The organism is Methanoregula sp., from assembly GCF_035543475.1.
Lineage (GTDB): Archaea > Halobacteriota > Methanomicrobia > Methanomicrobiales > Methanospirillaceae > Methanoregula.
In genome coordinates this window covers 1-54,059 of the sequence record NZ_DATKKA010000011.1, presented here as the reverse complement: position 1 = coordinate 54,059, position 54,059 = coordinate 1, and the positions used below count along the sequence as shown (strand labels likewise).

Annotated in this window: 62 protein-coding genes, 1 tRNA gene and 1 pseudogene (1 of these 64 running past the window's edge); 31 read left to right on the top strand and 33 right to left on the bottom strand. The window is 56.5% G+C overall.

The features are described 5' to 3' along the window. Window positions 1-983 carry the 3' portion of a V-type ATP synthase subunit I gene (locus VMS83_RS04840; RefSeq protein WP_325410409.1) on the top strand. The gene continues 934 nt to the left of window position 1, outside the view, so the window shows 983 of its 1,917 coding nt (coding positions 935-1,917); its start codon lies off the left edge, out of view; its stop codon occupies window positions 981-983. Between the two features lie 53 nt (window positions 984-1,036). Here the strand turns inward: VMS83_RS04840 and VMS83_RS04835 are convergent, their stop codons facing one another. The 8 genes from VMS83_RS04835 to VMS83_RS04800 form a co-directional block, all read right to left on the bottom strand. Then, window positions 1,037-1,696, bottom strand: a complete 660-nt coding sequence (locus tag VMS83_RS04835; protein ID WP_325410407.1) for a V-type ATP synthase subunit D — start codon at window positions 1,694-1,696, stop codon at window positions 1,037-1,039. Window positions 1,697-1,702: 6 nt separating this feature from the next. Continuing rightward, complete coding sequence (locus tag VMS83_RS04830; RefSeq protein ID WP_325410405.1) at window positions 1,703-3,121, bottom strand: V-type ATP synthase subunit B; 1,419 nt, start codon at window positions 3,119-3,121, stop codon at window positions 1,703-1,705. Then, complete coding sequence (locus tag VMS83_RS04825) at window positions 3,118-4,854, bottom strand: V-type ATP synthase subunit A (protein ID WP_325410403.1); 1,737 nt, start codon at window positions 4,852-4,854, stop codon at window positions 3,118-3,120. The genes VMS83_RS04830 and VMS83_RS04825 overlap by 4 nt, the downstream gene beginning before the upstream one ends. 4 nt (window positions 4,855-4,858) lie before the next feature. After that, window positions 4,859-5,179 carry a V-type ATP synthase subunit F gene (locus VMS83_RS04820; RefSeq protein ID WP_325410401.1) on the bottom strand — a complete coding sequence of 107 codons (321 nt, stop codon included), beginning with the start codon at window positions 5,177-5,179 and terminating at the stop codon, window positions 4,859-4,861. Further along, window positions 5,172-6,221, bottom strand: coding sequence for a V-type ATPase subunit (locus VMS83_RS04815; protein ID WP_325410399.1), 1,050 nt, complete (start codon window positions 6,219-6,221; stop codon window positions 5,172-5,174). The genes VMS83_RS04820 and VMS83_RS04815 overlap by 8 nt, the downstream gene beginning before the upstream one ends. A 5-nt stretch (window positions 6,222-6,226) precedes the next feature. Next, entirely contained in the window at window positions 6,227-6,865 is a 639-nt protein-coding gene (locus tag VMS83_RS04810) for a V-type ATP synthase subunit E (protein ID WP_325410397.1), read from the bottom strand. A 78-nt stretch (window positions 6,866-6,943) separates the two neighbouring features. Continuing rightward, the gene (locus VMS83_RS04805) at window positions 6,944-7,162 is read right to left on the bottom strand and encodes an ATPase (RefSeq protein ID WP_325410395.1); all 219 of its coding nucleotides are present in this window, start codon (window positions 7,160-7,162) and stop codon (window positions 6,944-6,946) included. Between the two features lie 97 nt (window positions 7,163-7,259). After that, window positions 7,260-7,604 (bottom strand): hypothetical protein, encoded by a 345-nt coding sequence (locus VMS83_RS04800; RefSeq protein WP_325410393.1) that lies wholly within the window; start codon window positions 7,602-7,604, stop codon window positions 7,260-7,262. A 161-nt stretch (window positions 7,605-7,765) separates the two neighbouring features. On the opposite strand from VMS83_RS04800, the gene VMS83_RS04795 reads away from it, so the two are divergent. Then, window positions 7,766-8,095: a hypothetical protein gene (locus VMS83_RS04795; RefSeq protein WP_325410391.1), complete on the top strand. Its 330-nt coding sequence runs from the start codon at window positions 7,766-7,768 to the stop codon at window positions 8,093-8,095. Between the two features lie 89 nt (window positions 8,096-8,184). On the opposite strand, the gene VMS83_RS04790 is transcribed toward VMS83_RS04795, so the two are convergent. From VMS83_RS04790 to VMS83_RS04765, 6 genes are all read right to left on the bottom strand, one after another. Then, on the bottom strand, window positions 8,185-9,348 hold the full coding sequence (locus VMS83_RS04790) for an aconitase X catalytic domain-containing protein (RefSeq protein ID WP_325410674.1): 1,164 nt from the start codon (window positions 9,346-9,348) through the stop codon (window positions 8,185-8,187). A gap of 5 nt (window positions 9,349-9,353) precedes the next feature. Next, window positions 9,354-10,595, bottom strand: coding sequence for a UbiD family decarboxylase (locus VMS83_RS04785; RefSeq protein ID WP_325410672.1), 1,242 nt, complete (start codon window positions 10,593-10,595; stop codon window positions 9,354-9,356). Beyond that, a complete protein-coding gene (locus VMS83_RS04780) occupies window positions 10,588-11,142 on the bottom strand; it encodes a UbiX family flavin prenyltransferase (protein WP_325410670.1) in 555 nt (184 codons plus the stop codon). Before VMS83_RS04780 ends, VMS83_RS04785 begins: the two co-directional genes overlap by 8 nt. Window positions 11,143-11,232: 90 nt before the next feature. Next, entirely contained in the window at window positions 11,233-11,685 is a 453-nt protein-coding gene (locus VMS83_RS04775; RefSeq protein WP_325410389.1) for a hypothetical protein, read from the bottom strand. 14 nt (window positions 11,686-11,699) lie between these two features. Continuing rightward, the gene (locus VMS83_RS04770; protein WP_325410387.1) at window positions 11,700-12,188 is read right to left on the bottom strand and encodes a hypothetical protein; all 489 of its coding nucleotides are present in this window, start codon (window positions 12,186-12,188) and stop codon (window positions 11,700-11,702) included. 68 nt (window positions 12,189-12,256) lie between these two features. Beyond that, window positions 12,257-13,462, bottom strand: coding sequence for an HD domain-containing protein (locus VMS83_RS04765; protein ID WP_325410385.1), 1,206 nt, complete (start codon window positions 13,460-13,462; stop codon window positions 12,257-12,259). A gap of 41 nt (window positions 13,463-13,503) precedes the next feature. Here VMS83_RS04765 and cofD point away from each other — a divergent pair, with 41 nt between their 5' ends. From cofD to VMS83_RS04740, 5 genes are all read left to right on the top strand, one after another. Beyond that, window positions 13,504-14,406: a 2-phospho-L-lactate transferase gene (cofD, locus tag VMS83_RS04760; RefSeq protein WP_325410383.1), complete on the top strand. Its 903-nt coding sequence runs from the start codon at window positions 13,504-13,506 to the stop codon at window positions 14,404-14,406. Between the two features lie 114 nt (window positions 14,407-14,520). Beyond that, window positions 14,521-15,444, top strand: a complete 924-nt coding sequence (locus tag VMS83_RS04755) for a PEGA domain-containing protein (RefSeq protein WP_325410381.1) — start codon at window positions 14,521-14,523, stop codon at window positions 15,442-15,444. Window positions 15,445-15,599: 155 nt separating this feature from the next. Further along, the gene (locus VMS83_RS04750) at window positions 15,600-16,787 is read left to right on the top strand and encodes a HEAT repeat domain-containing protein (protein ID WP_325410379.1); all 1,188 of its coding nucleotides are present in this window, start codon (window positions 15,600-15,602) and stop codon (window positions 16,785-16,787) included. Window positions 16,788-16,946: 159 nt separating this feature from the next. After that, window positions 16,947-17,318: a cupin domain-containing protein gene (locus tag VMS83_RS04745; RefSeq protein ID WP_325410377.1), complete on the top strand. Its 372-nt coding sequence runs from the start codon at window positions 16,947-16,949 to the stop codon at window positions 17,316-17,318. 88 nt (window positions 17,319-17,406) lie between these two features. Next, a complete protein-coding gene (locus VMS83_RS04740) occupies window positions 17,407-18,057 on the top strand; it encodes a TMEM175 family protein (protein WP_325410375.1) in 651 nt (216 codons plus the stop codon). A 90-nt stretch (window positions 18,058-18,147) separates the two neighbouring features. Here VMS83_RS04740 and ruvB read toward each other — a convergent pair whose 3' ends face one another. The 3 genes from ruvB to ruvC are packed head-to-tail and all read right to left on the bottom strand — an operon-like array spanning window position 18,148 to window position 20,256. Beyond that, a complete protein-coding gene (gene ruvB / locus VMS83_RS04735) occupies window positions 18,148-19,155 on the bottom strand; it encodes a Holliday junction branch migration DNA helicase RuvB (RefSeq protein ID WP_325410373.1) in 1,008 nt (335 codons plus the stop codon). Then, window positions 19,152-19,757, bottom strand: coding sequence for a Holliday junction branch migration protein RuvA (gene ruvA / locus VMS83_RS04730; protein WP_325410371.1), 606 nt, complete (start codon window positions 19,755-19,757; stop codon window positions 19,152-19,154). The genes ruvB and ruvA overlap by 4 nt, the downstream gene beginning before the upstream one ends. Before the next feature lie 4 nt (window positions 19,758-19,761). Beyond that, on the bottom strand, window positions 19,762-20,256 hold the full coding sequence (ruvC, locus tag VMS83_RS04725) for a crossover junction endodeoxyribonuclease RuvC (RefSeq protein ID WP_325410369.1): 495 nt from the start codon (window positions 20,254-20,256) through the stop codon (window positions 19,762-19,764). A gap of 115 nt (window positions 20,257-20,371) precedes the next feature. Between ruvC and VMS83_RS04720 the strand changes: the two genes are divergently transcribed. The 3 genes from VMS83_RS04720 (at window position 20,372) to VMS83_RS04710 (ending at window position 23,125) form a co-directional block, all read left to right on the top strand. After that, window positions 20,372-20,965 (top strand): hypothetical protein, encoded by a 594-nt coding sequence (locus VMS83_RS04720; protein ID WP_325410367.1) that lies wholly within the window; start codon window positions 20,372-20,374, stop codon window positions 20,963-20,965. An 83-nt stretch (window positions 20,966-21,048) separates the two neighbouring features. Beyond that, on the top strand, window positions 21,049-21,963 hold the full coding sequence (locus tag VMS83_RS04715; protein ID WP_325410365.1) for a polyphosphate kinase 2 family protein: 915 nt from the start codon (window positions 21,049-21,051) through the stop codon (window positions 21,961-21,963). 82 nt (window positions 21,964-22,045) lie between these two features. Beyond that, window positions 22,046-23,125 (top strand): cobalamin B12-binding domain-containing protein, encoded by a 1,080-nt coding sequence (locus VMS83_RS04710; RefSeq protein ID WP_325410363.1) that lies wholly within the window; start codon window positions 22,046-22,048, stop codon window positions 23,123-23,125. A 53-nt stretch (window positions 23,126-23,178) separates the two neighbouring features. Here the strand turns inward: VMS83_RS04710 and ftsA are convergent, their stop codons facing one another. Both ftsA and VMS83_RS04700 read right to left on the bottom strand, forming a co-directional pair. Further along, entirely contained in the window at window positions 23,179-24,531 is a 1,353-nt protein-coding gene (ftsA, locus tag VMS83_RS04705; RefSeq protein ID WP_325410361.1) for a coenzyme F390 synthetase, read from the bottom strand. Window positions 24,532-24,688: 157 nt separating this feature from the next. Beyond that, window positions 24,689-25,198 (bottom strand): hypothetical protein, encoded by a 510-nt coding sequence (locus VMS83_RS04700; RefSeq protein WP_325410359.1) that lies wholly within the window; start codon window positions 25,196-25,198, stop codon window positions 24,689-24,691. A gap of 179 nt (window positions 25,199-25,377) precedes the next feature. On the opposite strand from VMS83_RS04700, the gene aspS reads away from it, so the two are divergent. After that, window positions 25,378-26,670 carry an aspartate--tRNA(Asn) ligase gene (gene aspS, locus VMS83_RS04695; protein ID WP_325410357.1) on the top strand — a complete coding sequence of 431 codons (1,293 nt, stop codon included), beginning with the start codon at window positions 25,378-25,380 and terminating at the stop codon, window positions 26,668-26,670. Then, a complete protein-coding gene (locus tag VMS83_RS04690) occupies window positions 26,667-27,569 on the top strand; it encodes a methionine synthase (protein ID WP_325410355.1) in 903 nt (300 codons plus the stop codon). The genes aspS and VMS83_RS04690 overlap by 4 nt, the downstream gene beginning before the upstream one ends. Window positions 27,570-28,117: 548 nt before the next feature. Here VMS83_RS04690 and VMS83_RS04685 read toward each other — a convergent pair. Together VMS83_RS04685 and VMS83_RS04680 are read right to left on the bottom strand one after the other, a co-directional pair. Further along, on the bottom strand, window positions 28,118-28,738 hold the full coding sequence (locus VMS83_RS04685) for an RAD55 family ATPase (protein WP_325410353.1): 621 nt from the start codon (window positions 28,736-28,738) through the stop codon (window positions 28,118-28,120). A gap of 106 nt (window positions 28,739-28,844) precedes the next feature. Further along, window positions 28,845-30,401 carry a class I adenylate-forming enzyme family protein gene (locus VMS83_RS04680; RefSeq protein WP_325410351.1) on the bottom strand — a complete coding sequence of 519 codons (1,557 nt, stop codon included), beginning with the start codon at window positions 30,399-30,401 and terminating at the stop codon, window positions 28,845-28,847. 158 nt (window positions 30,402-30,559) lie between these two features. On the opposite strand from VMS83_RS04680, the gene VMS83_RS04675 reads away from it, so the two are divergent. Then, a complete protein-coding gene (locus VMS83_RS04675) occupies window positions 30,560-31,123 on the top strand; it encodes a hypothetical protein (protein WP_325410348.1) in 564 nt (187 codons plus the stop codon). An 82-nt stretch (window positions 31,124-31,205) separates the two neighbouring features. Further along, the gene (locus VMS83_RS04670) at window positions 31,206-31,487 is read left to right on the top strand and encodes a hypothetical protein (protein ID WP_325410346.1); all 282 of its coding nucleotides are present in this window, start codon (window positions 31,206-31,208) and stop codon (window positions 31,485-31,487) included. Window positions 31,488-31,542: 55 nt separating this feature from the next. Here the strand turns inward: VMS83_RS04670 and trxA are convergent, their stop codons facing one another. Further along, complete coding sequence (trxA, locus tag VMS83_RS04665) at window positions 31,543-31,944, bottom strand: thioredoxin (protein WP_325410344.1); 402 nt, start codon at window positions 31,942-31,944, stop codon at window positions 31,543-31,545. A gap of 112 nt (window positions 31,945-32,056) precedes the next feature. On the opposite strand from trxA, the gene VMS83_RS04660 reads away from it, so the two are divergent. Then, window positions 32,057-32,131, top strand: a tRNA-Met gene (locus VMS83_RS04660). A gap of 249 nt (window positions 32,132-32,380) precedes the next feature. Here the strand turns inward: VMS83_RS04660 and VMS83_RS04655 are convergent. The 4 genes from VMS83_RS04655 to VMS83_RS04640 all read right to left on the bottom strand — a co-directional run bounded on the left by VMS83_RS04655 (window position 32,381) and on the right by VMS83_RS04640 (window position 35,050). Further along, window positions 32,381-33,058 carry a class I SAM-dependent methyltransferase gene (locus tag VMS83_RS04655; protein WP_325410343.1) on the bottom strand — a complete coding sequence of 226 codons (678 nt, stop codon included), beginning with the start codon at window positions 33,056-33,058 and terminating at the stop codon, window positions 32,381-32,383. A gap of 124 nt (window positions 33,059-33,182) precedes the next feature. Continuing rightward, complete coding sequence (gene purF / locus VMS83_RS04650; RefSeq protein ID WP_325410342.1) at window positions 33,183-34,613, bottom strand: amidophosphoribosyltransferase; 1,431 nt, start codon at window positions 34,611-34,613, stop codon at window positions 33,183-33,185. Window positions 34,614-34,625: 12 nt separating this feature from the next. Next, window positions 34,626-34,808, bottom strand: coding sequence for a 50S ribosomal protein L37e (locus tag VMS83_RS04645; protein WP_011991106.1), 183 nt, complete (start codon window positions 34,806-34,808; stop codon window positions 34,626-34,628). 11 nt (window positions 34,809-34,819) lie between these two features. Next, window positions 34,820-35,050, bottom strand: a complete 231-nt coding sequence (locus tag VMS83_RS04640; RefSeq protein ID WP_011991105.1) for an LSM domain-containing protein — start codon at window positions 35,048-35,050, stop codon at window positions 34,820-34,822. A gap of 192 nt (window positions 35,051-35,242) precedes the next feature. On the opposite strand from VMS83_RS04640, the gene VMS83_RS04635 reads away from it, so the two are divergent. The 3 genes from VMS83_RS04635 (at window position 35,243) to VMS83_RS04625 (ending at window position 36,760) form a co-directional block, all read left to right on the top strand. After that, window positions 35,243-35,755 carry an RNA-binding protein gene (locus VMS83_RS04635; RefSeq protein WP_325410341.1) on the top strand — a complete coding sequence of 171 codons (513 nt, stop codon included), beginning with the start codon at window positions 35,243-35,245 and terminating at the stop codon, window positions 35,753-35,755. 92 nt (window positions 35,756-35,847) lie between these two features. Then, on the top strand, window positions 35,848-36,216 hold the full coding sequence (locus VMS83_RS04630; RefSeq protein WP_011991103.1) for a cell division protein SepF: 369 nt from the start codon (window positions 35,848-35,850) through the stop codon (window positions 36,214-36,216). Window positions 36,217-36,220: 4 nt separating this feature from the next. Next, the gene (locus VMS83_RS04625) at window positions 36,221-36,760 is read left to right on the top strand and encodes a ZPR1 zinc finger domain-containing protein (protein WP_325410340.1); all 540 of its coding nucleotides are present in this window, start codon (window positions 36,221-36,223) and stop codon (window positions 36,758-36,760) included. A 63-nt stretch (window positions 36,761-36,823) separates the two neighbouring features. Here VMS83_RS04625 and VMS83_RS04620 read toward each other — a convergent pair whose 3' ends face one another. From VMS83_RS04620 to VMS83_RS04610, 3 genes are read right to left on the bottom strand one after another with little or no spacing between them, the layout of a single operon-like run. Next, the gene (locus tag VMS83_RS04620) at window positions 36,824-37,261 is read right to left on the bottom strand and encodes a hypothetical protein (RefSeq protein ID WP_325410338.1); all 438 of its coding nucleotides are present in this window, start codon (window positions 37,259-37,261) and stop codon (window positions 36,824-36,826) included. A 60-nt stretch (window positions 37,262-37,321) separates the two neighbouring features. Beyond that, complete coding sequence (purM, locus tag VMS83_RS04615) at window positions 37,322-38,320, bottom strand: phosphoribosylformylglycinamidine cyclo-ligase (protein WP_325410336.1); 999 nt, start codon at window positions 38,318-38,320, stop codon at window positions 37,322-37,324. Beyond that, entirely contained in the window at window positions 38,311-39,708 is a 1,398-nt protein-coding gene (locus tag VMS83_RS04610; protein ID WP_325410335.1) for an aspartate kinase, read from the bottom strand. Before VMS83_RS04610 ends, purM begins: the two co-directional genes overlap by 10 nt. 61 nt (window positions 39,709-39,769) lie before the next feature. Here VMS83_RS04610 and tfrA point away from each other — a divergent pair, with 61 nt between their 5' ends. Next, window positions 39,770-41,398, top strand: coding sequence for a fumarate reductase (CoM/CoB) subunit TfrA (gene tfrA, locus VMS83_RS04605; RefSeq protein ID WP_325410334.1), 1,629 nt, complete (start codon window positions 39,770-39,772; stop codon window positions 41,396-41,398). Then, on the top strand, window positions 41,395-42,858 hold the full coding sequence (tfrB, locus tag VMS83_RS04600; protein ID WP_325410332.1) for a fumarate reductase (CoM/CoB) subunit TfrB: 1,464 nt from the start codon (window positions 41,395-41,397) through the stop codon (window positions 42,856-42,858). Before tfrA ends, tfrB begins: the two co-directional genes overlap by 4 nt. 703 nt (window positions 42,859-43,561) lie before the next feature. Here the strand turns inward: tfrB and VMS83_RS04595 are convergent. After that, window positions 43,562-44,713, bottom strand: a complete 1,152-nt coding sequence (locus tag VMS83_RS04595; protein ID WP_325410330.1) for a Uxx-star family glutaredoxin-like (seleno)protein — start codon at window positions 44,711-44,713, stop codon at window positions 43,562-43,564. Between the two features lie 123 nt (window positions 44,714-44,836). On the opposite strand from VMS83_RS04595, the gene VMS83_RS04590 reads away from it, so the two are divergent. Then, window positions 44,837-46,123 (top strand): LamG domain-containing protein, encoded by a 1,287-nt coding sequence (locus VMS83_RS04590; RefSeq protein ID WP_325410328.1) that lies wholly within the window; start codon window positions 44,837-44,839, stop codon window positions 46,121-46,123. 73 nt (window positions 46,124-46,196) lie between these two features. On the opposite strand, the gene VMS83_RS04585 is transcribed toward VMS83_RS04590, so the two are convergent. Beyond that, the gene (locus VMS83_RS04585) at window positions 46,197-46,700 is read right to left on the bottom strand and encodes a rubrerythrin family protein (protein WP_325410326.1); all 504 of its coding nucleotides are present in this window, start codon (window positions 46,698-46,700) and stop codon (window positions 46,197-46,199) included. 185 nt (window positions 46,701-46,885) lie between these two features. Between VMS83_RS04585 and VMS83_RS04580 the strand changes: the two are divergent. Both VMS83_RS04580 and VMS83_RS04575 read left to right on the top strand, forming a co-directional pair. After that, window positions 46,886-47,062: pseudogene (locus VMS83_RS04580) on the top strand (UPF0758 domain-containing protein); the annotation flags it as partial. A 281-nt stretch (window positions 47,063-47,343) separates the two neighbouring features. Further along, complete coding sequence (locus tag VMS83_RS04575) at window positions 47,344-47,550, top strand: JAB domain-containing protein (RefSeq protein ID WP_325410324.1); 207 nt, start codon at window positions 47,344-47,346, stop codon at window positions 47,548-47,550. A gap of 68 nt (window positions 47,551-47,618) precedes the next feature. Here the strand turns inward: VMS83_RS04575 and VMS83_RS04570 are convergent, their stop codons facing one another. Continuing rightward, window positions 47,619-48,224 (bottom strand): flavodoxin family protein, encoded by a 606-nt coding sequence (locus VMS83_RS04570; RefSeq protein WP_325410322.1) that lies wholly within the window; start codon window positions 48,222-48,224, stop codon window positions 47,619-47,621. A gap of 86 nt (window positions 48,225-48,310) precedes the next feature. Between VMS83_RS04570 and VMS83_RS04565 the strand changes: the two genes are divergently transcribed. The 3 genes from VMS83_RS04565 to VMS83_RS04555 all read left to right on the top strand — a co-directional run bounded on the left by VMS83_RS04565 (window position 48,311) and on the right by VMS83_RS04555 (window position 50,670). Beyond that, window positions 48,311-48,574 carry a hypothetical protein gene (locus VMS83_RS04565; RefSeq protein ID WP_325410320.1) on the top strand — a complete coding sequence of 88 codons (264 nt, stop codon included), beginning with the start codon at window positions 48,311-48,313 and terminating at the stop codon, window positions 48,572-48,574. Window positions 48,575-48,590: 16 nt separating this feature from the next. Then, window positions 48,591-49,226: a hypothetical protein gene (locus VMS83_RS04560; RefSeq protein WP_325410318.1), complete on the top strand. Its 636-nt coding sequence runs from the start codon at window positions 48,591-48,593 to the stop codon at window positions 49,224-49,226. A 307-nt stretch (window positions 49,227-49,533) separates the two neighbouring features. Continuing rightward, window positions 49,534-50,670: a DDE-type integrase/transposase/recombinase gene (locus VMS83_RS04555; RefSeq protein WP_325410316.1), complete on the top strand. Its 1,137-nt coding sequence runs from the start codon at window positions 49,534-49,536 to the stop codon at window positions 50,668-50,670. Between the two features lie 9 nt (window positions 50,671-50,679). Here the strand turns inward: VMS83_RS04555 and VMS83_RS04550 are convergent, their stop codons facing one another. After that, complete coding sequence (locus VMS83_RS04550; protein WP_325410314.1) at window positions 50,680-51,585, bottom strand: SDH family Clp fold serine proteinase; 906 nt, start codon at window positions 51,583-51,585, stop codon at window positions 50,680-50,682. Between the two features lie 501 nt (window positions 51,586-52,086). On the opposite strand from VMS83_RS04550, the gene VMS83_RS04545 reads away from it, so the two are divergent. From VMS83_RS04545 to VMS83_RS04525, 5 genes are all read left to right on the top strand, one after another. Next, window positions 52,087-52,326: a zinc ribbon-containing protein gene (locus tag VMS83_RS04545; protein WP_325410312.1), complete on the top strand. Its 240-nt coding sequence runs from the start codon at window positions 52,087-52,089 to the stop codon at window positions 52,324-52,326. Between the two features lie 117 nt (window positions 52,327-52,443). Then, on the top strand, window positions 52,444-52,572 hold the full coding sequence (locus tag VMS83_RS04540; RefSeq protein ID WP_325410310.1) for a desulfoferrodoxin FeS4 iron-binding domain-containing protein: 129 nt from the start codon (window positions 52,444-52,446) through the stop codon (window positions 52,570-52,572). After that, window positions 52,569-52,964: a carboxymuconolactone decarboxylase family protein gene (locus VMS83_RS04535; protein WP_325410308.1), complete on the top strand. Its 396-nt coding sequence runs from the start codon at window positions 52,569-52,571 to the stop codon at window positions 52,962-52,964. The genes VMS83_RS04540 and VMS83_RS04535 overlap by 4 nt, the downstream gene beginning before the upstream one ends. Window positions 52,965-53,133: 169 nt before the next feature. After that, entirely contained in the window at window positions 53,134-53,760 is a 627-nt protein-coding gene (locus VMS83_RS04530; RefSeq protein WP_325410306.1) for a flavodoxin family protein, read from the top strand. Then, window positions 53,757-54,059, top strand: a 303-nt coding sequence (locus tag VMS83_RS04525; RefSeq protein ID WP_325410304.1) for a flavodoxin family protein, incomplete at its 3' end; no start/stop codon positions are given. The genes VMS83_RS04530 and VMS83_RS04525, both read left to right, overlap by 4 nt.

Below are 54,059 nucleotides of genomic sequence, written 5' to 3'. Positions count from 1 at the left end.
AGGACAGGTTTTCCGGACGGGTGATCGTTTATGACGTCCCGGTGACCGAAAAGGATCTCGATGATGCGCCAGTCTTCTATGACAACCCCGCATGGATGAAACCGTTCGAGTTCATCATGCAGCTCGTCAGCCCCCCACGGTACCATGAATTCGATCCCACACCGATCCTCGCCATCTTCTTTCCGCTCTTCTTCGGGCTCATGGTCGGGGATATCGGGTATGGTCTTGTCATCCTCGCTTTCGGCCTGGTAATCCGGTACCGGTTCCAGGCAATTGCGTTTGCAAAGAACATCGCCAACATCCTGATCATCTCTTCGATCCCGGCGATCATCTTCGGCTTTTTATTCGGCGAGTTCTTCGGCGATCTGGGGGAGACGATGGGATGGCTTGCCCCGGTGCACGTCCTCGGCATCACCTGGAACCGGGTGGACGCCATGATCCCGATGCTGTTGGTCGCCATCACGCTCGGGGTGATCCATGTGTTTCTCGGGCTCTTTATTGGTATCCGGAACGCGATCATCACAAAGAAACGCAAACATCTCTACGAAAAGATCGGCATGCTGCTGATGATCACCGCGATCATCGTCCTTATCGCGATGCTCGCGAAGGTTGTGCCGGCGTTTGCGGTCTACCCGGCGGTTGTCCTCATTGTCATCGCCCTTCCTCTCATCCTGCTTGGCGCCGGCGTCTTTGGCACTATCGAGGTGATGAGTACCGTAGGGAATATTCTCTCCTACGCCCGCCTGATGGCCATCGGCATGGCCTCGGTGATCCTCGCGATGGTGGCAAATCGCCTGAGCGGGGCGTTCGCGTTTGCAATCATCGGGATCATCGTTGCCCTCCTACTGCATACGCTCAACGTGATCCTTGCCATGTTCTCCCCATCAATTCACGCGGTGCGTCTTCACCTGGTTGAGTTCTTTTCGAAGTTCTACGAGGGTGGCGGGACACCATATAAGCCGTTCAAGAAAGAGGCCCCCTAGGATTCATAGTACCCCTCAACACGATAACAAGAGAGGAGGGGCCGGAAAAACGATCACATGCCGCGCTTTTTCTCTTTTGCCTTTTTCTTCTTTTTCTCAATGATGCTCTTGACCTTCTTGAGCCGGAAGAGGTCCTCGCGTTCCCGCTCCTCAATCGCATTCTCGATATACTTGGCCTGGCCCTGGAGCTCCGGGATCAGGATCTGCTCGAGCGCGTTCACCCGCCGCCGGTTCATCTGGATCTCGGCCCCGAGCCGTCGCATCGCTGTTTCGATCTCGGCAAGCTTGATCAACAGGTCCAGCTCCAGTTCGTACCGCTCGGCTGTCTCGTCGATCCGGGCACTCGTGGTGATGATGCCATAGCCCCGCTCCAGCATGCTCTTGGAAACCCGTTTCTTCTCGATCACCGGTACGGGTACGCCCATAATGTTCTTTCCGGTGATATCGACCGTGATAGATCGCCGGGTGGCAAACGATGCGGAGCGAAGAGTGACCGGGTCGTCAGTGGCCTCCGCCAGCATCAGGGCGAGATCCGCGGCCTGCGAGACCTGCTCCAGCTCCTCGCGGGAGTCCGATACGGTACTGAGGATCTTGAAGAATTCCTGGATCAGGGCATCCATCTTCTGCCGCAGCAGGTCACGTCCCTGTTCCGCGAGCCGTATCTGGGCCTTAAGCCGCATCAGCTCCATCCGGGTCGGCCTGACCTGCTCCATCGTGCTTCAGCTCCCTTCCGGCGTCCCTGCCACTTCCTGTACCGCGGGATGGTATTTCCGGATATGCTCTTTTTTAATCCTCTTGAGCTCGTCTATCGGCAGCGTGCTGAAAAGTTCCCACGCGATCGCAAAGGTCTTTTCTATGGGCCGGTCCTCGTTTCCCTGCGTGATGAACTGCCGCTCGAAGGCATCCGCGAACTTCAGGTACTTCCGGTCGAGATCGGTCAGCGCCTCTTCGCCGACAATGGCCACGAGCCGGCGCAGGTCGCGCCCGTATGCGTAGGAGGCGTACAGCTGGTCGGCCACACCGCGGTGGTCCTCCCGGGTCTTGCCGGGGCCGATGCCTAGGTTCATGAGCCGGGACAGGCAGGGGAGGGCATCGACCGGCGGGTCGCCACCGCGGCGGAAGATGTCCCGCGAGAGCACGATCTGCCCTTCGGTGATGTAGCCGGTCAGGTCGGGCACCGGGTGGGTGATGTCGTCGTCCGGCATGGTCAGGATCGGGATCTGGGTGATCGACCCGTGCCTGCCCTTGAGCCGCCCGGCCCGCTCATAGATAGAGGCCAGATCAGTATACATGTAGCCGGGGTATCCCCTTCTCCCCGGCACCTCTTCACGGGCAGTGGAGATCTCGCGCAGTGCTTCGCAATAATTGATCATGTCGGTCAGGATTACGAGCACGTGGAGGTTGTGGGTGAAAGCCAAGAACTCTGCTACCGTGAGGCCGCAGCGCGGGGCAGCGATCCGTTCGACCGTCGGGTCATCGGCCAGGTTCATGATAAAGACCACGCGGTCGAGAGCACCCGTCCGCTCGAAGTCCTGCATGAAGAACGAGGCTTCCTTGTGGGTGATCCCCATGGCCACAAAGACCACCGCAAACTGCTCGTTCTCGCCCAGCACCTTTGCCTGACGGGCGATCTGGGCGGCAAGCTTGCTTGCCGGGAGGCCCGCGCCCGAGAAGATCGGCAGCTTCTGCCCGCGCACCAGCGTGTTGAGACCGTCGATGGCCGACATGCCGGTCTGGATAAAATCGGCTGGCTTGTCCCGGGCGGACGGGTTGATCGGCATTCCCGCGATATCGAGCACTGCCTCGGGAATAATTTCCGGGCCGCCGTCGCGGGGTGTTCCCACCCCGGAGAAGATCCGGCCCAGCATATCCTTTGAGACCGCGATCCGCGCCGGCTCCCCGGTAAACCGGACGGTCGTGTTCACAAGATCGATCCCCCGGGTGCCCTCGAAAACCTGAATCACCGCATGGTCTTCCGAGATATCGAGCACCTGACCGGTGCGCATCTCGCCGTCACGGAGCGTGATCTTCACGATCTCCCCGAACGATGCCCCGGAAACCCCGGTGACAAAGATCAGCGGGCCGGAGACGTACCCGATGGTGCGGTATTCCCGTGTCAGGAGGGATGCGTCCTTCATTTCTCCACCTCCAGAGCCGCCATCCGGTCGCCGATATTCCCGATCATGCCCCGGATCTCCTCGACACCCGCCTCTTTCATCCTCCCGATAGAGACCCGGAGGGGAAGGGCCTGGACCTGCCGGAGGCTGACCCCCCGGTTCATCGCGAGGTTTACCTGTTCGTAGTAGGCCATGATTGCTTTCAGCATCAGGTACTGCTTTTCCACCGGGCAGAAAGAATCGGTATCGGAATACGCGCTCTGCTGGAGGAAATCCTCGCGGATCATCCGGGTCACGTCAAGGATCGCCTTCTCGCTGTCCGGCAGCGCATCCGGGCCAACGAGCTGGACGATTTCCTGCAGTTCCACCTCCTTCTGGAGCAGGTACATCGCCTTGTCCCGAAGCTCCTTCCAGTCGCTGGCGATCTCCCGCCCGTACCACTCAGCGATAACATCCAGGTAGAGTGAATAACTCTTGATCCAGTTCACAGAGGGGAAATGCCGGCGGTAGGCAAGGTTTGTGTCCAGCGCCCAGAACGTCCCCACCACCCGGAGCGTGTTCTGGGTAATCGGCTCCGAGAAGTCCCCGCCGGGTGGCGAGACCGCACCGACCACGGTAACCGAACCTGTCTGCTCCCCGGTTCCGAGGCAGATGACCCGGCCGGCCCGCTCGTAAAAGGCGGCAAGCCGGGTCGCAAGATACGCGGGATATCCCTCTTCGCCCGGCATCTCCTCAAGCCGGCCGGAGACCTCGCGCAGGGCCTCGCCCCAGCGGGAGGTCGAGTCCGCCATGAGGGCCACGTCATACCCCATGTCCCGGAAGTACTCGGCAATGGTGATGCCGGTATAGATCGAGGCCTCGCGGGCAGCGACCGGCATATTCGAGGTATTGGCGATCAGGACCGTGCGCTGGATCAGCGGAAGTTTTGTCCGGGGGTCCACGAGCTCGGGGAACTCGGCAAGCACATCGGTCATCTCGTTCCCCCGCTCGCCGCACCCGATGTACACCACAATCTGGGTATCCGACCACTTGGCAAGGGTCTGCTCGGAGACGGTCTTCCCCGTTCCAAAGCCACCCGGTATCATGGCGGTGCCCCCCTTGGTCACCGGGAACATGCAGTCAAAGACCCTTTGGCCCGTCACGAGAGGGAGCAGGGGATCAAGTTTCTTTGCTGCAGGCCGGGGGATCCGCACCGGCCAGGACTGCATCATGGTGAGCCGGACATCTGAGTCCAGGACGCAGACAACATCATCAACCGCAAAGGTTCCCGCGGAGATCCCGGTGACCGTACCGGTGATTTTCGGGGGCACGATGATCCGGTGCTCGAACTGGAACTCCGCAACAGTCCCGATGATGTCACCGGGAGCGAGCCGGTCACCGGCTTTTGCTTTCGGGACAAACTCCCACTTCTTCGAACGGTCAAGACCCGGTGCGGTGATCCCACGGCCGATAAAATCCCCGCTCTTTTTTAACAGCTCCGGCAGCGGCCGCTGGACACCATCATAGATCGAGGAGAGAAGGCCGGGGCCGAGCTCGACCGAGAGCGGAGCGCCGGTGTTTTCCACGCTCTCGCCAAGCGTAAGTCCCGTGGTATCCTCGTATACCTGAATTACGGCTTCGTCTCCTTCGAGCCGGATGATCTCGCCGCGAAGCGCCTCGGCCCCGACATGTACCACATCGTACATCCGTGACCCGGTCATCCCCTTTGCGATGATCACCGGGCCCGAGACCCGTGATATTGTTCCCGAAATCATACCATCACCTCTTCAACACGATGTTGTACCCGATTGCCTTGCGGAGCAGCCGTTCGATGTAGGTGCGCCGGTCCAGTTCCTTCTTCTTTGCCGGGATCGGGATGATGAGCGGGCGGTGCATCTTTTCGATCCGGTCCATGAGTTTCTCATCCAGCATGAGCATGTACTCCTCGTTCACTGCTACGATCCCGATATCGTCTTTGTGGAGGAGGGGAGGAATAGAGGTCTTTGCCTCCTCTGCATCCCGTACTTCATACACCTCGGCCCCGGCCAGCCGGAAGCCCGACGCCCGGTCGCTGTCAGTTACGATCACGAATCTATACATACACCAGCTCCTCCCGGAGATGCTCGACCGGAAAATCTGCGGTCTTGCATCGTGCGATGATCCGGATATTGGTGATCTCGTTGTACTTTGCCCAGAAGTACCCGATAAGGGAGGAGACAGAGAGCGGATCGCCGGAGAAGAACCGGGTGCCCCGGCTTATCAGGTAACGTTCCAGATCCTTCTCGATAACCGAGATCTTCTGGGCAGTTATTACAGATTCAGGGATAGAGGAGAGGAACCTGTACCGCGGGGTGGCCATCCCGTTAAGTGCATCGCCGATCGTGGGGAGGGCAAGCAGCCGGCGCAGCGTTTTGAGATCGAATTCCAGCCCGCCTTCGATAAGAAACCGATCCCCTTCAGCGGGATCGATGTGGTCCCGGATCATCCGCAGGACCGTCTTGATGTTGATGACATCGATCTCGGTGGCGAGGATCTGCCGGATCATCGCCTTGTTGGGATCGGGGCCCAGGACAGAATGGAGGGTGTCCTCGTAGTAGTACCGGTCAAGAGCACACTCGAGACCGCTGATGTCCCCGCTCTTTGCAAACGCCAGGAACGCGGTGGTGAGCGGTTTTGCCCAGGGAAGGCGCCATGTAGCAAGCAGGTCGATGACTGCTTTGGTATCCTGCTGGCGGACGAGCTCGGTGAGCGTTGTTTCGTCGAGCTCTCCCGCAGGTACCAGGCACCCGAGGATCTCCTCGCTTGTCACATGGATGTTCTTCCCGCGCAGGATGGTCTTGATATTCTGGACATCCCAGCGGTGGAGAAAGATTCTGATATAGACCTCTGCTTCCTCTTTTTTCGCAAACGAGAGGATCTTCCTGAAGGTCCGGACAAAGTTCTGCCGGAGGGCATACTCAATGCAGGGCATACCGGTATACCTGCCTTTGGCCTCAATAAGATCGTCGCGGTAGGTGGTCTTTTCAAGCTCGCTCATCAGGGAGCCGAGATCGGGCTGGAGAATCAGGGTATCAAGTGTGCGGTGGTCCAGAAGCCGGCTCTTCATCCCCCGCATCCGGGCATTGATGTATCCCCAGTCCATAGCGGTCACCCGAAAAGTACTGCGTGGATCTCCCGCCGCCTGAGCTCGCGCACCCGTTCGAGCCGGGACTCGAAGGTGTTTTTGAGGAGAGTCCTGCCATCCGGAGAGCTGATGGCAAGACCACCCAGGGTTGAGAGATCTGTGCGGATTTCACACGAGATATTCAGCGCCGCGAGCGTTTTTGTGCAGAGATCCGCGTCCCGGGGATCGATATGGATGACAAATCCACTTCCCCCGGCAGCGCCAACCGTCTCCTCCACAAGGTTACGGAAGACTGTCGGGTACGTTTCGCTCTGGCGCAGGACTGCAAGGCGCTGTGCAGCCGTTTCAAAGGCAGACGCAAATACCGCCTCCCGGCTTTTCAGTGCCTGCTCCCTGACGGAGCCGTTTGCGAGATACAGCTGCTTGTTTCTCTCGATCTCCGCAGCGTTCTCTGCATCCCGCACGATATGCTCCACAAGCTCGGCTGCCAGTTTTTTTGCCTCCCGCCGGATCACCTCGACCTGTTTATGCGTGTTTTCCCGGAGCTCACGCTCCTTTTCCTCTGCGCTCTCTTCCACGGATCTCAAAAGGTTCTCATAGGCCATGGGAACGTCACTCACTTCAGGCGATCCGGCACCGGCCCGCATCAGCACCGGTCGCATCCTTCATCCCTGTTACGGGCAGTGCGGTGCCCGGGTGATACACCCCGGTCCACTGCGCACGTCGGGACGGTCTGCGTCTCAGGTAACCATCAGGATAATCATCGCGGCTACCACAAAGCCGAGGATGACCAGCGTTTCCGGGATCGCCTCGAGAATGATGATGGATCCTACTGTCTCGGGCCGTTCTGCTATCGCCCCCGCCCCTGCTGCACCAATCCTCGACTGTGCCCATCCGGTACCTATGGCACCACCGGCAAATGCGATGGCAGCTCCAATCGGAACTTCCCAACCGACCATATCGATTCCTCCTTCTGATACAACCTAACGAGTGCACACATATTAAGGTATTGAGCCATTACCCACGGGACATCCCCAGTACCAGCCCATATGCCTGTCACGGGTCTGGTGAGGTACTCTTTCTGTGGGAGAGGATTGCATCCATCTTCTCTACCGTTGCACAGGTGAGTGCATGCCCCTCCTTTCCGGCACCAAGGGCGAGGAGATCGCGGATCTCCTGCTCTGTGAGTGTCGAGAAAGTGTATTCTTCCCATTTCTCCTTCCCGATGCAGACCCAGAGTTCGCCAAGAATATCCCGGAGCTGCCTGCATTCCGCCCCGCAGAGGGTTGACCAGTTAACGGCAGGGCCCCGCCGGATCTTCTCGATGGCCTCTTCAACCGCATGCGCCTTTCCCAGCTGGAACCGCCGCCGGCCCAGCTCCTCGTTACTGGTACGGGACATACCTGTGGTGTATCGGAATTATTCTGTTCCGGTTAATACGCTTTCCCTTTCCCGGGAGGGCCACGGTCCCTGCCGGAAGAGATGCCTGCCGCCACCATAAAGTATATGCGTGCATAACGGGATTCACTCATCATCCCCCACATGGGGTGGGAGGAACACGTATGCCGGAAGCAACCCAGGCCGAGGTGGGAAGGCGGCTGTATCACGTCCACCGTGAAAAGAGAGTAGAACATGCGATCAAGCTGATGCAGCAGGGAACAGGAAGAGAATGGAAATCCTTCTCCGAGGACGATGTCCGCCTGTTGTCGCACCTGCTGCAGTGCACCTGGAATGTGATTGACCAGGATCGCTGGGAGAAGATCCCCTTTGGCAGTATAACCGCCGGCCAGGTCAGGCAGATCCTTTCGAACGGGGAAGGGGTCAGGCCCGGGCGGAACCCGTCACCTGAATCCGTTGACACGGTAAAAACGATCCTGCTGGGGCTCTCCTGATCCTCTTTTTTGCCGGCAGCCCGAGACCGGTAGGTATGGCAGCTGGATGCAGTAAAAATTCCGTTCTGTCCGGGTCAAAATGCGGGGCATTACTCAGTTGCAACCCGGATACAGTCTGCGATCGTCCCGATCCGGGCATTCCCGCCGCACATGTTGGGCACGTAGGCAAAGGCCTTGCCCGAGTTGACCATAATTGAATGGTACTGCTCCATGGCCGGTGAGACCACCATGCAGGTGTCGGCAAAGACCCGGGCTCCGCTCTTTTCTATGGAATCGACCACGCGGGCATTCCGGTCGATCACACCCTGTGCCGCAAAGACATAGAGCGGCTTTTTCACTACTTTGCCGGCAAGGAGCCGGGCGATCTCGGCAAGTTCTGCGGGGGAGCAGTGAGGGCAGCCGACCGCTACGGCATCCACCGGGATCTCCGAGAACACTCTGGCGATCTCGGTCTGTTCAACCGTAACCACATCAAGACCGGAGAGATCGTAGCGGTTCTTCTGCGCCTCGGGAGTTACACCCTCGACATGATAGAGCGCAACGGCGCCGGTTGCTGCCATTGCGGCACCAATTGCCTTGAGCTGGTCGGGCTCCGGCCGGATCCCGCGGAAGTACGGGATCCGGTTGCCTACAAGTTTTCCCGCGTGAAAACCAAGGGCTCCATATTCGGCAATGCCCCATGCGGAGGTATCGGCATGAATATCGATCACCAGCTGCGGTACGCGGTTCTTGTCCAGGTGCAGGCCGTAACAGGGGGTCTTTCCCAAAAGTGCGGCAGCAAGGGCACTGGGGCCGCCCTCGCGATTGGTCCGGGCACCAATAACGGAATTTGCATAGCTGACCGCGGAGGACTCCGACCATGCCAGATGATCGCCGCACAGGGTCTCGTACAGGTAATAGGGGGTGCAGGTACAGTCAAGCCGGATCCCCAGGCGCTCGTACGCCGCGACCACAGCCAGTTGCTTTTCTGCAAAGTCCGCATCGATCCCCATCTCCTCCCACCGCCCCCGGGGCATCCCTATCGGGTTGAGCACGGCCGGGACCACGGCCTTTGCATCAAGGCTGGAGAGCCATTCCAGACCATATTTCCCAATCGTCTTGTAGGACGCCCCGCTCACCTGTGCGCTTTTGATCGGGACGAGCCGTTCTGCCCCGAACACTTTACCGAGCGCAACGAGCAGCTCGAGCATCTTCTGCAGGGTCTCTCCCTGCTCTCCGGCAAGGATCCGCTCGTCTTCCGGGTCAAGGTGCATGCCGGCTACCATGTTGCACGCCGGAACTCGTCTTCGTGACCCAGCACCATGGTGGCATCGACACCGATCTTCACGTTGGTGCCATCCTCTTTCTGGCAGGGGTCAAGTGAGGAGCCACGGACGCCCGCGACCACCATTACATCCCGGTCGCCGCTCACTCTCGTTGCGATCGCGTACTCGACCTCGCCCGGATCTGTGGGATCGATATCTTCGTCTACAACGACAACATGCTTGAGTGAGGTATGGGCGGCAAAGGCTGCCATGATCGCGTTTTTGCCGTCACCCTGCGTGCTCTTTTTTACCTGGATCACCGCGTGGAGGTACCCGCAGCCACCCTTGGTGAGCACAACATTCCTGACCTCCGTCACCCCGGCGACCGCCTTATAGATCTTGGGCTCATAGGGGCAACCCATCAGGATCTTATGCTCGTCACCCCCGGGCAGGATGCTGTGGTAAATGAAATCGGGTTTTGTATGCATCCCGGTGAACTCGATCACCGGCTGGCGCCGGACCGGGTCGTACGTGCCCGTGATATCAACAAACGGGCCCTCATCGGTGACCTCGGGGCCGATATATCCTTCAAGGACAATCTCGGCATCCGCCGGAACGAGCACACCGTTGCTGCACTCCTTCACATGGATCGTCCCGCCCAGCAGTTCAGCGGCATAGGCGAGTTCTTTCCCGGCCGGGACCCGCGTGCAGCTGGCGAACGTTACGGCCGGGTGGACACCGACCACGACCGCTATCGGCAGGCGTTCGCCGCAGGCAAGGGCCTTTTTGTGCATCACGTGGGTATGCCGGCCCTCGACGAGCCGGGCAGCGACACGATGGTCGTCAAGGACGAGCATGCGGTGGATGGACGCGTTCTCCACGCCGTCCCATTTCGAGAAGACGATCCCTGCGGTAAAGTATCTCCCTGCGTCTTTGGGGAAAAATTTCATGACCGGGATGCGCGAGAGATCCGGCTTCTTCATCGCCAGTTTCCCGTCATGGACGATCTTCCCGTCAAATGCAGCATCCGCAAGCTTTTTTACCATTTCCTTCTCGTTAGGTCCAAGGGCAGATGCAAGGGTACGCCGGGTCGCGGTCACGTTCATGACAGTCCGGGCACCACCCATATGGTGATAAAAAAGGAGCTTGTCCGTAGCAGCGGCCTGCTGTGCCGCTTTCATATCATCGGGGGAACATGAGTCCTTTACGTCGACGACAAGCCCCTCCCTGCGCATCTTTTCGATAAACTCACGCATCATAACCACTCCAGCGTTCCGAGAGTGTATGGGTAACACCAAGATGATCGAGCACCCGGGCTACCACCATGTCCACGAGATCGTCGATCTTCTCCGGGTGATGATAGAACCCCGGGCTCGCCGGCATGATAGTCGCACCTGCGTCGTGTGCTGTGAGCATATTGGAGATATGGATCCGCGAGAGTGGCATTTCGCGGGTGACAAGGATACATTTCCGGCGCTCCTTAAGGCAGACGTCAGCAGTCCGGGTGATCAGGTTGTCCGCGTAGCCGCTCGCGATCGCAGAGAGCGTCTTTGCGCTGCAGGGAATAATGACCATGCCGTCAAGCCGGTGCGATCCGCTCGCGATCTCCGCGCTGATCGCATGGACATCATGATAGATTGCGTCAAATCCCGATAAGTCAACCCGCTCGTGACGTGCAATCTCCTGTGCTACCTCAGAGATGATCAGGTGCACACGGGCATCCTGGCACAGCACCTCAAGCAGGCGCCGGGCATAACATGCCCCGCTTGCACCGGTCACTCCGATGACGTATTCCTTTTTCATGGCAACCCCACTCGTGCTCTTCTGTGGTACCAATGTCGGAGCCCGCAGGTAAAAGGATTTATGCAAAAACCAGCCGGGAAAAACGGTGTATTACTTCCGGGTCGGGGCAAAGAAGCGGTACCGGACCTTGGATTCCTCGACCCGGCGGGCATGGGACGGATTGAGATCCCGGCGGGCCTCAATGACGAGGGTGTTGAGGATGTTGTGAAGCCGGAGCGTGTCAAAGTCCTTTTCCTTGTGCTCGTTTAAGAAATCGAGCAGGTCGTTGACACTCTTGAGGACTCCCGAACTTGCGATCAGGTTGAGCCGGTTGAGAGTGAGCGCCAAGTTCTTTTTCGCGATGTCCATTTTGTAGCTGTCGCCACCGGCAAGGTTGATCTCGGTCACGGCGTTGAGCAGATCGGTATAGGCCCGGAGCTTGTAACTGCTCTCGTGCATCCTGCGCTCTGCGGAGCGGAGCCGCAGGAAGGTAATCGCAAGAACGACAATAACGATGATAACCCCGCAGGTTATGATCAGCGTATCTCCAGTGATATCAGCCATGGTTTTCGCCCGCCTTAGGGAAGCCGCTGTGCCACCGTCAGGTCTACCTTGACGAGCGTCCCCGTCATGGCAAACTGGTAGAGTCCCGGCGTATACATGGGATATTGCTGGTATGTGTCATTAAGATATGTCCACGTAAGGGTCCGGGATGTCAGCGTATCAAGATTAGTTACCTTAATTGCAAACCGGCAGTCCTGCGGGGTGTCGCTCAGGTTGGTGATTTTATAGGTGATCGCCCACGAGGGATCCGTGATCCTGATCTGCTCTGAATACGTATTGTTCATGCCGGAGAAGGAGTAGGAGCGGGAGATATACTGGTTACCCAGAGAGAGGGGGGGCGGGGTTGTAGCAACCATGGTTGGGATGAGAGACACGGGGGTCAAGGGAGTCAATGAGGGTGTGGAATTGATCCCGTTACCAGCCTGAGTGCCAGTACCCACGCATCCTGCACCGAGGAGAGCTACGACGACCAGAAGAGTACAGGAAATAAGGCAACGGTTCATCTGTGGGATAGTGTTGGAATGGGCAAATATTAGAGTTTCTTATTCTTTATCTCCACGGAGGCATCTTCTCAGAAGAGTGTATCCTGCCGGGTTGGCTTTTTTATGTGCAGGATCTCCACTGCGGCATCGGCAACCCTGTCACGATACCCGGGGAGGGTATACACTCCAAGGCGCCACTGCTCACGCCGGGTCTGGTTGAGCGTCTGCAGGCGCGGAGAGATCTCGGCAAAACCTACAACCGCATGCCGGTTTTTCACCTGGACATCAAGCGACATCTCCCCGGGGACCGGGGGGATATCCACCAGTACGTCACTGGGCCGGCACCCGGCCGTTTCAGCTATCTCTCCGGCTATCTGCCGCGCCCGTTCAACCGTCCAGCCGGCCTGGAATACCGCGGCATTAACCTGATCCTGCCCGGCATACACGGCCCTTTTATAGAGCCGTCGTTCATAGAGCCGTGCGGCCATCTCCCGCGAAAGGGAACTGGCTGAGTTTTTGAGTGCATGCATGCAATCCCCGTCATCGAGAGTGCAGATCCGCGCAAACCCGCCGTCAGGGCCGGTCTCCATATGATCGAGAACAGCCAGCTGAAACATGCACTCGCCAATCCTGCTGACATGGTGAAAATAGACAGTCGGACGCATCAGCGTCCGTGCGATCAGGAGGGACTCGGCCGCATTGATACCGTTCTCATCGAGTACGATCCCTTCCGGGGCAAGGTGAAGGTTCCGGATGAGCCGATGGGCATCCACGGTCCCATAGGGTGCGCCGGTGTAATACGCATCCCGGAGCAGGTAGTCCATCCGGTCCACGTCAAGATCCCCGTGAATGATCCCGGAAAGGCGGTGGCTGCCCTTTACTACAGCACAGACCTCCGCCGGTTCTATTCCCATCGGGGCCAGAAGGGGCCCGAACTGAGGTTCTACGATCCCGGAGATCTCATCATGGGTCCTGCCGAGCCGCGACTCCATAAGAGGTTCGCTTGCATGGGAGAAGGGGCCGTGACCCACATCGTGGAGAAGGGCGGCAGCCATCACCAGCCGGCGATCCTCATCGGTGAAACCAAACTGCCGGCAGGCTACACCCGCCAGGTGCATCGTCCCCACCGAGTGTTCGAACCGCGTATGGTTGGCCCCCGGGTACACAAGGTACGAGAAGCCGAGCTGACGGACATAGCGAAGGCGCTGGATGGCAGGGGCGTCCAGGAGCGGCTGGAGTGCCTCATCCACCTCCACATAGCCATGAACAGGATCCTTGATGATCTTGGGACTCACGCTAAAGAATCTTCATATACATCGCATAAAAGTATTGAGTAATGATTACGTTCCTTTCCGGGGGGACCGGCACCCCCAAGCTGCTTCGCGGGATGCAGAAGGTGATGGACCGTCATGAGATCTCGGTCGTGGTCAACACAGCAGAAGACATCTGGATCTCCGGTAACCACATGTCACCGGATGTCGATACCGTTATGTACCTCTTTGCCGGGGTGCTCAATACGGACACCTGGTGGGGAATCCGAAACGACACGTTCACCACCCACGAGGAGATCCTCCATATGGGTCTCGGGGAATACATCGCGATCGGGGATCGTGACCGGGCGGTGCACATCGCGCGGGGGAACATGCTCCGGGAAGGGATCCGACTGACAAACGTCACCCGGACGCTCTGCGAGCGCTTTGGCGTCCGCGAGAACGTGCTCCCGATGTCGGATACCGAAGTCACGACACGGGTGAAGACGGAACTGGGCCTGATCCATTACCAGGAATACTGGATCCGGTCCCGAGGACAGATCCAGATCGAGGATGTGGTGCGCTGCTCCAAGACACCCCCGGAAAGCCCGGAGGAGGTCATCCAGGCCATCGAAGCAAGCGATGTGGTGGTTATCGGGCCTTCAAACCCGATCACGAGCATCACGCCGATTCTTGAATGCGGGGGAATCAAAGAGGTTATGGCGGAAAAATATGTGATCGCCGTAAGCCCGTTCATCGGAAATACCCCGGTGAGCGGCCCGGCGGCGGCCCTCATGGAGGCCTCCGGTTTCGAGCCCACATCGGCGGGGACTGCTGCATGCTATAAAGATCTCATCGATCTTTTTATCCACGATATCCGCGATCCAGTCGAAGTAAAAGATGCAATCCGGCTGGATACGCTGATGCCCGGGGAGGAAAAAAGTATTGAATTTGCCGAACAGGTTCTTGCCCTCGCAAAGAGGGCCTGAGCCCTCTGTGCGCATTTTTTTAAAGAGAGAAAGCACCAGCGCAATGTCCCCGCCGCAGGCCATAAGTATTTTAATTGAGTATCATGATAACCTCTCCTGTATAAGGGAGACGGAATGAAGCGGTTTTTTATCATTTCAGCCTTGATTGCCTGCATTCTTATCGCCGGGTGTACAACAAGCCAGACCCAGGGAAAAGGTACTCTCCAGTTTTCAAGTTCACCCGAGGGCGCCCAGATCTATCTCGACAACCAGTATGACGGGACTACCCCCAGTACTCTTTCCGGCGTATCTGCAGGGACTCATACCCTAGAATTCCGTTATCAGGGATACCAGAGCTGGACATCCAATATCACCGTCACTACCGGGACCTCAACCTATTATGCAGCACTCACCCCCATAACCACTCAAACCGTGCAACCCACAACGGCAGCGGTGGCATCGACCACGCAGGCTCCCACGAGCGGGGCCCTGCCAACCATTACCATCCAGGCCGCACAAAAGACGATGATCCTCGGCAACTCTCAGGTGTTTACCGGTAGCTGCACGGGGAGCGATACGGTTATTCTTTACCTCTCCGGCCCGGGCGCGTATACCAACGGGGTACAAATTGCACAGGTGCCGGTCAGCGTGATCAATACCTGGAATTACACGTGGAACCCGGGATATCGGATAATCTCCGGTTCGTACACCATGATCGCTTTGGACAAGACAAAGACGGTCTCGGCAACTGCACCATTCTCCGTAGTTGGAGGAGGAACGGTCAGCATCATTGCAACCCCCATCGCAGTAAGCCAGGGAGGGACTGTCACGTTCTTCGGCCAGTGTTCCACGGGCGCAGGCAGTGTAACCTTGACCCTGTATGGCCCGGGACAGCTTGCCAGCGGGATACAGATTGCAACCCTGTCACTGAATCCGGACAACACCTATTCCTATACGTACACATTCGATATTTCACGGCCGGCTGGTACCTATACGATGACGGTCAACGATCAACAGCACACCGCCTCGGCATCAACAAATGTCCAGGTGAGTGGCTGATACGGTTTATCCTCAATTCTCCCCCCATTTTTTTCCTAAAAACCACCGAGGAGAACGGGTGTTTTTTCATTTGACCGGTTATTTGGTCATCATAGAGGCATCCGATACTTATTTGAGGGATTTTATACAAACACTGAACCCGTGGGAGAAAATCCATGGCGATCATTAAAAAAATTCTGAATATATTCAAGTCCGGGAACCGCGAGGAAGAAGAAGCCCGGCTGCGTGCCCAGAAGGAGCGCTATGAAAATTTCCTTAAGGCACTGACCAGTGGGGATCTCGACACCCGCTGGAACGCTGTTCGTTCGGTTGGGGATCTGGGAGAGCCTTTCATTGAGCCGCTCATCAGTGGTCTCCGCGACGAGTTCTGGATTATCCGAAGGGGTTCTGCCGATACGCTGGGAAAGATCGGGGCACCGGCGGTTGTACCCCTTATCGGGGCGCTTGCAGAGCCGGGTGAGGATGTCCGGCAGGAGACCATCAGGGCGCTCCAGCTGATCGGGGAGCCGGCGGTCAGCCCTCTGATCCACGCCCTCAAGCACAACCATCCGTTTATCCGCCGCGGCGCCGTTCAGGCCATCGGGATCATGGGAGAGGGCCGGGCGGTGCCTAACATCGTTGAGGCCCTCAAGGATGCAGATCCATGGGTCCGCCATGAGGCCGCAGTAGCCCTCGGCAGAATCGGCGACGAGCGCGCAGTGGCACCCCTTATCGAAAGTCTCAACGATCCCCTGGAACATGTGCGGATGGCCGCGATGGCGACGCTCTGCTCGCTGGGCGAGGCTTCAATTGCACCCCTCATCCAGGCAATGGTCGACAAGAACGAGGATGTGTCCCGCCGTGCGGCTCTTGCACTGGTCACCGTCGGAGAACGTTCGGTCGAGCCATTGATCGCTGCGATGGCCAGCCAGAACCCGGGGATCCGGAAAGAGGCAGCATCGGTGCTTGGCCAGATCGGGAACACCAAGGCAATCCCTGTACTCATCGAAGCGCTTTCCGATGGAGACCGGGTAGTCAGGATAGATGTTGTCAAGGCACTTGCAGCACTGGGCGTACCCGCCATTGCCCCGCTGATGCAGGTCTTCCGTGAAGGCGACGTACGTACCCGCACCGGCGCTATGGAGGCGCTCTGGATGCTCGGCCAGCCGGCCACAACACCCCTGATCATGGTTCTCAAGGACGACCAGAGCGATGTGCGCAAACGGGCGGCACTTCTGCTTGGAGAGATTGGCGACCAGAAGGCAGCGGACCATCTCACCGGCCTCTTATCCGACGAGAACGTTTCCGTGAGACGCGAAGCCTTCGAAGCGCTGGAAATGATCAAGAAAAGATCGATTCAATAATCAGTATTCTCCTTTTTTCAGAACCTGAAATATATTCATTCCCTCCCGAGGGACATTCTATCGCTTATGGAAACAAGGCACCGGATACATCCGGATCCCTGCGGTTCTTTGTCAGGAGACCAAAGCAAATTAAGCGGCGCCTCTGCATATAAACCGTTCATGCTCATACGCGACAGTGCGAAATGCCCCCATAACGAAGTCGTTGACCGGTCCCTTCTCTGCGAGCTCCTCCATCCTGATACGACACCCGGGGCAAAAGATCTCAGATGCAGTATAGCCCATGCCGTCGTTTCCGCGGGACGTTCGACCCTGCCCCACAGGCTGAACAAAAGCACCGAAATCTACTATATCCTCGCAGGATCCGGCGTTATGCATATCGGGGAGGATGCCTCACCGGTCCGGCCCGGGGAGATCGTTCTTATCCCGCCCGGCGCGGTCCAGTATATCCAAAACACAGGTGACAGCGACCTGGTCTTTCTCTGTGTAGTCTCACCAAAATGGCAGGCAGCTGATGAAGTGGTGATCCGGTAATATTTCACGAAAACACAAACGATCATGGACAATAACAAAAGGGAATACGTAAAAAAGGAAAAAATCCACACTAGTGTGGAAGATACCTATGGACGCAGAAGAGGGACTGGGCGATACGCTCATATCCAAGAACCGGCTTGAGGCACTGGTCGACGGAGTCTTCGCCTTTGCCATGACCCTGCTCGTGGTGGGCCTGGGCATCCCCTCCATCCCCAAGGCAGAAGCCGCAACCGAATTGCCCGTGTACATCTCGTCCATGTTTCCGCAGTTCCTCAGCTTCCTGATCGCCTTTTTTATCCTGGCCAGTCTCTGGATTGTCCACCACGAACATTTCCATTTTATCCGATCGGTCAATAAGATCGTTCTCTGGCTCAATATCCTGATCCTGATTTTCGTTGTACTGGTCCCGTTCTCCACCAATCTCTCCGGGGCGTATCCGCATGTCCCGATTGCACCCCTCATCTTCCATGCAAACATGCTGATCCTCAGCTCTCTCTTCCTGGTCCACTGGCAGTACATTATCCGGCGCCCCGCACTCCTAACCGGGCCAATCCATCCCGACCGGATCCTGGATGCAGTGATGGACCGGGTCCCCATCATTCTTGCGGCACTCGTCGGGATGGCACTTGTCATCTCCAGCGAGCCGTTCTCCTCCATGTACACGTACCTGATCTTCCCTCTCCTGATGAGAGTCGTGATGTGGTATGTCCACTCCCGGCGGGCTCACACAAGAGCGTAACAGGGATAAATCCGGCGCGTATACGAAAACCCGCTTTTTTTCTCCGGGAATCCGGGGATAAGGCACAACAGCCGAAACCGAAGCATTGGTTCAGAACAGGGTTTTCTGCGAGTGATTCAGGTTAAGGTGCGCGAGGGCGGCAGGGGTGGTCTCCCTGCCCTGTGAAGTACGTTTCACGAACCCGATCTGGATGAGGTACGGTTCATACACCTCTTCGATCGTCCGGACCTCTTCCCCGACAGAGATGGCAATGGTCTTGACACCCACCGGGCCACCGCTGAAATCACCGGCGATAATGGAGATGATGCGACGATCGATATCGTCAAGGCCCAGCGTATCGATCCGGAGCAGGGCAAGGCCGTCCCCGGCGATGTCAGCGGTGATTGTCCCGTCGCCTTTCACCACCGCGTAATCCCGTACCCGGCGCAGGAGCCGGTTTGCGATTCTCGGCGTTCCCCGGCTCCGGGCTGCAATCACCATGGCGCCGTCATCGGTAATGGGGATCTTCAGGATCGCTGCACTCCGTTTTACAATCTCCACAAGATCCTCCGTGGAATACAGGTCCAGGCGCACAATGATCCCGAACCGGTCCCGGAACGGCGAGGAGAGGAGACCCTGCCGGGTCGTGGCCCCGATCAGGGTAAAGTGTTCGAGCGTCAGCTTGATGGAGCGGGCACTGGGCCCCTCACCGATCATGACATCGATGAAGAAGTCCTCCATTGCAGGATACAGGATCTCCTCGACCACCGGGTTCATGCGGTGGATCTCGTCAATGAAGAGGACATCGCCGTTCTGGAGTGCCGTGACAAGTGCGGCAATATCCCCGGGCTTTTCCAGCACCGGGCCGGTGGTTGTCCGGATCGCAGCACCCATCTCCCGTGCTATGATATGGGCAAGGGTGGTCTTCCCCAGGCCCGGGGGCCCGGCAAAGAGAATATGATCGATCGGTTCGCCCCGTTGCTGCGCTGCCGCAATGGCGATCCGGAGCGCATTCTTTACCGGTTCCTGCCCGATGAAGGCATCGAGCGTTGCCGGCCGCAGCGTAATCTCCTCAGTATCGTCTCCAGCAGGTTCCGGGGAGATCACCCGTTCACTCACCGCCGCTCAGCCTCCTTGAGGTACCGGAGCGCTGCCTTGATAATCTCCTGGACCGACGGAGATGACAGCCCCCGGGCTGCGGCTTTGACCGCTTCGTAAGATGCGGACTCGGCAAACCCGAGCGAGACAAGAGCACTGGCTGCATCGCGGAGTGATGTATCCTGTTTCCCGGGCAGGGTCGGCGTCATGGCGCCCTGCACCTTCTTCATCTTGTCCCGGAGTTCGAGGATCAGGCGCTGGGCACTTTTCTGCCCGATCCCGGAGATACGGGTAAGGCTCTTCTCGTCACCGGAAAGGATAGCGAGGACGAAATCCTCAAGGGAGATCTGCGAGAGGATATTGAGTGCTATCTGCGGTCCGATGCCCGAAACGCTGATGAGAACCGTAAAGAGTTCAAGTTCGCTCTCGTGCATAAAGCCATACAGGGTGATCGCATCCTCGCGGACGGCCATGTGGGTATGGAGTTTCACCACGGTGTCTGCGCCAGCGATCTCCCGGATTTCAGGTTCCGGCACGTAGACCCGGTAGCCGATGCCGTTGACCTCCAGCACCACCCATCGGTCACCGGTGGCAACCGGCTTTCCCTCCAGCGACGCGATCATTGTACTATCTCATGACGTGGATATGACATAAGGCAATCGAAAGGGCATCTGCGGCATCATCAGGCTGGGGCACCTCAGAGAGCCGGAGGAGGCGCGTGATCATCTGCTGCACCTGGACCTTATCCGCCCTTCCTGACCCGGTAACGGCCTGCTTCACCTGGTTTGGGGTATACTCGAAGACCGGGATCCCCCGCTGCTCGGCCGCGAGCAAAACGATTCCACGGACCTCGCTTACCCCCATTGCAGAGGTGACATTTTTGGAGAAGAAGAGTTTCTCCACGGCAATACCATCAGGGGGGTAGCGATCAAACAGCGAGGCGAGACCGGTATAGATCTCAAGCAGGCGTTCTCCTGATCGGGTCCGTGCCCGGGTCTCCAGACAGCCGTAACAGACCGGCACCACGCTGCCCCGGTCTCCCCGGAGCACTCCATAACCGAGTCGCGCAAGCCCGGGATCAATGCCAATCACTATCATGGACTCACGGATCACCCAAAGCACGTAGAGGTACGACCGGCAGCAAGAAAAAAGCCTCTGTTCATAAAACTGTACCGCCGGAAAAAGGAGGATAAATTCTATGTAGGGGCAGGATAATATGGAGATATAGAGGTTATTTATGAAGATTGCCAGACCTCCAACCTATTCGTTCCTCATCCTTCTGATCGGGCTGATCCTCATCGACACCCTGCTGGCATGGTTCTCCCTGCTGCTCTCGCACTTCCTCAGTCCCACCCTTCCCACCGGTGTCGCGACGATCTATATCGCCGCTGCATTCATGCTGATCTTTACTCTCTGGTATGGGATGTACGGGGCGATCGCTGCATACATCGGAGGGTTCTTAGGTGCCGGGCTCTTCTCGGGAATGCCAACGACCGTTGCGATCTACTTTTCCCTTGCAGATCTCTGGATGGTACTCGTCCCCCTTGCAGCGTTCCGTATCTTTGACGTGAACGTGGGCATCGAGTCCCGCCGCGACCTGTTCCACCTCATCCTCTTCGGGGCGATCCTCAACAATGTTATCGCCGCGGCGTGGGGTTCGCTCTCGCTCGCAATGGGAGGTGTCACCGGGTGGGGGAACGTGATGGGAGTATTCCTGCCCTGGCTGATAGGAAACGCGATCATCATTGTCATCATCGTACCGCTGGTGCTGCACCGGTTTACCCCAAGCGTCGCAAAATCCAAGGTTTTTGTGAAGAATTACTGGTTTTGACCGGTAATTCCCGATATTTTTCCTGGGCCCGGTGGATCCAGCTGCGATCCCGGGCAACGAAGGCAAACTGAAACGGAGAGAATATGGACGTCAATGGCCCCCAGGTTAGGAAGTATCTCAGGCAGTTTGTCGCAGAGCCGAAAAAGAAGGTCCGGCTGAAAAATTATGATACGGCCTGGGTACCCCGTGAAGAGCTGAAAATCGAGAACGAGGATGAGATACGGGACCAGCTCAGAACTCTCCTCGAAAAAAACCGGATGGAGCTTGCGAAAGCGCAGGAGCTTCTTGCCGCATCCCGGCAGTACAGTATCCTGATCGTGCTCCAGGGCATGGATACCTCGGGAAAAGACGGCACGATCCGGCACGTGATGTCCGGGGTGAACCCGCAGGGCTGTTCGGTCCATTCGTTCAAGGTGCCCGGCGATGAAGAGCATGCGCACGATTTTCTCTGGAGATACGAACGGGTACTCCCCGAGAGAGGAATGATCGGCATCTTCAACCGCTCCTACTACGAGGATGTGCTGGTAGTCCGGGTACATCCCGATCGCATGGAGGAACTCCCTCCGGCAATCGGGTCGGGCGCAGATGGTTTCTGGGAGGGACGGTTTAAGGACATCAATGCCTTTGAAAAGCACCTGGTCCGTAATGGCACGGTCATTCTGAAGTTCTTCCTCCACCTTTCCCGGGACGAGCAGAAGCGCCGGCTGCTGGACCGGCTCAGTCATACAGAAAAATACTGGAAATTTTCCTTTACCGATATTGCAGAGCGGCAGTACTGGGACCAGTACCAGGTGGCGTACGAGGAGATGCTTGCCGCAACCTCGACCACCTATGCCCCGTGGTTCATCGTGCCCGCGGATCATAAGTGGGTGGCCCGTACCGCGGTCGCCGAGGTGATCACCTCGGCCATAGAGGGACTCCATCTCTCCTATCCGGCCTTTTCGGACGAGAGACTCCAGGAGCTGAGCAAGGCAAAGAAGGATTTAGAGCAGGAGTAACGAGGAAGATCCTTTCCTGCCCGGTCTTGGTATAACAAAGATAATATCGTTCCCGCAAGGAGTTTAGATCAGGTGCGGGGGCATGGTACGACAAAAATCTTCCCTAGAGGGGACATATCGACCGGTAAAGCTCGACAAGGCTGGCCTTGCAGCGGTGGCATTCGACCGGTTCAAACACGAATACCCGGCGCTGTTTAAGGAATCAAGCGCATACCAGCTCTCGAGGGCGGCCGCGGATATGGAAGATCATGTCGGGGCCCTGCAGGAGTCGCTTGCCACCGGCCGACCGGCCCTGTTTCTCGATTATGTCCACCATGCCAGCACTTTTTTTGCGTTCCGTCACCTTCCCCCACCGTATATCCCTGATGGTCTCCGCATACTGCGCGAGGTGATCCGAGACCAGCTGGACGGGGATCTCCGGGAGCGCGCAGAAAAGATCCTGGGAACGGGCATTGTGGCGGCACGGAAGATCTCTCCCGAACCTCCCTCCGGCATTGACGACAGCGATCCGCTCTCGGGTACGGCCCATGCGTATCTTGAAGCACTGATCAGGACCGACCGGAACAAAGCAGGAGAGATCCTTACCGCCGCTGCAGATTCCGGCGTCCCGCTCCGGGACCTCTACCTTCGCATTTTTGTCCCGGTGCTCCAGGAAACAGGACGTCTCTGGGAGATCCAGAAACTGAGTGTTGCAGAAGAGCACTACATCACGGCATCGATCGGGGCGGAGATGACACGCCTCCACGACCGGTATATCCCTGGCGGGGTTCGCGGATCGCCGGAGGGGAAGACCGTTCTTGTGGCAGCGGTCGAGGGCGATCTCCATGAGATAGGGATCCGGATGATCGCGGACTTTTTCGAAATGGACGGGTGGAGCACGTATTACATCGGTCCCAACACCCCGGCACTGAGCCTGCTGCGGGCGGCCCGCGAGCGGAATGTCGATCTGATTGTTATTTCCTGTAGTATGCCGCCATTTCTCCCAACGCTCCATTACCTGATCCGCTCCCTGCACGCGGATGCCGGGACTAAAAAGATAAAGATCCTTGTCGGTGGGCATCCGTTTGCGGTGGATCCCCCTCTCTGGAAACAGATCGGGGCGGACGCGTATGCAAAAGATGCGGTCGACGCAGTAGGGACTGCACACCGGTTGATGGGATAGAAACTGGTCGCCACATTCCTCCTTTCTGTGTGACAGGGAACTGTATCCCGCTATTATTCACGGCGATCGGTCAATCTTCTTGGCCGCCCTTTTGCTGTGTGCAGCTCAAGCCCGCCCGGCCGGACATAGGAGAACTCGAGGGCCAAGGTCTGGTCACTGATCCGCGGGCCAAGGCTGCGTTTCCGTTTGGCAAAGGATGTAATGAACTGTTCTTCAACCAGCCGGCGATCCACCGCTTCAGGATCGGCACATTCCAATGCGATCCTTACGGTAACCCGCCCGGTTGCCTCCCCACCCGTGACAAAGGCCTCATATTCACCGGTAAGATACGCCATGTTCCCATCCTGGAAGACTCCCGCCTCGATATCTACCCGGTTTACCGGGGTTTCGAAGATCCACACCGTTTCTGCTTCCCGCTGAGGGTTTTTTATGCGCATGTGCGTCCTGCCGCACGCACAGGGAGAACGGGACAGGACCGTGGTTATATCCTCGGTGTCGTAATTGAGAAGGAGCATCCCGGCCTTTGCCCCTTCCGGGAGCAGGGTGGTAAGGACTGCCCGCCCGGTGCTGCCGTCTGAGATAAAATCCTTCATCTGCGGGTCGTACATGTCGAGGTGGACGAGATCCTCCGGGACATGGAGCCCGGAAACGGCCGTGCACTCCCCGCACATGGTCCCTTCCGTGCTCCCGTAGGTGTTGTACACCGGGCATCCCCAGACCCCGGCAAGATAGGCCCGCGATTCGTCAGCAAAGCTCTCTCCCCCGGCGATTAGGCGGAGGATCGAGGTCTCCCGGGGGTCGATACCTTCCGATTCCAGATGACGGGCGAGGCGGAGAAGTTTGAAGACGCTGCCCACGATCGATGTCGGCCGGTACGAGGTAATCACTCTTGAGGTAAAACTGCATTTCCCGAACGGGATGATGGTCATCCCGATGCGCCGGGCCGCAAGGGTCATGGTATTGGCCCCAACGTTCATCCCATATGAGGCGCAGACGACCACGCGATCTTCCGGTAAAAATCCCTGCGAGACAAAACTGCGGGCATATTTCTCTGCATAGCGCCGCCAGTCATCCCAGGTGAGAAAAAAACTTTTGGGAGTGCCACTTGTCCCGCTGGTCTCCTGAATGGTGAAGACATCACCCCATTTCGCCGAGAGAAAACCGAAGTCCTTTGTTACGGGAGGCTGGTGTTCACGGATGGTCCGCCCGGAGATGACGGGGAGGTGGAGGAGATCCTCATGGATCCGGATTTCGGCCGGATCGATCCCGTTCTCCCGGAACCAGTGCCGGTAGAATGGCGAATGCTCGTTTGCATACGTCACGGTGTACCGTACGCGTTCATCGATCAGGCTGTCGAGGCTGCCCCTGTCCATTGTTTCTATCGCCGCATTCTGGTACCCGGGCATGGTGAATAAGAGAGAATGTGAAAAGAGGAGGCTTATAGGTTATTGTTCCATCTCACCGTAGGACGGGACGATTACGGTGGCGCGTGACGCAGGAAAAAGAGGTTATGGGAGCACTCATGCCCTTGGGGGAAAAGGGGTTGGCCCCAGTTCCCTACGTTCAGAACGATATCGCTTTTACCGATGAGGGCACCAGCCGGTCGAGCAGGAACGAGGGGATCTTCTGGGAGGTTGCCACGGTCAGGTTGAAGTTGTCCCGGGAACCGGATGAACCCAGGTACTGTAGGGTAATCTGGAAATCAGCATTAAAGATCGGGATCCCGAAGATCGAAATGGTGGCATGCCGCGGGCTGATGATACGGGTCTGGCCGATGGCCAGCTGCTCGCGGTTGCCATCCGCATCGGTAATCACCGAACCGTTATAGGTCATCACGGCAATCCGGATGCTGCCGATCGTAACCGCGTTCCCGTCCGGGAGGGAGACCGCATAATGCGTCTGGTACGGGAGCGAGACCCCCGCAGTACCGGTCGTAACCGTCATGGTGTAGGTGAGGACTGCTGCAATGGCAATAACGATGACGAGGCCGGCACCAATGCCGAGCAGGAGCTTTGTCCTGTGGTGTGCGCCACCCTTGCTGCGGCCGGATGCGTGGGGAGAGAGATCGGTCATAGTATCTTATGCTCCGGGACGGGCGATAAACATGAAAGGTGGAACGATTCTTCCCGTAGCCTGAGAATACTATTCTTCTGGTTTGCTGTACCCCGGTTCCTGCGGACGGATCTGTCCCCGGATCTCTGGCCAGCCCATAAAATCCATTACCCTCCCCGTACCATTGTACTAGGATTTTGATGCATATTCCCATACAATCAGTCACTCCAGAGACCGGCCATGCCGAGGTCTGCGGATGGGTCCACGAGGTCAGGGATCTCGGGGGCCTGGCGTTCTTTTTGATCCGCGACCGGACCGGGATCATCCAGGTGACCATCCCGAAAAAGAAAGCATCTGATGCAGTGCTTGCCGCTGCAAAGAAAGTGTCCCGTGAATCCGTGGTCCGGGTTGCCGGGCCGGTCAAGGCCATGGAGAAAGCGCCCGGAGGAAGGGAACTGGTGCCCGAGTCGTTTGAGATCATCAGCCTTGCCGAGACCCCCCTTCCGCTCGATGTTTCGGAAAAGGTAGGGGCAGAGCTCGATACCCGGCTCGACGCACGGTTCCTCGATGTGCGCCGCCCCCGGGTCTCCGCGGTCTTCCAGATCCGCAGTGCCGCATTGCACGCAGCCAACAATTTCTTCCACAAGGAAGGCTTTTTGAGCATCACCACCCCGAAGATCGTTGCCGCGGCAACCGAGGGGGGAACCGAGCTCTTCCCCATCGCCTACTTCGATAAGGAGGCCTTCCTCAACCAGAGCCCGCAGCTCTACAAGCAGATGATGATGGCAGGCGGCTTTGAGAAGGTGTACGAGATCGGGCCGATCTTCCGGGCCGAGGAGCACAACACCACCAAGCACCTCAACGAGGCCACCAGTATCGATATCGAGGTCTCGTATGCCGATCACCACGTGGTCATGAAGATCCTCGAGGACCTGATCGTGAAGGTCTACGAGTACGTGAACCGCTCCTGCAGCGACCAGCTGGCAAACCTTGACTGTACGGACTTTGCCGTGCCCAGGGCCCCCTTCACCCGCCTGCCGTACAGCGAGGCGATCGCGATCGCCCAGAAGACCTGCAGTGAGCCGATCCAGTACGGGGACGACATCTCTGCCGCAGCGGAGCATGCAATCGGTGACGAGATGGGCGGCCACTACTTCATTGTCGACTGGCCCACCGAGATCCGGCCCTACTACGCGATGCCGTACGAGGACGACCCGTCCATCTGCAAGGCCTTCGACCTCATGCACCCGAGAATGGAGCTCTCCAGCGGGGCACAGCGCGTCCACCAGTACGACCTCCTCGTCCAGCAGATCAGAAAGAAGGGGCTGAGCCCCGAGAGCTTCGAGTTCTACCTGCGCCCGTTCCGGTACGGGATGCCGCCCCACGCGGGATGGGGCCTCGGCGCAGAACGGCTGGTCATGACGATGCTGGGGCTCCAGAACGTCCGTGAAGCCGTCCTCTTCCCGCGTGACATGCACCGGCTTGTGCCATGAAAGCGTATTTCGTCAACAAGGTGTTAGCGACAACCGTGGTCGGAAGCTACCCCGTGGTGAAGGGCTCCGGCCTCAGGACTCTTTTTGATCCGTTCAAATCCGCTGTCGAGACGGCGGTTGCCGACCAGGTCAGCGCCGGTATCGATATCATCTCGGACGGGCAGGTCCGGGGCGATATGATCCAGGCATTCTCCGGCAAACTGCCCGGGATCAAGGGGCAGGACGTGGTGGGAAAGATCCAGCCGGCGTCGGGGGCCATCACGGCTGCCGATACGAAGTACGCCCGGACAAAATCGCCGTACGTGAAAGGTATTATCACCGGCCCGTCAACGCTCGCCCACGGCCTGCACATCAGCACGCCGATGTACCGGAACAAGGAGGAGCTGGCGCTTGACCTTGCCGCGGCCCTTGCCGCAGAGGCCCGGTACCTTGAAGCAGCCGGCGCTACGCTCATCCAGATTGACGAACCGATCTTCTCGACCGGGGTTGCCGATCTTGCCGTAGGAAAACAGGCGGTTGAACTGATCACGGGCGCAATAAAAATCCCGACCTGCATGCACGTCTGCGGTGGGCTCGAAAACGTTATCGACGATGTCCTCAGGATCAACGTGCAGGTACTGGACTTCGAGTTCTCCAAGAACCCGGCAAACCTCGCCCTCTTTGGCTCCCGGGACCTCGCGGGCCGGATGATCGGGTACGGCTGCGTTGATTCCACCTCGGAAGCGGTGGAAACAGTCGCAGAGATCAAAAAGCGGATCGAGAAAGGCGTCGAGATCTTCGGGGCAAAATCCATGCTCGTGGATCCCGATTGCGGCCTGCGGATGCGCTCCCGGGAATCCGCGTTCTGGAAACTCAAGAATATGGCAGAAGCGGCCCGGGAAGTGCGGCTCGCGCTGTAAGGGCCGGACCATTTTTTAGGAAAACAGGGCCCCGGCATAAGCACAGGGCCGGGGAGACCGTTTTACCCTCGATAAGTCCGGCCGGTTTTTTTTAAGATCGCACAAAAGGGCGGGGAGTGGCCGGTACTCTAGGTTTTGTCCTGACTGCGAGATGGTGGGGGTCACGCATACCAAAAATGTTTCCGGTACTTTCGCCAGACCGGGATCATATCGTCAGAAAAATGGGGGATAAAATAATGATCCTCCGGCCCGTTTTACAAAAATGGATCGTGTGACCCCCATAAGGGACCTTCCCTTTTACCCGGATTTTGATATGACAGTAGGAAGATTTTAAGAGATGAAAGGGAACGGGAAAACAGGATTGCGATGTAAGACAGGGATACGGGGGTCACAGGGTGTAAAAGTGTACAGCCGGAAATGGGCGGCCCGGCACTTTCTGTTTTCTTAAAGACCCGGAGATCATGAAAACGAGTGGGTATCGCACCTCCTTTGGAGGCGCCCGACCCTCCGGTCCAGAAGAACAGTCTTTTAAAAAAAATTTCCGGGCCCTACACGACTCTTGACGTAGTCGAGGCTTCGATCCCGCGATCCGTAATGATAAAGGGAAGGAGACGCTGGGGAGCGGCGGAATCACGGATCTTGTGCACCGCAAGCGTCCGTTCGATCTCGCTCTGGTGGATCTCGGTCTTGAGCTCAAGGACAATATCTGCCGCACGCATAATCCTGGTCATCTCAACCGGAGTATGGACATTGGTATACACGATAAACATCAGGTTTGCGCCGCGATCCCGCATCATCTCGCGTGCATGCCGGAGGAACTTGAGCGCCGCATCGATCCCGTATTTGATAATAATCATGGACAGGGAGTCAACAACGATCCTGCCACCAATCATCAGGGGAAGGTACATATCGGGGTGGAGCTCGGACACATCCTGCATGCCCGTCTCCACATCCCCGTCATTCATCAGGTAGGTCCCTTCTTCACCTTCTACCTTCCAGAACTGCATCGCCGCCAGATCAACACCGGACAGCGGCGTCCCGTACACCATGATGACCGACCCTCCGGGAAATCCCCCGTCAAGAAGAAGGTTGAGACCCACAATGCCGGTCGACCGCTTCTTCGGTTTGCCGGCTATGGGGATATCAACGATCTGGCTTTTTGTGTCCACGTCGGGATGCTCCGGCTATTATTTTTCATCATTTATTTAAAAAGTTTCCGTAATGTGAAGGGACATTCCCGATGCGATTTTCGCTATTCCTGGTCTGATTCCTGGACTATACGATGGTTTTACCAAACTTTTCCCGCAGGGTCCGGCGCAGGAGTTTCCAGCCATGAACCCGCGGAAGATCGTCCACGATCAGGAGTTTCCGGGGAATCTTGTACCCGGCAAGGTGCGTGCGACAGAACGATTCGAGCTCCTGCTCCGTGAGCACTGCCCCGGCTTTCAGGACCACCGCAGCCACCGGGGATTCGCCCCGGCGCTCATCAGGGATCCCGAAAACAGCTACATCCGCAACGGCAGGATGCTGGACAATAACGTTCTCGACCTCGGTCGGGTAGATCTTCCAGCCCGACATGATAATCATGTCCTTTTTCCGGTCGGTGATGTAGAGGATCCCCTCTGCATCGAGATACCCGATGTCCCCGGTCAGGAACCAGCCGTCTGCCTGAAAGACGGCCGCGGTCGCTTCGGGCAGGTTCCAGTATCCCCGTGCCACGGAGGGTCCGCGCAGGGCGATCTCCCCGGTCTGACCGGCGGCAAGTTCTTTTCCCGGATCATCTGCGTCCACGATCCTGACCTCCGTGTACCCGACCGCAACGCCAACGCTCTGGTAGTTCCGGGTGAGGGCGGGGTATTCAGGCAGAGTGGTGGTCCCCGAACCGATCACGATCGTCTCGGAGAGCCCGTAGGAATTTGCAACCGGGATGTGGAAACGCCGGTCGAATGCCTCCCATACCGACGGGAGCAACTGCCCCCCGCCGGATATAATGACCCGGGCGGTGGAGAGTGCCTCCCCGGTCCCCGGCTCGCCGTGGACAAGCGTGTGGATGACCGGGGGCATACCGGCAAGGACCGTCACCTTGTACCGCTCGGCGAGTGTAAGATAGTCCGTGGGGTTGAAGCGCTCCATCATTACAAATGTCCCACCCGCCCGCAGGACCGCAAGCCCCCAGGACAACCCAACATGCCCCATCGGATAGATCCCGAGGTAGACATCGTCCGGCCGGAGCCGGAGCGCTTCACGCTCTGCATCGAGCGCGGTCATCCAGTTGCCATGGGTGAGCATTGCCCCCTTGGGTTTCCCGGTGGTACCGGCCGTGTACTGGATATGGCAGAGATCGTCCATTCCGCAATTTTCAGCCCGCAGGGATGCCGGGGTCGGGGGGAACGATGACCAGACAACAAAACCGGACCCTCCGGGCTCCTGGTCCGGTTCGGTAACGCAGATGACATACGCGAGGGACGGGGTATTCTTCCGGACTTCGGCAACAACCCTGACGCCCTGCGTATCCGTAATGATCGCCCGGGCCCCGGCATCGCTGACCACATGGAGCAGTTCGTCTGCCTGGTACACGATGTTTGTCGGGACGGCAACTGCGCCGATCCGCCAGATGGCAAAGTAGCTGATCAGATATTCCGGGGAGCTGTCCAGATAGATACAGACCCGGTCGCCTTTCCTGATGCCAAGACCGGCAAGGCCGGCCCCGATACGGTTCATCTCGTCGCGGAGTTCCCGGTAGCTGTAGGTCCTGTTCCGCGAAGGACAGACAAGTGCCGCTTTGGCTTCGGGGACACTTCTTGCCTCAAGGAGCGTGGTAACATTGGACATGACCGTGGAGAGATCTGATGATACGCGTGAGACTTTGAGGTATTTAGGTGTTCATTTTATCTTCCTCAGGGGGAGAGAGGGGGCCAAAAAAGAGGGCTGCCGACCACAAATTTTGTAATACTGTGCACCGAATGTAATCGTACGGGATGCGTGCGGACATGGCGGATATCCGGAATTTTGTCGGTTTTGCCCAGAACGAGACACTGGTCAAAGAGTACGACGGGCTGAGGATGTATTACCCGGTAAGGGCAAAGATCGGCATTGCTGCCACCAGCAAACGCCTTATTGTGTACTCCAATGTGAGGAGTTTCTTTGACCCGCGAGCGGAATCGCTCTACCAGCAGGTGAATCTGGCCGATATCAAGGGGATTGGGGTGGTGCAGTCAAGGAGATACCGGCCCGCCCCGGTTGCCCTGGGAGCACTCCTCCTCATCGCGGGGATTCTTGTCGCCGCCATCGGCCTGATTGGCGGAAACCTGATCTTTGAAGCGGCAGGGATCGGCTGCGTCATCACCGGCATCATCCTGATCCTTGCAGGGGTTCTCTGGAGACAGAACCTGTTCCGGTTCGAGATCTGGGGGACTGCATGGACTCTCTCTGTCGGGGAGTTTGAAAACGTCCGGCCTTTTGTCATTCCCGGCCCCGACCTGCTCAAGGTAGTTGAGGAACTGGGCGCACTCGTCATTGAGATCCAGGAGGGCACGCTTTACACCGGAGAATAGCCGCTCCGGGTGCGTTATGATAACAGACCCCGGAAATAACAAGTTATTTCTGTCTCCCGAACCCGTATGATAACTGATACCTATGGCTGAGGAGACGCATCCGGAACAACCGCCCCAACAGCACCATGACCGGCGATCCTATTACCGTCACCGGCAGGACCCCCCTTCCGCACAGTCCCGCCCGGCACAGGAACCACGACCGCCGCAGGCACCAGCGGGTGATAATCTTGATGCGGCAGAGGACGAGGAAGAACGTGCGGAGTCGTCCCGGCACCGATCACATGGCGGTGGCGGCCATCGTCGCGGCGGCAAACCACCCAAGAAAGTGTACGAAGAGTTCATCAACGACCCGTACTGCGAATAACTTTTTTCAAAATAATTTTTAACGGGCCAACGATCAACGGCCCATTTTTGTTTTTTTACGGGAAGTTTCTGATGACCTTCTCCCGGATCGCTTCCTTGGGATACGCACCAACTACCCGGTCCACGATCTTTCCATGTGAAAAGAAGACAATGTTCGGGATCGCGGATATGTTGAGCTCCATCGCCAGCTGCTGGTTCTCGTCCGTATTGCACTTCCCGAACGTCACTTTCCCGGCAAATTCCTGCGCGAGCTCCTCGATGGCAGGCCCGACCCGCCGGCAGGGCCCGCACCACTCTGCCCAGAAATCGATAACCAGGGCCGGGTGTGCCTTGAGGAGCTCGCTGATATGCAGCTGGTCGACCGGGATCAAACTGCCTGCCACCTGACGGTGTTCCATCTTCTCCTTGAGTGCCGCCCTGCGCTTCTCGCGGATCTCATCAAGCTCGTGATCGTCCATAGCTGTGAATAGGGCAGCACTGATAATTGAAATTAACGAACAGGACAACCGGGTGCCCCGTGAGTAAAGTATATCTGCGCCCGTCGTCTATATTATAACCCTGATTATAGGAAGCGAGGTAGGGTAGTCAGGATATCCCGACGGGCTCATAACCCGTAGATCGATGGTTCAAATCCATCCCTCGCTACTGTTCTTTTGTCGTTGTTTCTGCTGCACGCACGAGCGCCGGCTTTCCTGTGTTACACCGCCCTTTTACGCCACGTGGCCGGGGAAGAGCACAAAGAGGCCCAGCAGCGCAACCAGGAAGACAAGGATACAGCCCGGGATTTTCATACGGACTCACCGGTATTCCCGTAGGATCGGGCGGGTATATACCCACCTTCTTTCTGGAAAAGTTGTGGGGATTTTTTTCCCGGGGGCCATACTGCGGGGCTGGTCAGACCTTCCGCGCCACGGTGACGACAAATGTCCGGTTTTTGTAGACTACGTCCACATCCGAAAAACCGGCTTCACAGAGCCACACAAGCTGGGTGGAAAGTTTCTCGTTCTTATCGAGCGTATCCCGGCGCTGCAGGATCCCGGCATGCTCGTTCGCAGAAAGCGGACCGCTCGCGAGGAAATCATTCCAGTGATCGAGGTACCGCTGCGTGAAGTACGGCGTCTCCCCTTCTGCCTGATCGGCGTTGATAAAGAGCCCGCCGGGTGCGAGAGCCTGGTACACCCTCCTGAACAACCGGCACTTGTCGCCGGGTTCAAGGTGGTGGATCGAGAGGGCGGAACAGACAAGATCGTAGGGCCCGCCCAGATCCACTTGTGCATAATCCCCGGCCCGGAACCAGATATTCTTCCGGCCGGAAAAGCGTTCCCGGGCAACGGCAAGCATATTTTCCGAGATATCGAGCAGGGTGATGGTCGCGGCAGGATATTTTTCCAGGAGGAGTGCGGAGAGCAGCCCGGTTCCTGCCCCGATATCGAGAATGGCAGGGGCTGATGTCGTGCTCTCCGCGGCCCAGATCGCGGCATCGTAATAGTTCCGCATGTCAGGGATAATGGACTCACGCTGTGCATCGTATTCCGCGGCTACCGCATCAAAGGCCTTCCTGATATAATCCATGATTTCTCCATCCCGCCCGATCCGCACGCACGAACGGCTGCTATAACCGGGTTGTGCCGGAACAGGCAAAAAGTACAGCGGTGCACAGGACAACGGACTGAAAAAAGAGAACGGAGGAACGGTATTATGTGGTCTCTGCTTCGAACGATTCGAGCCTGGACTGGAAGGTCCCGTCAATGAAATTCACCTGGCGGGGATTTGCGGTCTCACCATCGATGGAAAGCGGGTAGCAGCCGGTAAGACAGCCGGTGCAGAGATCGTCGCGGTCAAACCCGATCGCCTTCACGAGTGCATCGAGCGAGATATGGTGGAGGGAAGTAGCGGTGATCGAGCGCCGGACCTCGTCCTCCATTTTGTCACTTGCAATCAGCTCCTGTCGCGTCGGCATGTCGACGCCCAGGTAACAGGGTGCCTTGATCGCGGGCGACCCGATCCGCATATGTACTTCACGCGCCCCGGCATCCCGCATCATCTCGATGATCCGCTTCGAGGTCGTCCCCCGCACGATGCTGTCGTCCACAAGGACCACCGATTTCCCTTTCAGGTGGGCCGGTATAGGGTTGAGTTTGATCCGGACTGCCCGCTCGCGCTCCTTCTGCGTGGGCATGATGAAGGTCCGGCCCATGTACCGGTTCTTCATGAGGCTCTCGACGAACGGGACCCGGGAGCGTTCGGCATACCCGATCGCGTACGCGGTCCCGGAATCCGGCACCGAACAGACCGAATCTGCCGCCACCGGTGCCTCTTCGTGGAGTTTCTGGCCGATCGTGCGTCGCACATCATAGACAAGCACCCCGTCGATGATCGCGTCCGCCCGGGCAAAATAGATGTATTCAAAGATGCAGTGGGCGCGCCGGCCGGCCACCGCAATCTGCGTGCACTTTACCCCTTCGCCATCCATCCGGATCAGTTCGCCGGGTTTGATATCGCGGAGGAATTTTCCTCCCAGCGCATCGATCGCCACGCTCTCGGACGCCACGATATACCCGTTCTCGATCTTTCCCAGGCAGAACGGCTTGATACCGAGCGGATCGCGGAAGGCATAGATGACCCCGTCGATCATGATCACGACCGAGTACGAGCCCTGCATCCGTTTCATGCAGACATGGACCGCATCCTCCACGCAGCCCGAGGCGGTTATCTCTTCGATGAGGATCTTCGCGATGATCTCCGTGTCGGTTGTTGTCGTAAACATCTGGCCGGCCTGCTCGTACTCCCGACGGAGTTCGCAGGTATTGACCAGGTTCCCGTTGTGGGCGACCGAGATAAAATGGTCCTGGAACTGGAAATTGAGGGGCTGGATATTCTCCGGCAGGTTTGCACCGGTTGTCGGGTACCGCACATGGCCGATCCCGGCGGTGCCCTTTAAATCTTTTAAAACAGCAGGGGAAAAAACGTCGGCGACAAGACCCTGCCCCTTGAACTTACGGAGACTTGTCCCGTCATACGTGGATATTCCGGCGCTCTCCTGGCCACGGTGCTGGAGTGCATACATGGCATAATAGAGCTGGATGGATACACCGCCAGCATCGACGATGCCAACGATACCACACATGGTACGGCCCGCTTAATGCGTCGGAGTTTTTGGTCTCTTGGTGTCCCACTTGAAGCTCTGCATCTTGGTGCTTCTTCCAAACCCGCAGGAAGAGCAGACTTTTTTCTGGGCGTGGAACGAGATCCTGCCACAGCGCCGGCAGGCGATGTGGGTCATCTTGTTCATCTTACCCATGGACGGAGTGCCTTTTGACATGTTATTTCACCTTAGGATTCCAGCGATGGTGAGATATAGATCACGTTGTCCCCACGGACGATAAGCGTGCCTACCTTGACAACCTGCCCGTTCTCTGTTTCCTCGGCCTTATCAAGGACGAGGTTCATGTGAACATCGTATCCCTGAAGAACTCCCCGGATCTCTCTTCCTCCCTTGAGGGAGACGATAACGGGCTGGCGGTTGAGCACCAGATCCAAAATATCCAACGGTCTCTTGGTCATACTTATCCCTGTATTACCATCGCTCTGGAGTAATATATGTGCGTGAGCACTCTACTTAAACATAGCGTACACCTGCACGTGCCTGATAGGTTTTCTGCCTTCCGTACCGGGAGGCACAGACTCTGTACCCGGTGATACGAAAACACACCACGTACCCATTGGCCGGGAAAAATATTAGCCATTACCCGGGAGATGGTAGATAGGACAATGAAAAAAATCGTAGTAAAAAAACGGCATTCGATCCGAAAAAGCCAGGCGCAGGATTTGCTCGAGCGACTTGCGCTCCAGATTGGACCCTCCGCAGCGCTTTTCCATGCAGATATGATCGAGATCCTGGAAACCAACGCGGATGTCGCCCTTTACCTCGTGAACAAAAAACCCCTGCTGATGGACGCGGGGAAGTGGGTCTTCCCCACGCTGAAAGGCGCTGTGCAGTGCCCGATCCCTGAGCGGCAGATAGCAGTCGATGCCGGGGCGATCCCGTACGTAGTGAACGGGGCAGACGTCATGCGGCCGGGCATTGTCGCAGTCAGCGATGACATCATTGCAGGAGGCCCGGTCCAGATCGTGGACGAGCGGCACAAGAAGCCCCTTGCTATCGGAGTGGCGCTCTTGGACGGGCCGGCCATCCGGGCGAGCGCACAGGGAAAGATGTGCAAAAATTTCCACCATGTCGGCGATGAACTCTGGAATCTTGAACTGTAACATTTCTGAAATGAAAAACGCTGATGAAAAAAAGGGCCATTTCCGCCTTTTACATCGATACTATTAAATAATTTTCTTCGTACAGTTTTTTTATGGTTAAGATCTTTGATACCCTTTTAGGAAAAAATTCCACCAGTTCCGACGATGAGTACATGGAGCTGGACCTCAGTTCATACGAGGAGCATGGCCGGGACGCTCCCGCACTCCTGGTCAAGATCGCCACGATCGGCGACCTCAAGGACACGCCCCGGGTCAAGGACGAGGTGTACAACGGCAATATTGTGATCGTCGATATCTCGCGCCTCAAGATGGACAAGATCTCGTACGAACGGGTCCTCAAGGACTTAAAGGAAGTTGCAAAGGACGTCAACGGGGACATCATCGGTCTTGGCGACCAGCGGTATGTAGTCCTTACCCCGATGTCGGTCAAGATCTCACGCGACAAGATTGGCGGGGCATAACGCGGTGCGCACCATTGTCCCGGGACCGTGTCCATACTGCAATACCGAAATAGAATACCTCTATCAGACGGAAAATATTCCCTATTTTTCGGATATCCTTATCATCTCTGCTATCTGCCCGTCCTGCGGGTACCGGTACGTGGATACGCAGCTGCTCAAGAATGCCGATCCAGTGCGGTACGAGCTCGCTGTGGAGACTCCTGAAGATCTCAATGTGCGTGTGGTCCGGAGCATGACCGCACATCTTGAAATACCGGAGCTGGGCGTCCGGATCGATCCCGGGCCGGCCTGCGAAGGCTTCGTGACCAACGTGGAGGGAGTGCTCGACCGGATCCTCCAAGCCATCAGGGCCGCAATCCGTGACGGTGATGACACCGAGAGGGAAAACGGGCGGATCCTTATCGAGCGGATAGCATCCGTCAAAGCCGGAGAATTGCCCGTAACGCTGATCCTTCAGGACCCTATGGGAAACAGCCTCCTGGTTTCGGAGAAGGCACAAAAGACCGCCTTTGTCGCTGACGAACCGGATGATTGCGGGGAGTGAGTCCACGGGCTTTGGACCGTCCCGGTCCCTTTTTTTTCTCTCCGGGGACAGGTCCCTGCCAGGTCACTTACGGGCGTCATCCGGGTTTTTCTTCAGAAATGCCCCCACGGTGAACCGGTTCGGGTCATGGGTCTCCCGGACATTTGACCCTTCATAGGTCCGGTCATGTTTCTGCAGGAGGGATCGCAGGGATTTTTTCAGTTTGTCCGGGCGTTTTGCGATCTTCGAACGCAACGTGGTTTTCAGGAGTGTTCCGGCAGTCGCTTCAGTGAAATGCTCCTGGCAGAGGACGACAAGGAGCTGGCCCGGGTTCTCTTCCGGCCGGTTCGGGAAACGTGAAAGCATCCCGAGCTGGAAGACCTCAAGTGCATCGGGCGGGCAGGGACGATCGCAGTACTCGCATTTCCCCACCATTTCCCGGACCTGTTTTTTGGTCTTTGACGTGAGAGCGATACGGCTTCGTTTGAACTCGCCTGAGTCCGGGGAATGATCGCTTGTCATTTGATACCTCCTTGGTGAATCCCACATCAATTCCTGATTCAGGAGTGAACGTGCAGGGGTTCAGGTAACCTGCGCGTCCCGGAGCCATGCGCCCGGTCTTTCCGTCACCTCGCCGACCACCCGGGCGCCCTTCACTATCGCGGTTACCGCGTCCACTGATGCCGGCGGCACTACGTAGGCGTACCCCATACCCATGTTGAAGGTACGGTACATCTCGATATCGGAGATCTTTCCCGTCTCCTGGATCCAGGAAAAGATCGCGGGCGGCTGGAGCGGAGCATCGAACCGGAACCCGTACGGGCAGAGGCGCAGGAAGTTCAGGAGTCCCCCACCGGTGATATGGCACATGCCGTGCACCGTGCAGGCATCGGCAACCGCAAGGCTCTCATGATAGATCCGGGTGGGGGTGAGCAGTTCGCGCCCGAGCGTCTTTCCCGAGCTGATCTTCTCATCGTAGTCCGCGTACTTCTCCACTACCATCCGTGCAAGCGAGAGGCCGTTGCTGTGGACGCCGGTGGAGGGGACACCGATGATCTTGTCGCCGGGACGGATCTTCTCTCCCGTTACGATCCGGTCCTTCGCCTGGACGCCCACGCAGGTGCCGGCAAGGTCGAGGCCGTTCACGAGGCCCTTCAGCGATGCGGTCTCCCCGCCCACGATATCGATATTCGCCTGGCGGGCCCCCTCGTTGAGGCCGATGCCAATCTGCGCCATCTTCTCCACGGAAAGCGTGTCGGTGGCAATGTAATCGACAAACGCGATCGGCTCCATGTGCATCACGTAGAGATCGTTCACGTTCATCGCGATGCAGTCGATCCCGACCGTGCTCCAGTCGGCAAGCTTGTCGGCCACGAGCATCTTCGTTCCCACCCCATCAGTCGTGAGGGCAAGGGCCTGCGTGCCGAAATCGATCAGCCCGGCGAAATGGCCGACATTCCCGAGCATCGTATGGCTTCCCTTCCTCCGGAAGGTCAGATTCCGGATAAGCGCCTTGATCGCCGTCGCTTCAAGGTCAATGTCCACACCGGCCTCGCGGTATGCGTTTGCGGTCACTCGCATTCCTCCGACAGACGGAACTCATCGTGCAGCACCCTGACGGCACGCGGCCCGTCCTGCTGTCTGACCACAAACGAGATGTTCGCCTCGCTTGAGCCCTGCGAGATCATCATCACGTTTACGCCGGCCTTGCCAAGGGCAGTAAAGATCCGGCCTCCCGTGCCGGCTGCACCGGCCATTCCGGCCCCGACCACGGCAACGGCACAGACATCCCGGTTGTGGGTGACCTCCCGCACGATACCATCCCTGACAAGAAACGCCAGGGCATCTACGGCTGCATCGAGATGGGACTCATCCACGATGAGTGAGATGTTTGCTTCGCTCGAGCCTTGCGAGATCATCATCACATTCACTTCGTGGTCGGCAAGTGCGGAAAAGATCGCCTTTGCCACGCCCGGCCTCCCGATCATCTGTGCGCCGTTGATGTTGATCGAGGCAACCTTGTCGATATACGTGAGGGCCTTGACCACACGGCTGTCGCGGTAACCGTTGCGTACGATCATGGTGCCGGGATGGGCCGGGTTGAAGGTGTTCTTGACCCGGACAAGGATGTTTTTGCGCATGGCGGGATCGATCGAGCGGGGGTGCATGACCTTGGCGCCGAAGTAGGAGAGCTCCATCACCTCGATATAGGAGATGCTTTTGAGGACCCGGGCATCGTTGATCACCCGGGGATCGGAGGTCATGATCCCATCGACATCGGTCCAGATCCAGATCTCGTCCGCATCGATCCCGGCCCCGACAATGGATGCAGAATAATCGGATCCGCTCCGGCCAAGGGTGGTGAGGATCCCGTTCTCGGTACAGCCCATGAATCCCATGATAACCGGGACCTCCTTTGAGAGGAGAGACCCGATCTTCCGTTTGATCCGTCCATCGCTTTCAGGGAGCGCCGTTGCTTCCCCGTGCTGGGGGGTGGTGAGGATCCCGGCCTCACAGCCGTCAAAAACCGTTGATGGGATGCCACGCTGGCGGAGGGCGGCACCAACGACCGGGGCAAGCAGACGCTCACCAAACGAGATAATATAGTCCTTTGAACGGGGCGTAAGCTCCCGGAGATTGTGAACCGCAAAGAGGATGTGCTGGAGGCTGGCGAGGCGCTTCTCAATGACTGCCCCGACTTCCGTAGTATAATCCGGCGCTGCCCCGGCAAGCGTGGTCATATGCCGCTCGCGGAGATGGGCGATTAAGGGAGAGACTTCGGAACAGTTCTTTGCCGCGGGGAGTTTCTCTGCAAGGGCGATGAGCTGATCGGTCACGCCCCGCTGGGCAGAGACCACGACCGCCAGTTCGTCACCGGCCTTATGGTGTTTTTCGAGAATATCCACAACCCGCCCGATACATTGTGCATCGGCAACGGATGTCCCGCCAAATTTCATCAAAAATCTCATGTCGGTTCACTCTGGGATGTACCATTTATTTATGTAACTATACGACGCACAGAATTATAATATGCATGCAGATGACGCGATGGACTGCCACGTGCTGGTGATCGGCAGTGGCGGCGCGGGAGTCCGGGCGGCAATAGAAGCCGCCCGGTACGGGGAGACCGTGCTTGTTACCAAGACCATCGCGGGAAAGGGCGGATGTACCCCCATGGCAGAAGGGGGCTACAACGCTGTGCTGCGGCAGGAAGATTCCTGCGAGATCCATTACGAGGACACGCTCCGGGGGGGTGCGTACCTCAACGAACCGGAACTGGTCAGGATCCTTGTCCAGGAATCCCCTGAGCGGATCCGTGAGCTGATCCGCTGGGGTGCGGTCTTCGATTTCACCAACGAGTGCGAGATTGCCCAGCGGCCGTTCGGCGGCCAGCGGTTCCCCCGGACCTGTTATGCAGGCGACCGGACCGGCCACGAGATGATGATGACCCTCGTGGAGCATCTGGATTCTGTGCCCGTGACCAAGCTGGAAGAAGTGACGGTCATCGAGCTGCTTAAGGAAGGCGACCGGGTGATCGGGGCATGTGCCCTTGATGAGAATGGTGAGCTGGTCACCATCACGGCCGATGCCACCATCCTTGCTACCGGCGGGGGAGCACGGGTCTACGATATCTCAACCAATTCCTCGAGCGGCACGGGAGACGGTTTTGCCATGGGGTACCGGGCCGGGGCCGAGCTGATCGATATGGAGATGGTGCAGTTCCATCCCACCGGTGCAGTATACCCGTACGATGCACGGGGCCGGCTCATCACGGAAGCCGTGCGGGGCGAGGGAGGCCTCCTGAAAAATGCCCTGGGCGAGCGCTTCATGAAGCGGTACGATCCGGTGCGGATGGAACTCTCCACCCGGGATGTGGTTGCCCGGGCGATTGCCACGGAGATCGCAGGCGGCCGGGGCACGCCGCACGGCGGTGTCTACCTTGATGTCACGCATCTTCCCAAAGAACAGATCGAGACCCGGCTGCCGGTGATGCTCGAGCAGTTCCTCTCCTACGGGGTTGATATCCGGACCCAGCCGATGGAAGTTGCACCCACTGCCCACCATATCATGGGAGGCCTGAGGATCAACCCGCAGGGGATGACAACGGTGCCGGGTCTCTATGCCTGCGGGGAAACGGCCGGCGGTGTCCAGGGAGCCAACCGGCTGGGAGGAAATGCCCTTGCCGAGACCCAGGTCTTCGGAAAACGCACCGGGGAGGCAGCCGGGCAGAGCAAACGACGGGCAAAAAAGATCGATCCCACACAGACTTTAGAAATACAGGAAAGGATCGGCCGTTTCTTCTCCGGCACGGAAAACCCGGCACGGGTGCGAAAGGATCTCCAGCAGGCGATGTGGCGGGGTGCAGGCATCTTCCGGGACGAGACGGGCCTCAAGGCAGCGCTTGCCACGGCAGAGCGTCTCCTTGCTGCCCCGATCCGGGCAGTTTCCCCGGCGGGGGTGGCAGAGTGCTGTATCGTGCAGAACATGTGCCAGACATCGGTACTCATCTGCCGCTCGGCCCTGATCCGGCCGGAGTCCCGTGGGGCAGACATGCGGGTGGACCTCACGCAGGAATGGGATGCGGAGCATTCACCCTTCGGGCACACCTACATCTCGAAACACCGCGAGGGCATCATACGACACGGGGTGACGGCATGAAAGAGATCCGGGTAGCCGTCCTCCGCTTCGATCCGAAAAAAGATCCGGCCCCCCACCCGGAATCCTATACGGTGAGGGTCAACGAGGGCGCCCGGGTCCTGCATGTCCTGCATGCGATCCATGACGAGATCGATCCCACGCTCTCCTACCGGTACTGCTGCGGGTCTGGCCAGTGCGGGAGCTGTGCGGTACAGGTCAACGGGGAACCGGTACTCGCGTGCATGAAAGAGGCGGCCGAAGGGATCACCATCGCCCCCCTGAACCTGCCGGTGAAAAAGGATCTGGTAGTCGATCTCCTCCCCAAGATCGCCACCATCGCGTCCCTTGTCCCGCCGGAGGGTGAGGCCCCGCTGCCAACGAAAGCGCAGATCGATGAGATAAAACCCCTCCGGGACTGCATCGAATGCATGGCCTGCGTCTCGGTCTGCCCGGCGATGGATGTGACCACGTTTCTGGGGCCCACTGCGATGCGGCAGGAGATGCGGCTGGCTCTCGATCCCCGTGACACCATAAACAGGGTACCTGACGCAATCCGCGACGGCCTGTTTACCTGCACGAGCTGCCAGGCCTGCTACAAGGCCTGCCCGAAAAAGATCCAGATCCCGGGGAAGGCGATCGAGAAACTCCGGGCACTGGCAAACAGGCAGGGCTTCACCCTCCCCCGGCACCGGGAGGTCGAGGCACTCATAAAAGAGACCGGCAGGAGCGTTGTCCGGACCGCGCCGAGTTTCATGGAGCAGGTTGGGACCACCATCGAGCCGTACGGCCCGGTACGGGCAACCGTCGGATTCTTTGTTGGCTGCATGTACAACCTGCGTCAGCAGCAGTCCGCGCTGGATGCAATAGAAATCCTCAAAAGAAACGGCATCCGGGTGATCATCCCCCGTGACCAGATCTGCTGCGGTTCACCCTTGATCAGGACCGGCCAGCTCGACTATCTTGATACCCTCAGGAAACGCAACATCGATGCGTTCCGGACCCGGGGGATCGATACCGTGATGACGATGTGCGCCGGGTGCGGCTCTACCCTCAAGCACGATTACGTGACGCCGTTCAAAGTTATAGACATTAACGAGTTGCTCACCCACTACGGAATCGAGCCACCGGCAAAGCTCCCGCTCAGAGCAACCTACCACGATCCCTGCCACCTCTTGCGGGGACAGGACGTGAAAGACGAGCCACGCCAGCTGATCCGTCAGGTGGTCGACCTGGTGGAGATGCCGGCCATCTGCTGCGGGTCCGGCGGCGGGGTAAAGTCCGGCCTTCCGGATGAGGCAGCAGCGCTCGGGGAGAAACGGCGCGAAGAGATCCGGAAGACCGGGGCCGATATTGTAATCACCTCCTGCCCGTTCTGCGAGTTCCATATCGCGAGCCACTCGGATAAGCCGGTGAAAAATATCATGACGGTTTTGCTCGAAGGGTACCGGGAGAAGGACCGGCAGGAACAGAAGAAAGAATAATGGTGCTGTTCGGCTGCCAAAGTCTGAACCGCCACCCCATAACCGTACCTTCCTCCACCCAAATCCGGGCCTAAACTGGTCTCCGATTCCCCGTTTCCGGACATGGGATCTGATCTCCACAGGAAACGATGTCCACGCCCCTAGAAAATCCTGATTTAACCGCGTATTTTTAAAAATGCCCCGATTTAAGGGCCACTTAAACCTGCACAATAGCGGGCTTCTGTTGACTGGGTTTCTGGAGATATCCGGTTGGTCATCTGTGGGAGAGATCGGCTGTCCGGAGGCTTCTGTGAGCGTTTTTCAAGTTTACGTCGGAGAAACCGAGCCATTGGGGATGGGATCGAGGGTGCTCCCAGAGATAAGGGGACACTCTAGGGGGGTTGCCGCCCCCCGCCGCTGATGCATCCCTGTAATACGGCAACATCACACGCTCCCCCAACGGGGGCAGGGTTGGCGCAAAGGGGAAGGCATGACATAAGAACACGTGCATTCCCCCACATAATTTTCCGGTATTTTGGGATGCAGTCCGGCAAAATGTGAGGGTAACGACTTTTATCTGGATTTTTTTTTTTGATTTTCCACATTTCATGCCAGAATAATCATGCCGAAAAAATATTGCGCCAATCTTTCGGAAACTTTCGTGTATAAAAATCCATTCAGTGCAATGATTTTCGCTATGAAATACGCCAAACGGAAAAAAGCGTCAGCCCTGGCTCATTAAGTACTCATACGCCTCGAGCGCTGCCTTGGCCCCATCCCCGGCAGCAATAATGATTTGCTTGCTCTTTACGGAAGTCACATCACCGGCCGCAAAGATGCCGGGCCGGCTCGTGCGGCCATCCACATCCACCACGATCTCTTTCTTCTCGTTGAGGGTTACCAGATCTTTGAGGTTGTCGGTATTCGGCGTCCAGCCAACCTCAATAAACACCCCGTCGATATCGATATGCTGCTCATCCTGCCCCTCCGTCGCGATCGTAATCTTCTGGAGAAACGGCTCGCCGGCGAGCCCGGTGATATGGGCATGGAGGTGCACGGTGATGTTCTTTATTCCTTCGAGCTTTTTGACGTATACCGGATCGGCTTTGATCGTGCTGCGGACGATGAGACTGACCGAGGAAGCAATCCCGCTCATCTCGACCGCGGTCTGGAGCGCCGAGTTTCCGCCACCTACCACGGCCACCTTCTTTCCCTTATAGAGCGGGCCGTCACAGGTCGAGCAGATGGAGAGGCCGCGCCCGAGATATTTCTCCTCATCCTGTACCCCGAGCTTCCTTGGCTGTTTTCCCGGGGTCAGAATCAGGCTTTTGGCTTTGACCGTGATTCCCGAGATGGTTGTAACTGCAAAGAGATTTTCGTCGGGAACGATCCCGGTAACCCGGTCAAGTTCCAGCCGTACATCAAGGGTGCGGACCTGTTCTTCGAACTTTTTCATGAGATCCTCACCGGTGATCATCCGGTAACCCATGTAGTTCTCGATTGCCCAGGATTCCAGCGCCTGGCCACCAATGCTCTCCGAGACGATCAGGGTCTTGAGCAGCTTGCGGGCGCAGTACACCCCCGCAGTCAGTCCGGCCGGACCGGCACCTACGATCACCACGTCATATATTTCACTGGAGGGATGCGTGCCGAACAGCTCGTTGAGCCGCTGGGAATCAAACCCGATAATAACCTCATCGTCAACCGTGATCACCGGGACGCCACGCTGTCCCGACAGCGCGATCATCTTCTCTGCCGCTGCAGCATCAGCCCCGACATCAATGGCGGTGTACTGGATGCCCTGCTTGTCGAGAAATGCCTTGGCCATCCGGCAGTACGGGCAGTTTTTCGTGGAATAAACGGTGACCGTGCTCATCAATGCGAAGAGGTTTGCGTCCGATATAAAGATTATGCCACTGGCATGCTTTCACCCGTATCAATCGCAACTTTCTTTTTATTGCACACCCCAATACCCCGGTATACAACACCAGAGTCCGTCATGACCGTCTCCTGCCGAAGATGTCACCCCTGGTTGTTCTGGGGATGCATCGCGATACTGCTGCTCTTTACCCTCCCTGCCGCAGCTGCATCCGATACCTCTGCTGCCGGACCGACGGTTTACCTCAATTTCAATGAAGGGGGTGGCAACCTCGCACTTGATTCCTCCGGTCACGGAAATGCCGGAATGATTCACGGCAATGCCTACCGGATCGATAACAACGGTTGTGTACGAGCTCTTGTACTCGACGGGAACGGGAGTTACGTTTCAGTGGCATATACAGCCGCCAATCATCCCACCGACGCCATAACGGTGTCACTCTGGTTCTCTGTAAACGATACCTACCCCCAGGCGCTTGTTTCCACGAACGCTGATGGAGGCGGGTACCGGCTCGGGTTCGACGAGGGCAACGATCTCTGGTGGACACTCGGCCTTGACAGCCAGAAAGGCAGTGTTTCCGTGGTGATCCCCCATGAGGCCATTTCTCCCGGGCAATGGCACCAGGTCACGGGGTCTTACGATGGATCCGTAGCACAGATCTACCTGGATGGCATTCTCCGTAACCAGGTAAATGCCACCGGTGCAATCCGGTACACGGACAACAATGCGGTCATGATCGGGGCCAATGCCGGGCCGGCGGATATTCCCGATACCACGTCTCCTGGCTACCTGGCCGGTGCCGTTGACGAGGTCAGGATCTACGACCGGGCACTTTCCTACGGTGAGGAGATGGACGACCGGTACCAGTGCACCGCTGCACCGGGAACCGGGATCCTGTTGCTTCCCGCGGGCACTCCACCGGAATTCCTTACCTCGGGATCGCTCGGATTACAGAATGGTGAGACCGCCACCCGGAGACTGACCTTTGCCAACCAGAGTACGCAGGGGATCTGGCAGGTGAGCGTTCCCCCCGGCTCCCGGCTTTCCGCAGGAGCGGCGGATGCCTATCCGGACGTTTATGCCGACGAATGGTACGTGGAGCTCAGGGACCAGGATACCCGCCTTACGCGTATCGTTGCCTTCCCGTCGGCCATTAACGCGCCGGCCAGCGGCGTTATTGAGTCGGGAAACGCCACGGTGCTCCTTCACTACTTTGGAGGCCCGGGCCGGTTCCCCGCGGCCATGAACCTTATCCTCACCTGCACCGCCCCTGAAAACCCGGTTACCTCCCTGCCCAAGGCCATTCTCGAATACCCGACTATTGTGATCTATTCCGCGTCCTGGGCTACCCTGATCGCACTTATCGTCGTTATTATCTGGGCACACCGGCGGCAAAGCAAAAAATAACGCAACGTATTCTTTGTGGGAACGTGACACGGGATCCCTAGTACCCGTGACGATAAGAACCGTTAAAAAAAGATTAGAGTGAAATTTCACGGAACTGTTTTCCGAATACGCCGCAGATCGGACACTTGTCGGGCGCCTTCCCGATCTCGATGTTCCCACAGACCGGGCACAAAAAGACCTTTTCCCTGCCGAGATCGTGGCCGGCTTTTATGGCGGCAAGTGCCTTTTTGTACAGCCCTGCATGGACCTCTTCGGCTTTCATCGCATGGGTGAATGCAAGGATGGCCTCGCTCTTTTTTTCGGCTTCTGCCTCCTTGATAAAGCCGGGATACATCGAGGTGTACTCGTGCATCTCACCGGCAATGCTGCCTTCCAGGTTCTTCTCTGTCGTGCCCACGGTGCCGAGCACTTTCATGAGTTTCTTTGCATGGATGGTCTCTGCCTCAGAGGCCGCCTTATAGAGGGTGGCAATCGCAGTGAATCCCTCTGCTGCAGCCTTCTCGGAAAATGCGAGATATTTCCGGCTGGCCTGGGATTCCCCGGCAAACGCTTCCATGGCATTCTTCTCGGTTGTCATACGGGAACGTATAGTCAGGGAGTTACTTAAACATTCTTCATGAGGCAGTGCCGGTTTACCTCCCTTGAATTCCCGGGATAAGATGCATTACATAAGAGAGGGATTATAGATTCCGGCATCCCACGCATACCTATGCGCGAACAGGTACCGGCCAGGGAACTGTCTTTCCCCACCCGTGGCGTACCATGAAAAAGATGAAAGATCTCCCGGCTCACGACAGGCCGCGGGAGAAGATCGCACAAAAAGGCGTGCAGGCGCTCACCGATGGGGAACTCATCGAGGCGATCATCGGGCGCGGGATGCCCAACCGGGATGTACGGGCGATTGCGCGCGATATCGATCTCCTGATCCGGGACCCGGCCCGGGAGATACGGTACGAAGACCTGCTGGAGATCGAAGGTTCGGGGCCCACCAGGGCAGCCCAGATCCTGGCCTGTCTCGAACTCGGGCGGCGCAGGTACAGGCCATCTGACGCCGTAAAGATCCGTACCCCGGAGGATATCCTGCCCATCGTCAGTTCGTACCGGGATAAGCCGCAGGAATACTTCATCTGCATCTCCCTCTCCGGGGCCGGCGAAGTGATCCAGAACCGGGTGGTTACGATAGGTATTCTCAACCACAGTCTCGTCCCCACCCCCGTGAAGTGTTTGCCGGGGCGATTACGGACCGTGCCGCCTCGGTCATCTGCGTGCACAACCACCCGTCAGGATCGCTTGAGGCAAGCCCGCAGGATATCGCAATCACCCGGCAGCTCCAGGAAGCAGGAACACTTTTGGGCATACAGCTCCTCGACCATATTATTGTCACAAGGTCCGGCTTCTCCAGCCTGAAAGAGAAAGGGCTGATCTAAACCGGGAAGGAAAACCACCTGCTGCACCCTGCGGACGGGTTTTGAGGATACTACGGGAATCGCCGGGATCACTTCTCACCGGACGCAGCCAGTGACTTCCCGAGGGCAAGCCCTTTCCTGTACGCAGCATCGAGGAGATCCGGGCGAGTTGAAATATCCAGGATGGTATCCATGCCGTTCACCAGCAGCTCGTCCTGGTACCGGCAGTCGATGATGTCAAAGAAGGCCCGGGTTGTCAGTTTGGCGCCAACAAAAACCTCAGGGATGTCCATCCCTGAGATGCAGATGAACAGGCCGGCCCGGGCCGGCTTCCGATCCGGGGGGATAAGGGACTGGTGTCGGTGGTACTTGGCCATGAAAAAGACCTGGAACCGGTCCATGAAAGCCTTGAGTGTCCCGGGGATCCCCATGGTCATGACCGGAGTAGCGAGGATCAGGCCGTCCATTTCCCTGAATTTCGGGTATACCTGCTGCATATCATCGTCAAGGATGCAGGTCTCGTGGTCCCGGCAGAAAAACATCTCCTGGCAGCCCTGAAAATCGAGGCTTGTCACGGGGATGAGCTCAACGGTGCAGCCGGCATCCCGTGCTCCCTGCACAGCCCGGGCCAGCAGCTGTGCCGCATTGCCCTCGGGAAGAGGGCTGCCCAGAAGAGCGATGACTGTGGGAGCCATACCGGCATTAGGAGGAAAAAACCAATATAGCTTTGGATCCGGCAAAAAAGGAGGTTCTGTCAAGTTGTCGGCGGGTGGGGGTTAGTATGACACCCTGTCAAAACGCGGCAGGTGGTCAGAATTTAACAAGTTCTATCAATCGTTCCGACGATCCAAAAAAAGTCTTTGCGGTAGCGGCGATTGGGATGCTAATCTTTAGTTATCTCTTTGCTAATTTTATGGCGTTGTTTTCAAATTTGCCCATTAACTTTTTTGTAATTTTTTTGTATTTTGTAGGGATCGCATGGGCAGTATGCGCCTCCGCTGTCACAGTTATGTTAGTTTTTCATAGGAATCTTATTATCAAGTGAAATATTATAATTTTTTATGGGCGATTCCGATTGGAAAAGCGTCATTGCTGGAGCCATTGTAGGTGCAATAATTGGTGCGATGGCATTGGGTGTCATTACGTACTATGTTACGGTAAAGATATCCCAAGACCAGCAAGCAATTGAGCAACAAAATATTGCTCAAACACTATACTTTGATGTTGGGACAATTAATGCTAGATTAATTACCGATTTGGATCAAATCAATAAAAGTCCAAACAACACGATCTATTTCTCCACCACACCTTATTACACATCAAACGGGGTTTATTTTGTGTTTAGTAAGGACATTACAAATTTTAAAGATTTTCAACTATCCTCCGATTTGTACACATTTTACAACCAAGTTATGGAAATTGAAAGCGAGAGAAGCTATCTAGAACAAATAAGCAATGAAAATTTTATGACGGGTGAAAGAGTCAATCTTCAATGGCCGATTGAGAGCGAAATTATTTCGATGAACTCAGATATGTATGAAAATATGATATTGGCCAGCCGCAATGCAAGAAAAATTACTACAGAGTTAATACACGATTATCCATTATCCCAACCAGCATCGACAAAGAATTCCGCCACTTATGACTCATTTGATTTATACAATGTTTCGGTGCGCAACATTCCAAGCGACTTGTAATCCCAAACTCCTTTTTTAATCTCTCATAACCTCAATTCTCAACCCCTCGCTCTCAATACACCATCGGAACCGATGCCCTTTCTTTAATTCCAATTTCGCCACAATGTAACTCGGTATCGTCGTCCTCAGTGACATACTATTAGTTGTTGCCGGGTTCAGTACCGACTCATCCGCCCTTGCATTCTTTGCCATGAATAGGTTATGTGTCGCCTTTTTATTTATATTTTGTTGCCTTTTTAATTACCTATAACTATTTATACTAATACAACTTATAGGTAATTAACAAGTAAATAAGTAGGTGAGAGAGATGCAGCAACTAACCACAACCCGGCAGGAACGCGGAGAGGCTATTGCAAAGAAGGTTGGTCAGATCAGGAGACTTGATGAGACACACTATATCGTTAAGTCACAGTCAAGAAACGACCAGCTATACGAAGTATCACAAACCGACATCGGGTGGAACTGCTCATGCCCCGACCACCAGACTCGCGGAGTTGAGTGCAAACACATCATCGCCGTGAAACTCTCGTTTGCGATGAGGAAACAGGTTAAGGCAAGTGTGATCCTGGACCCGGTAGTCGTGACCAACTGCCCGGCTTGTGGCTCTGAACAGATCCAGAAAGCAGGTGTCCGGCACAACCGAAGCGGCGATATTCAGCGGTACTTATGCGAGGCTTGCGGTAAGCTGTTCAGCATCAACATCGGCTTTGAGCGGATGAAGCACAACCCGAAGGCGATCACAGCAGCGATGCAGCTCTACTTTAGCGGGGAATCTCTGCGGAATACTCAGCGGTCGTTAAAGCTTCTCGGTGCAGAAGTCAGCCACCAGACGATCAGCAACTGGATCGCGAAATACACCGAGCTGATGAAGGGATATGTGGACAAGCTCAACCCGCAGGTCGGCGACGTATGGAGAGCGGATGAAGTTTACATCAAGGTTAAGGGGAATATGAAATACCTCTTTGCCCTGATGGACGATGAAACCCGGTACTGGATCGCGCAGGAGGTAGCCGACTCAAAGCACAAGCACGATGCACAGGGATTATTCCACGAAGGCAAGCAGCTCATGGACAAAGTACCGAGTATCCTTATCACCGATGGACTGCCGGCATACCACGACGCATTCAAGAGGGAGTTTTACAGCAGAATGCTCCCCCAACCCCGCCACATTAACGCAATCAAGATCACCGGCCACCAGAACGAGGCCAACAATAACAAGATGGAACGCATTAACGGCGAGATCCGCGACAGGGAAAAGACCATGCGGGGATTAAAGAAAAAGAACACTCCGATCCTCAAGGGGATGCAGGTCTATCACAATTATATCAAGCCGCACGAAGGACTTGACGGCAAGACACCGGCTGAGGCATGCGGGATACAGGTTAATGGTGAAAACAAGTGGATGACATTAATCCAGAACGCTGCAAGTGCACAGATAAAATAAAAAAATATTTTATGACGGCTTTATCGCTACAATTTTTGCACTTTGAACGAAGGCCACACCGTTATGATTCTCTATAATTTTAAAGGCGTCTGTAGAAGAAAGTGTATGGATATAAGAATGGTGAACCGCTAGTATTGCATCTTGCAATCTTTGGTCGCATTCCATCATTTCAATATTGAGGCCCAACTCAAGGCAAGTTGCTGCAGAAAAATGTCTGTCGTGTGCTTTTGTTTTTGAGTGGCTCGCCAAATAATTTATAATTTTTTTAACTTTTGCGTCTGCATTGCCATCTTGATTAAACATGTACTGTTTTAACCACGTTCTAACCAAGCTGTTTGACCACGTAATTGATTTTTCACATTCGCCAATAAGGGTGGGGTGATATCTCGCAATAATAGGTTGCCAAACCGGGATTTTGTCTTGATCTTTCTTGCATTCTATGTATGCACGATTAAATTCCTCGATAATCCCATGCGCTGGTAACCCCTTATATTGTGGATCTATTGGACCTAAGCTTGATTGCTTCCCCATAATTATGCATTTACTGGCACATGCAATCATTGTCCCCGCAGACATCGCCAATTGTGGAACAATTACACGAATATCCTCATCAAACATATCATGGAGGTATTCAACAATAGATTCTGTTGCAGATATTGAACCCCCGGGGGTATGTAAAATCAGATCTAACCCAATACTTCTATCTAACCCTTTAATCGAGGCCATAAAGCCATTTTTATCTTCATCTTCAATTGAAACTCTATTTATTCCGGGTTTTTGTAACCATCCGGAATAATACACAATAATATTTCTCTGCGTTACTTCGTGAAGTTTTTTTAAATATTTTCTACGGATAACGTCGTGGGTGCTACCCGCTTCTTTTATTTCAGTTAATACGTCATTCCAGCTTGTCATAAAAAAATTACCTAAAGAATGCTGGTATCTTTATCATAAACTATGAAGGTTACTGTTTCACTAGAAGTATCATGTATTCTTAACCCAAAATCGCGATAGGACTGTCTATCATGTTCATTGCCGAGTTTCATAAAATCAAATTTTTTACCGATTTTCTCCTGTCTGGTCACCATGTTCTATCGCCTCCCTCTCCGCAATAATCCACGCGGATTTGAAACCTGTGTATGCAGATTTCTTGTGTATAGATATGAATTCTTGTATAAATAAATTGACATCAAATGGCAACGTCAAATTCGAAAAAATTGCATGAATTTTGTCTCGCTTAACTTTTTATCATAAAAATATGTTACAAACCCAATTGATAAAACCAATAATGCATATTTTCAGTAAGTTGTAACTGCCGATTTTTGACAGAGACTTTTGGATTAGTTCACCCGCCGACAACTTGACAGAACCTACGAACACAACTGATATATATCTTTGACATAAAAGTGAAGTCTGGTGATATCTCTGACCGAACAAAAGACGTATGCAGCAGGCCAGAAAGTCGGACCGGGAAAATACGTGTGTCTCGACTGCGGCAAGGAACTTACTCTGGACAAGAGCGAACAGGATCTCCGCAAGTGCCCGGCCTGTTCCTGCGAGGAGTACCAGTGTTTCCCGATGACCCATATCCGGCCGGATATCAAGACTCCGGAAGATGCCAAAAACCCGCCCAAGCGCGGTAAGAGTTTCCAGTAATTTCTCATTTTTCCGGCAACGGTACTGCCAGTGGTGAACGCCCAAAGTGACCTTTGAAAGGGTTCTTCGGGTCCGGTGGTGCAGCAGAACGCCACGTCACAAAAAACGAGGTTCAGCATGGTAAATGTATCAGCAGAGGGGCAGGTCTTCAAATGCGAGATCTGCGGGAATGTTGTGATCGTAAAGGAAGCCGGCGGTGGAGAACTGATCTGCTGCGGCGAACCAATGATTCTGGAGAGTGAATGAGTATGGTTGTAAAAAAGCCAGTTACAAAGAAACCTGTTGCGAAGAAGACGGTAAAGGAACTCAAGGGACTGGAAAAGAAGATCGGCAAGGTGCCCAAGTTCTTCAAGGAGCTGACCGTCAACGATCCTGACATGTATAACCTTGTCATGAAGATGGAAGGCCATGTCTGGGACGACGGTAAGCTCACAAGGAAGACCAAGAAGCTGATCGCGATTGCGATCGCTGCCGCACTCCGCGATCAGCACGCGGTCCGGGCCCAGCTGATGGGAGCGGCAAGCCTCGGGGTCACCAAGGCCGAGATCGAAGAGGCACTCCGGGTTACCTTCCTGCTCTCGGGCATGCCGGCCTACGTGTACGGCAAGGCACAGCTTGACGAAGTCATGAAGAAGTGAGGGTGGGCCTCACCTCTGTGTGGCACAGGAAAAATTATCCTCATCCGTTTTTTCCTTTATTTTTCTTTTACAGACGGGATTATGATACATTAAAGTGGGTAACGGGCGCTGTATCCGCCAGCCGTCCCCCATCCAATGATTTTTCACCCTCCGTATCCAAGCATCATCTATGCCCATAAAGGTCCTCGCGTTTGCCGGCAGCCCGCGGAGGTTTGGCAATTCGGAGACCCTGCTCGACTGGACGCTTGCATCCATGGCAGAAGAAGGGGATGTTGTCGTCGAGAAGGTCCCGCTCACCGATGCCAATATCAGCCCCTGCCGGGGGTGCAATGCCTGCGAAAAGCTGAACAAGTGCATCCAGCGCGACGGCATGGACACCTATCATGACAAGATCATCGAGGCAGACTGTATCGTTCTTGCATCCCCCATCTTCTGCATGGGTCTTGCCTCGCAGGTCAAAGCACTTGTCGACAGGGCACAGGTCTTCCGGTCCCGGAAATATGTCCTCAAACTGCCGGTGGTCCCACCGGAGCGGAAAGGTAAACGCCTCGGCATCTTCCTTGCAACTGCCGGGCAGACCTGGCCCCATGTGTTCGATGCAGCCGTACCCTCGGTCAAGTGTTTTTACCACGTGATCGAGATCCGGGATGCAGACATCAGCTACCTGATGGTCAACGGGGTTGACGAGAAAGGGGTGATCGCCCATCACCCCACCGCAAAAGCCGATGCAGAAAAACTGGGGAAGTCCGTGATTGCCGAGCTCAAAAATCGGTTGTCGGAGGGGACAGCCCCGTGACGATAAAAGTGCTCGGGATCTCCGGCAGCCCGCGCCGGCACGGGAACACCGAGACGCTGCTGGACAGTTTCCTTGACGGGGCAACGTCTGCGGGGGCATCGGTCGAGAAAGTAGTGCTTAAAGAGATCGACTACTCCCCCTGCCGTGGGTGCAACGCATGTCACAAAACAGGGGATTGTATTGTAAAGGACGATGCACCAGGAGTGTATGACAAAATCCTCGCTGCAGACATCGTGGCCGTCGCTTCGCCGATCTACAGTATGGGGATCACTGCCCAGCTCAAAGGGTTCATCGACAGG

What these genes read in the sequence shown, in the direction of transcription:
- VMS83_RS04835 (WP_325410407.1), bottom strand. Translation starts at nt 1,696, where the DNA reads ATGGAGCAGGTCAGGCCGACCCGGATGGAGCTGATGCGGCTTAAGGCC.
- VMS83_RS04830 (WP_325410405.1), bottom strand. Translation starts at nt 3,121, where the DNA reads ATGAAGGACGCATCCCTCCTGACACGGGAATACCGCACCATCGGGTAC.
- VMS83_RS04825 (WP_325410403.1), bottom strand. Translation starts at nt 4,854, where the DNA reads ATGATTTCGGGAACAATATCACGGGTCTCGGGCCCGGTGATCATCGCA.
- VMS83_RS04820 (WP_325410401.1), bottom strand. Translation starts at nt 5,179, where the DNA reads ATGTATAGATTCGTGATCGTAACTGACAGCGACCGGGCGTCGGGCTTC.
- VMS83_RS04815 (WP_325410399.1), bottom strand. Translation starts at nt 6,221, where the DNA reads ATGGACTGGGGATACATCAATGCCCGGATGCGGGGGATGAAGAGCCGG.
- VMS83_RS04810 (WP_325410397.1), bottom strand. Translation starts at nt 6,865, where the DNA reads ATGCGACCGGTGCTGATGCGGGCCGGTGCCGGATCGCCTGAAGTGAGT.
- VMS83_RS04805 (WP_325410395.1), bottom strand. Translation starts at nt 7,162, where the DNA reads ATGGTCGGTTGGGAAGTTCCGATTGGAGCTGCCATCGCATTTGCCGGT.
- VMS83_RS04800 (WP_325410393.1), bottom strand. Translation starts at nt 7,604, where the DNA reads ATGTCCCGTACCAGTAACGAGGAGCTGGGCCGGCGGCGGTTCCAGCTG.
- VMS83_RS04795 (WP_325410391.1), top strand. Translation starts at nt 7,766, where the DNA reads ATGCCGGAAGCAACCCAGGCCGAGGTGGGAAGGCGGCTGTATCACGTC.
- VMS83_RS04790 (WP_325410674.1), bottom strand. Translation starts at nt 9,348, where the DNA reads ATGCACCTTGACCCGGAAGACGAGCGGATCCTTGCCGGAGAGCAGGGA.
- VMS83_RS04785 (WP_325410672.1), bottom strand. Translation starts at nt 10,595, where the DNA reads ATGCGTGAGTTTATCGAAAAGATGCGCAGGGAGGGGCTTGTCGTCGAC.
- VMS83_RS04780 (WP_325410670.1), bottom strand. Translation starts at nt 11,142, where the DNA reads ATGAAAAAGGAATACGTCATCGGAGTGACCGGTGCAAGCGGGGCATGT.
- VMS83_RS04775 (WP_325410389.1), bottom strand. Translation starts at nt 11,685, where the DNA reads ATGGCTGATATCACTGGAGATACGCTGATCATAACCTGCGGGGTTATC.
- VMS83_RS04770 (WP_325410387.1), bottom strand. Translation starts at nt 12,188, where the DNA reads ATGAACCGTTGCCTTATTTCCTGTACTCTTCTGGTCGTCGTAGCTCTC.
- cofD (WP_325410383.1), top strand. Translation starts at nt 13,504, where the DNA reads ATGATTACGTTCCTTTCCGGGGGGACCGGCACCCCCAAGCTGCTTCGC.
- VMS83_RS04755 (WP_325410381.1), top strand. Translation starts at nt 14,521, where the DNA reads ATGAAGCGGTTTTTTATCATTTCAGCCTTGATTGCCTGCATTCTTATC.
- VMS83_RS04750 (WP_325410379.1), top strand. Translation starts at nt 15,600, where the DNA reads ATGGCGATCATTAAAAAAATTCTGAATATATTCAAGTCCGGGAACCGC.
- VMS83_RS04745 (WP_325410377.1), top strand. Translation starts at nt 16,947, where the DNA reads ATGCTCATACGCGACAGTGCGAAATGCCCCCATAACGAAGTCGTTGAC.
- VMS83_RS04740 (WP_325410375.1), top strand. Translation starts at nt 17,407, where the DNA reads ATGGACGCAGAAGAGGGACTGGGCGATACGCTCATATCCAAGAACCGG.
- ruvA (WP_325410371.1), bottom strand. Translation starts at nt 19,757, where the DNA reads ATGATCGCGTCGCTGGAGGGAAAGCCGGTTGCCACCGGTGACCGATGG.
- VMS83_RS04720 (WP_325410367.1), top strand. Translation starts at nt 20,372, where the DNA reads ATGAAGATTGCCAGACCTCCAACCTATTCGTTCCTCATCCTTCTGATC.
- VMS83_RS04715 (WP_325410365.1), top strand. Translation starts at nt 21,049, where the DNA reads ATGGACGTCAATGGCCCCCAGGTTAGGAAGTATCTCAGGCAGTTTGTC.
- VMS83_RS04710 (WP_325410363.1), top strand. Translation starts at nt 22,046, where the DNA reads ATGGTACGACAAAAATCTTCCCTAGAGGGGACATATCGACCGGTAAAG.
- ftsA (WP_325410361.1), bottom strand. Translation starts at nt 24,531, where the DNA reads ATGCCCGGGTACCAGAATGCGGCGATAGAAACAATGGACAGGGGCAGC.
- VMS83_RS04700 (WP_325410359.1), bottom strand. Translation starts at nt 25,198, where the DNA reads ATGACCGATCTCTCTCCCCACGCATCCGGCCGCAGCAAGGGTGGCGCA.
- aspS (WP_325410357.1), top strand. Translation starts at nt 25,378, where the DNA reads ATGCATATTCCCATACAATCAGTCACTCCAGAGACCGGCCATGCCGAG.
- VMS83_RS04690 (WP_325410355.1), top strand. Translation starts at nt 26,667, where the DNA reads ATGAAAGCGTATTTCGTCAACAAGGTGTTAGCGACAACCGTGGTCGGA.
- VMS83_RS04680 (WP_325410351.1), bottom strand. Translation starts at nt 30,401, where the DNA reads ATGTCCAATGTTACCACGCTCCTTGAGGCAAGAAGTGTCCCCGAAGCC.
- VMS83_RS04675 (WP_325410348.1), top strand. Translation starts at nt 30,560, where the DNA reads ATGGCGGATATCCGGAATTTTGTCGGTTTTGCCCAGAACGAGACACTG.
- VMS83_RS04670 (WP_325410346.1), top strand. Translation starts at nt 31,206, where the DNA reads ATGGCTGAGGAGACGCATCCGGAACAACCGCCCCAACAGCACCATGAC.
- trxA (WP_325410344.1), bottom strand. Translation starts at nt 31,944, where the DNA reads ATGGACGATCACGAGCTTGATGAGATCCGCGAGAAGCGCAGGGCGGCA.
- VMS83_RS04655 (WP_325410343.1), bottom strand. Translation starts at nt 33,058, where the DNA reads ATGGATTATATCAGGAAGGCCTTTGATGCGGTAGCCGCGGAATACGAT.
- purF (WP_325410342.1), bottom strand. Translation starts at nt 34,613, where the DNA reads ATGTGTGGTATCGTTGGCATCGTCGATGCTGGCGGTGTATCCATCCAG.
- VMS83_RS04645 (WP_011991106.1), bottom strand. Translation starts at nt 34,808, where the DNA reads ATGTCAAAAGGCACTCCGTCCATGGGTAAGATGAACAAGATGACCCAC.
- VMS83_RS04640 (WP_011991105.1), bottom strand. Translation starts at nt 35,050, where the DNA reads ATGACCAAGAGACCGTTGGATATTTTGGATCTGGTGCTCAACCGCCAG.
- VMS83_RS04635 (WP_325410341.1), top strand. Translation starts at nt 35,243, where the DNA reads ATGGTAGATAGGACAATGAAAAAAATCGTAGTAAAAAAACGGCATTCG.
- VMS83_RS04630 (WP_011991103.1), top strand. Translation starts at nt 35,848, where the DNA reads ATGGTTAAGATCTTTGATACCCTTTTAGGAAAAAATTCCACCAGTTCC.
- VMS83_RS04620 (WP_325410338.1), bottom strand. Translation starts at nt 37,261, where the DNA reads ATGACAAGCGATCATTCCCCGGACTCAGGCGAGTTCAAACGAAGCCGT.
- purM (WP_325410336.1), bottom strand. Translation starts at nt 38,320, where the DNA reads ATGCGAGTGACCGCAAACGCATACCGCGAGGCCGGTGTGGACATTGAC.
- VMS83_RS04610 (WP_325410335.1), bottom strand. Translation starts at nt 39,708, where the DNA reads ATGAGATTTTTGATGAAATTTGGCGGGACATCCGTTGCCGATGCACAA.
- tfrA (WP_325410334.1), top strand. Translation starts at nt 39,770, where the DNA reads ATGCATGCAGATGACGCGATGGACTGCCACGTGCTGGTGATCGGCAGT.
- tfrB (WP_325410332.1), top strand. Translation starts at nt 41,395, where the DNA reads ATGAAAGAGATCCGGGTAGCCGTCCTCCGCTTCGATCCGAAAAAAGAT.
- VMS83_RS04595 (WP_325410330.1), bottom strand. Translation starts at nt 44,713, where the DNA reads ATGAGCACGGTCACCGTTTATTCCACGAAAAACTGCCCGTACTGCCGG.
- VMS83_RS04590 (WP_325410328.1), top strand. Translation starts at nt 44,837, where the DNA reads ATGACCGTCTCCTGCCGAAGATGTCACCCCTGGTTGTTCTGGGGATGC.
- VMS83_RS04585 (WP_325410326.1), bottom strand. Translation starts at nt 46,700, where the DNA reads ATGACAACCGAGAAGAATGCCATGGAAGCGTTTGCCGGGGAATCCCAG.
- VMS83_RS04570 (WP_325410322.1), bottom strand. Translation starts at nt 48,224, where the DNA reads ATGGCTCCCACAGTCATCGCTCTTCTGGGCAGCCCTCTTCCCGAGGGC.
- VMS83_RS04565 (WP_325410320.1), top strand. Translation starts at nt 48,311, where the DNA reads ATGACACCCTGTCAAAACGCGGCAGGTGGTCAGAATTTAACAAGTTCT.
- VMS83_RS04560 (WP_325410318.1), top strand. Translation starts at nt 48,591, where the DNA reads ATGGGCGATTCCGATTGGAAAAGCGTCATTGCTGGAGCCATTGTAGGT.
- VMS83_RS04555 (WP_325410316.1), top strand. Translation starts at nt 49,534, where the DNA reads ATGCAGCAACTAACCACAACCCGGCAGGAACGCGGAGAGGCTATTGCA.
- VMS83_RS04550 (WP_325410314.1), bottom strand. Translation starts at nt 51,585, where the DNA reads ATGACAAGCTGGAATGACGTATTAACTGAAATAAAAGAAGCGGGTAGC.
- VMS83_RS04540 (WP_325410310.1), top strand. Translation starts at nt 52,444, where the DNA reads ATGGTAAATGTATCAGCAGAGGGGCAGGTCTTCAAATGCGAGATCTGC.
- VMS83_RS04535 (WP_325410308.1), top strand. Translation starts at nt 52,569, where the DNA reads ATGAGTATGGTTGTAAAAAAGCCAGTTACAAAGAAACCTGTTGCGAAG.
- VMS83_RS04530 (WP_325410306.1), top strand. Translation starts at nt 53,134, where the DNA reads ATGCCCATAAAGGTCCTCGCGTTTGCCGGCAGCCCGCGGAGGTTTGGC.